Source organism: Bradyrhizobium sp. AZCC 1578 (assembly GCF_036924675.1).
In the GTDB taxonomy this organism is placed as follows: Bacteria; Pseudomonadota; Alphaproteobacteria; order Rhizobiales; family Xanthobacteraceae; genus Bradyrhizobium.
Map to the genome: position 1 here is coordinate 6114856 of NZ_JAZHRZ010000001.1, position 57671 is coordinate 6172526.

General features: G+C 57.6%; 51 protein-coding genes and 2 pseudogenes (2 of these 53 only partly in view). 33 read left to right on the forward strand and 20 right to left on the reverse strand.

What is annotated here, in order from left to right:
* The 3 genes from V1290_RS29355 to V1290_RS29365 form a co-directional block, all read right to left on the reverse strand.
* Nucleotides 1-530, reverse strand: partial view of a branched-chain amino acid ABC transporter permease gene (locus V1290_RS29355; RefSeq protein ID WP_334367600.1) — the 5' portion only. 421 nt of this gene lie to the left of the window's left edge; the window shows 530 of its 951 coding nt (coding positions 1-530); the start codon lies at nt 528-530; its stop codon lies beyond the left edge, outside the window.
* Nucleotides 531-632: 102 nt separating this feature from the next.
* Complete coding sequence (locus V1290_RS29360; RefSeq protein ID WP_334367601.1) at nt 633-2030, reverse strand: MmgE/PrpD family protein; 1398 nt, start codon at nt 2028-2030, stop codon at nt 633-635.
* 32 nt (nt 2031-2062) lie between these two features.
* Nucleotides 2063-2956, reverse strand: coding sequence for an NAD(P)-dependent oxidoreductase (locus V1290_RS29365; RefSeq protein ID WP_334367602.1), 894 nt, complete (start codon nt 2954-2956; stop codon nt 2063-2065).
* A 183-nt stretch (nt 2957-3139) separates the two neighbouring features.
* Between V1290_RS29365 and V1290_RS29370 the strand changes: the two genes are divergently transcribed.
* The 4 genes from V1290_RS29370 (at nt 3140) to V1290_RS29385 (ending at nt 6193) form a co-directional block, all read left to right on the forward strand.
* A complete protein-coding gene (locus tag V1290_RS29370) occupies nt 3140-4483 on the forward strand; it encodes an MmgE/PrpD family protein (protein WP_334367603.1) in 1344 nt (447 codons plus the stop codon).
* Nucleotides 4484-4527: 44 nt separating this feature from the next.
* On the forward strand, nt 4528-4911 hold the full coding sequence (locus V1290_RS29375; RefSeq protein WP_171582870.1) for a carboxymuconolactone decarboxylase family protein: 384 nt from the start codon (nt 4528-4530) through the stop codon (nt 4909-4911).
* Between the two features lie 2 nt (nt 4912-4913).
* A complete protein-coding gene (locus V1290_RS29380; RefSeq protein WP_334367604.1) occupies nt 4914-5747 on the forward strand; it encodes an N-acyl homoserine lactonase family protein in 834 nt (277 codons plus the stop codon).
* Nucleotides 5748-5995: 248 nt separating this feature from the next.
* The gene (locus tag V1290_RS29385; protein ID WP_065749664.1) at nt 5996-6193 is read left to right on the forward strand and encodes a hypothetical protein; all 198 of its coding nucleotides are present in this window, start codon (nt 5996-5998) and stop codon (nt 6191-6193) included.
* A gap of 204 nt (nt 6194-6397) precedes the next feature.
* Here V1290_RS29385 and V1290_RS29390 read toward each other — a convergent pair whose 3' ends face one another.
* Nucleotides 6398-6676, reverse strand: a complete 279-nt coding sequence (locus V1290_RS29390; protein WP_334367605.1) for a hypothetical protein — start codon at nt 6674-6676, stop codon at nt 6398-6400.
* A 99-nt stretch (nt 6677-6775) separates the two neighbouring features.
* Between V1290_RS29390 and V1290_RS29395 the strand changes: the two are divergent.
* Nucleotides 6776-7210, forward strand: a pseudogene (locus V1290_RS29395) (nitric oxide reductase activation protein NorD); the annotation flags it as partial.
* Nucleotides 7211-8665: 1455 nt separating this feature from the next.
* Nucleotides 8666-8974: an H-NS histone family protein gene (locus V1290_RS29400; protein ID WP_334367606.1), complete on the forward strand. Its 309-nt coding sequence runs from the start codon at nt 8666-8668 to the stop codon at nt 8972-8974.
* On the opposite strand, the gene V1290_RS29405 is transcribed toward V1290_RS29400, so the two are convergent.
* Entirely contained in the window at nt 8961-9140 is a 180-nt protein-coding gene (locus V1290_RS29405; protein WP_334367607.1) for a hypothetical protein, read from the reverse strand. The two genes, V1290_RS29400 and V1290_RS29405, sit on opposite strands and share 14 nt — an antisense overlap.
* A gap of 734 nt (nt 9141-9874) precedes the next feature.
* Between V1290_RS29405 and V1290_RS29410 the strand changes: the two genes are divergently transcribed.
* Nucleotides 9875-10048, forward strand: coding sequence for a hypothetical protein (locus tag V1290_RS29410; protein WP_334367608.1), 174 nt, complete (start codon nt 9875-9877; stop codon nt 10046-10048).
* 307 nt (nt 10049-10355) lie between these two features.
* Here V1290_RS29410 and V1290_RS29415 read toward each other — a convergent pair whose 3' ends face one another.
* The 3 genes from V1290_RS29415 to rfbA form a co-directional block, all read right to left on the reverse strand.
* Entirely contained in the window at nt 10356-10550 is a 195-nt protein-coding gene (locus V1290_RS29415; protein WP_334369295.1) for a hypothetical protein, read from the reverse strand.
* 1148 nt (nt 10551-11698) lie between these two features.
* Nucleotides 11699-12766, reverse strand: coding sequence for a dTDP-glucose 4,6-dehydratase (rfbB, locus tag V1290_RS29420; protein WP_334367609.1), 1068 nt, complete (start codon nt 12764-12766; stop codon nt 11699-11701).
* A 26-nt stretch (nt 12767-12792) separates the two neighbouring features.
* Entirely contained in the window at nt 12793-13668 is an 876-nt protein-coding gene (gene rfbA / locus V1290_RS29425; protein ID WP_334367610.1) for a glucose-1-phosphate thymidylyltransferase RfbA, read from the reverse strand.
* 126 nt (nt 13669-13794) lie between these two features.
* Between rfbA and rfbC the strand changes: the two genes are divergently transcribed.
* Both rfbC and rfbD read left to right on the forward strand, forming a co-directional pair.
* Nucleotides 13795-14349 carry a dTDP-4-dehydrorhamnose 3,5-epimerase gene (rfbC, locus tag V1290_RS29430; RefSeq protein ID WP_334367611.1) on the forward strand — a complete coding sequence of 185 codons (555 nt, stop codon included), beginning with the start codon at nt 13795-13797 and terminating at the stop codon, nt 14347-14349.
* Complete coding sequence (gene rfbD / locus V1290_RS29435) at nt 14349-15263, forward strand: dTDP-4-dehydrorhamnose reductase (RefSeq protein WP_334367612.1); 915 nt, start codon at nt 14349-14351, stop codon at nt 15261-15263. The genes rfbC and rfbD overlap by 1 nt, the downstream gene beginning before the upstream one ends.
* A gap of 80 nt (nt 15264-15343) precedes the next feature.
* Here rfbD and V1290_RS29440 read toward each other — a convergent pair whose 3' ends face one another.
* Together V1290_RS29440 and V1290_RS29445 are read right to left on the reverse strand one after the other, a co-directional pair.
* The gene (locus V1290_RS29440; RefSeq protein ID WP_334367613.1) at nt 15344-16420 is read right to left on the reverse strand and encodes a nucleotidyltransferase family protein; all 1077 of its coding nucleotides are present in this window, start codon (nt 16418-16420) and stop codon (nt 15344-15346) included.
* Entirely contained in the window at nt 16407-17546 is a 1140-nt protein-coding gene (locus V1290_RS29445; RefSeq protein ID WP_334367614.1) for a PqqD family peptide modification chaperone, read from the reverse strand. The genes V1290_RS29440 and V1290_RS29445 overlap by 14 nt, the downstream gene beginning before the upstream one ends.
* A gap of 138 nt (nt 17547-17684) precedes the next feature.
* Here V1290_RS29445 and V1290_RS29450 point away from each other — a divergent pair, with 138 nt between their 5' ends.
* Nucleotides 17685-17930 (forward strand): hypothetical protein, encoded by a 246-nt coding sequence (locus tag V1290_RS29450; RefSeq protein WP_334367615.1) that lies wholly within the window; start codon nt 17685-17687, stop codon nt 17928-17930.
* A 647-nt stretch (nt 17931-18577) separates the two neighbouring features.
* Here V1290_RS29450 and V1290_RS36645 read toward each other — a convergent pair.
* Nucleotides 18578-18898 (reverse strand): annotated as a pseudogene (locus tag V1290_RS36645) (hypothetical protein); the annotation flags it as partial.
* 764 nt (nt 18899-19662) lie between these two features.
* On the opposite strand from V1290_RS36645, the gene V1290_RS29455 reads away from it, so the two are divergent.
* The 6 genes from V1290_RS29455 to V1290_RS29480 all read left to right on the forward strand — a co-directional run bounded on the left by V1290_RS29455 (nt 19663) and on the right by V1290_RS29480 (nt 23204).
* The gene (locus tag V1290_RS29455) at nt 19663-19953 is read left to right on the forward strand and encodes a hypothetical protein (RefSeq protein WP_065749371.1); all 291 of its coding nucleotides are present in this window, start codon (nt 19663-19665) and stop codon (nt 19951-19953) included.
* Between the two features lie 343 nt (nt 19954-20296).
* Nucleotides 20297-20728, forward strand: a complete 432-nt coding sequence (locus V1290_RS29460) for an NUDIX domain-containing protein (protein ID WP_334367616.1) — start codon at nt 20297-20299, stop codon at nt 20726-20728.
* 404 nt (nt 20729-21132) lie between these two features.
* Entirely contained in the window at nt 21133-21507 is a 375-nt protein-coding gene (locus tag V1290_RS29465) for a hypothetical protein (RefSeq protein ID WP_334367617.1), read from the forward strand.
* 358 nt (nt 21508-21865) lie between these two features.
* Nucleotides 21866-22066, forward strand: a complete 201-nt coding sequence (locus V1290_RS29470) for a hypothetical protein (protein ID WP_334367618.1) — start codon at nt 21866-21868, stop codon at nt 22064-22066.
* 229 nt (nt 22067-22295) lie between these two features.
* Nucleotides 22296-22688: a hypothetical protein gene (locus V1290_RS29475; RefSeq protein WP_334367619.1), complete on the forward strand. Its 393-nt coding sequence runs from the start codon at nt 22296-22298 to the stop codon at nt 22686-22688.
* 186 nt (nt 22689-22874) lie between these two features.
* Nucleotides 22875-23204: a hypothetical protein gene (locus V1290_RS29480; RefSeq protein ID WP_334367620.1), complete on the forward strand. Its 330-nt coding sequence runs from the start codon at nt 22875-22877 to the stop codon at nt 23202-23204.
* A 386-nt stretch (nt 23205-23590) separates the two neighbouring features.
* Here the strand turns inward: V1290_RS29480 and V1290_RS29485 are convergent, their stop codons facing one another.
* The 4 genes from V1290_RS29485 to V1290_RS29500 all read right to left on the reverse strand — a co-directional run bounded on the left by V1290_RS29485 (nt 23591) and on the right by V1290_RS29500 (nt 28320).
* Nucleotides 23591-24115, reverse strand: a complete 525-nt coding sequence (locus V1290_RS29485) for a DsrE family protein (protein WP_334367621.1) — start codon at nt 24113-24115, stop codon at nt 23591-23593.
* Nucleotides 24116-24141: 26 nt separating this feature from the next.
* A complete protein-coding gene (locus tag V1290_RS29490) occupies nt 24142-24624 on the reverse strand; it encodes a hypothetical protein (protein WP_334367622.1) in 483 nt (160 codons plus the stop codon).
* 140 nt (nt 24625-24764) lie between these two features.
* A complete protein-coding gene (locus V1290_RS29495; protein ID WP_442895083.1) occupies nt 24765-25751 on the reverse strand; it encodes a TAXI family TRAP transporter solute-binding subunit in 987 nt (328 codons plus the stop codon).
* 82 nt (nt 25752-25833) lie between these two features.
* Nucleotides 25834-28320 (reverse strand): hypothetical protein, encoded by a 2487-nt coding sequence (locus V1290_RS29500; protein ID WP_334367623.1) that lies wholly within the window; start codon nt 28318-28320, stop codon nt 25834-25836.
* 497 nt (nt 28321-28817) lie between these two features.
* Between V1290_RS29500 and V1290_RS29505 the strand changes: the two genes are divergently transcribed.
* Nucleotides 28818-29231, forward strand: a complete 414-nt coding sequence (locus tag V1290_RS29505; RefSeq protein ID WP_334367624.1) for a hypothetical protein — start codon at nt 28818-28820, stop codon at nt 29229-29231.
* A 337-nt stretch (nt 29232-29568) separates the two neighbouring features.
* Here the strand turns inward: V1290_RS29505 and V1290_RS29510 are convergent, their stop codons facing one another.
* Entirely contained in the window at nt 29569-31176 is a 1608-nt protein-coding gene (locus tag V1290_RS29510; protein ID WP_334367625.1) for a calcium-binding protein, read from the reverse strand.
* A gap of 291 nt (nt 31177-31467) precedes the next feature.
* Between V1290_RS29510 and V1290_RS29515 the strand changes: the two genes are divergently transcribed.
* Together V1290_RS29515 and V1290_RS29520 are read left to right on the forward strand one after the other, a co-directional pair.
* Nucleotides 31468-31782 (forward strand): hypothetical protein, encoded by a 315-nt coding sequence (locus V1290_RS29515; RefSeq protein WP_334367626.1) that lies wholly within the window; start codon nt 31468-31470, stop codon nt 31780-31782.
* A 380-nt stretch (nt 31783-32162) separates the two neighbouring features.
* Nucleotides 32163-34916: an Ig-like domain-containing protein gene (locus V1290_RS29520; RefSeq protein ID WP_334367627.1), complete on the forward strand. Its 2754-nt coding sequence runs from the start codon at nt 32163-32165 to the stop codon at nt 34914-34916.
* Nucleotides 34917-36080: 1164 nt separating this feature from the next.
* Here V1290_RS29520 and V1290_RS29525 read toward each other — a convergent pair.
* Nucleotides 36081-36425, reverse strand: coding sequence for an H-NS histone family protein (locus tag V1290_RS29525; protein WP_442895022.1), 345 nt, complete (start codon nt 36423-36425; stop codon nt 36081-36083).
* A gap of 779 nt (nt 36426-37204) precedes the next feature.
* On the opposite strand from V1290_RS29525, the gene V1290_RS29530 reads away from it, so the two are divergent.
* A complete protein-coding gene (locus V1290_RS29530; RefSeq protein WP_334367629.1) occupies nt 37205-37567 on the forward strand; it encodes an H-NS histone family protein in 363 nt (120 codons plus the stop codon).
* A gap of 414 nt (nt 37568-37981) precedes the next feature.
* On the opposite strand, the gene V1290_RS29535 is transcribed toward V1290_RS29530, so the two are convergent.
* The 3 genes from V1290_RS29535 to V1290_RS29545 all read right to left on the reverse strand — a co-directional run bounded on the left by V1290_RS29535 (nt 37982) and on the right by V1290_RS29545 (nt 43676).
* Complete coding sequence (locus V1290_RS29535) at nt 37982-39460, reverse strand: exopolysaccharide biosynthesis polyprenyl glycosylphosphotransferase (protein ID WP_334367630.1); 1479 nt, start codon at nt 39458-39460, stop codon at nt 37982-37984.
* A gap of 458 nt (nt 39461-39918) precedes the next feature.
* On the reverse strand, nt 39919-41157 hold the full coding sequence (locus V1290_RS29540; protein ID WP_442895084.1) for a polysaccharide biosynthesis/export family protein: 1239 nt from the start codon (nt 41155-41157) through the stop codon (nt 39919-39921).
* A gap of 182 nt (nt 41158-41339) precedes the next feature.
* Entirely contained in the window at nt 41340-43676 is a 2337-nt protein-coding gene (locus V1290_RS29545; RefSeq protein ID WP_334367632.1) for an AAA family ATPase, read from the reverse strand.
* A gap of 958 nt (nt 43677-44634) precedes the next feature.
* On the opposite strand from V1290_RS29545, the gene V1290_RS29550 reads away from it, so the two are divergent.
* The 13 genes from V1290_RS29550 to V1290_RS29610 all read left to right on the forward strand — a co-directional run.
* Nucleotides 44635-44946, forward strand: coding sequence for a hypothetical protein (locus tag V1290_RS29550; RefSeq protein WP_334367633.1), 312 nt, complete (start codon nt 44635-44637; stop codon nt 44944-44946).
* Nucleotides 44924-47131: a peptidase domain-containing ABC transporter gene (locus V1290_RS29555; RefSeq protein WP_334367634.1), complete on the forward strand. Its 2208-nt coding sequence runs from the start codon at nt 44924-44926 to the stop codon at nt 47129-47131. Before V1290_RS29550 ends, V1290_RS29555 begins: the two co-directional genes overlap by 23 nt.
* A complete protein-coding gene (locus tag V1290_RS29560; RefSeq protein ID WP_334367635.1) occupies nt 47128-48552 on the forward strand; it encodes an HlyD family type I secretion periplasmic adaptor subunit in 1425 nt (474 codons plus the stop codon). The genes V1290_RS29555 and V1290_RS29560 overlap by 4 nt, the downstream gene beginning before the upstream one ends.
* A 243-nt stretch (nt 48553-48795) precedes the next feature.
* The gene (locus tag V1290_RS29565; protein ID WP_334367636.1) at nt 48796-49857 is read left to right on the forward strand and encodes a Gfo/Idh/MocA family protein; all 1062 of its coding nucleotides are present in this window, start codon (nt 48796-48798) and stop codon (nt 49855-49857) included.
* Nucleotides 49858-49860: 3 nt separating this feature from the next.
* Entirely contained in the window at nt 49861-51378 is a 1518-nt protein-coding gene (locus V1290_RS29570; RefSeq protein ID WP_334367637.1) for an oligosaccharide flippase family protein, read from the forward strand.
* 38 nt (nt 51379-51416) lie between these two features.
* A complete protein-coding gene (locus V1290_RS29575) occupies nt 51417-51911 on the forward strand; it encodes an acyltransferase (RefSeq protein ID WP_334367638.1) in 495 nt (164 codons plus the stop codon).
* A 131-nt stretch (nt 51912-52042) separates the two neighbouring features.
* Nucleotides 52043-53152, forward strand: coding sequence for a DegT/DnrJ/EryC1/StrS family aminotransferase (locus V1290_RS29580; protein WP_334367639.1), 1110 nt, complete (start codon nt 52043-52045; stop codon nt 53150-53152).
* 74 nt (nt 53153-53226) lie between these two features.
* Entirely contained in the window at nt 53227-54222 is a 996-nt protein-coding gene (locus V1290_RS29585) for an NAD-dependent epimerase/dehydratase family protein (protein WP_334369212.1), read from the forward strand.
* The gene (locus V1290_RS29590; protein WP_334367640.1) at nt 54219-54377 is read left to right on the forward strand and encodes a hypothetical protein; all 159 of its coding nucleotides are present in this window, start codon (nt 54219-54221) and stop codon (nt 54375-54377) included. The genes V1290_RS29585 and V1290_RS29590 overlap by 4 nt, the downstream gene beginning before the upstream one ends.
* 85 nt (nt 54378-54462) lie before the next feature.
* Nucleotides 54463-55323, forward strand: a complete 861-nt coding sequence (locus V1290_RS29595; protein ID WP_334367641.1) for a glycosyltransferase — start codon at nt 54463-54465, stop codon at nt 55321-55323.
* 216 nt (nt 55324-55539) lie between these two features.
* Nucleotides 55540-56055: a UDP-N-acetylglucosamine--LPS N-acetylglucosamine transferase gene (locus V1290_RS29600; protein WP_334367642.1), complete on the forward strand. Its 516-nt coding sequence runs from the start codon at nt 55540-55542 to the stop codon at nt 56053-56055.
* Complete coding sequence (locus V1290_RS29605) at nt 56052-56564, forward strand: glycosyltransferase (protein WP_065746218.1); 513 nt, start codon at nt 56052-56054, stop codon at nt 56562-56564. Before V1290_RS29600 ends, V1290_RS29605 begins: the two co-directional genes overlap by 4 nt.
* Before the next feature lie 51 nt (nt 56565-56615).
* Nucleotides 56616-57671, forward strand: partial view of a DegT/DnrJ/EryC1/StrS family aminotransferase gene (locus tag V1290_RS29610; RefSeq protein WP_334367643.1) — the 5' portion only. Its footprint extends 90 nt past the window's final position; the window shows 1056 of its 1146 coding nt (coding positions 1-1056); the start codon lies at nt 56616-56618; its stop codon lies beyond the right edge, outside the window.

The following is a 57671-nucleotide window of genomic DNA, read 5'->3' on the forward strand; positions in this document are numbered from 1 at the left end:
GTTACCAGCGAGACCACGGCATCGATGCCGCGCGCCTTGTTGACGAAGACACTGATGTCATTGAACAGCGGCCCGAGCTCCCAGGCCGAGCTCGATAGCGGCGTGCGGATCGATGCCAGCACCGAACCGAACACGATCAGGCCGCCGTTCTGCAGGATCAGCGCGATCCCAAGCGTCAGAATGAGCTGGGCGTAGTGACCTTCACCCTCGAGGGAGGTGGTGCGCGTGCCCGATACGCGCGAAATCAGGACGAGATGAATCGCGTAACCGAACACCGCGAGCACTGGACCGGCAAGGAGAATCGCCACGAACGGCCCAAAGGCGTTGCCGAACGTGGCCTGCACGCCGAGCGCGGTGAAGAAATAAAACGCCGCATACATGCCGAGCATCATGAAATCGCCCTGGGCGAAGTTGATGACCCGCATGACGCCGAAAATCAGGCCGAGCCCGACACACATCAGGCCATAGACCGCACCGATCAGAAGTCCGGCGGTCAAGGCCTGCAGAAAGCCTTCCAGCGCTGCGGTCACCGCTCACCTCTCATCACAGGGGAGTAGGTTTGCCCTGGCCTTGCTGCCGGCATCGTCGGCTCTGGTTTGTTCATTGCATCCCCATTTTCTTGTTCTCAATCGTCATGATGCTGGCCGGAGCAGCCGCTCCGCTGGTTCAAGCCGGCACTGCTTGGCGATGACGCCGCTGTCTGGGAGCCGTTCGCAGCTGTCGACAAGCTCCTCCAGACCGCGTGCGCGATTGCCACCGATGGCGTCAGCGGCGGCCTGCCGAAAGCGGGTGCGGATTTCGCGCGATGTGGCCGCTATGACATTGTCGAGGCGTTGCCGGATCGTCTTTCCATTACGCAGGCCGATGGAGACTTCAGCGCCCTGCTGCGCCGGGAAGGCGGCCGTGAAACTGGAATCGCGTTGCAGATCGGTGCGCTCGACCAGACGCAGGATTCTGGGATCAGTGATCTCTGCGTAATTGTTCTCTTCGATGGCGCCGCGGGCAAGTACCGCGGCGACGCTGAAGGGAATGCTCATCTTGGCTTGCAGCGCATTCCGGTAAGGCCCCCGGGAATCGCAGCCGGGATAGCGCGACGCGGCTTCGGGAACGAGGATCGAAACCGCCTCGATCTCTTCCGGATTCTTAAGCTCACGAGCCGCTCGCAACGCTGCCTGCGCGGCGGTTTGCGCAAAATTGCAGGCAGGCACCGGTTTGTTGTAGACCGCCATGATTTCCGGCTCCGAGCCTGCAAACAACCGAATGCCGGCAGGCGCGGCTTGGCGTCGGTAGGCCGCAAACAGTCCAGCTTCGCCTTCGAGGATGGTTTCCGAGGCACAGGCGCCGGCTTCCGCCAGTTCAATCGCCGTGATGGCGTTGCGGGCGGCAAAGCCCGGATGGAAATACATCTCCGAGCCGCCGGCATGCGGCCACTCGTTCAGGCCGGACGATGTATTGGCGGCAATCGAGACCGCGCTCGTCGCAGCATCTTCGGTGAGACCCAGCGCGCGGCTTCCCGCGAGGGCTGCTCCCAGCGGTGCGACCAGGCCGGTCGGCCGATAGAGGCGTGCCAGATCGGCGTTGAAGAGGGCGCGCCCGATCTGCGCGCCGGCCTCATAGCCGACGATCGCAGCGGCGAGCAGGGCGACGCCAGACACCAGCGTTCGTTCCGACAGGGCGAGCAACGTCGGCCAGATCACCACGCCATGGTGGCATATGCTGGCAGCGTGCATGTCTTCGCGCACCAAGCCATGGCCGAGCGTCGCGTTGGCAAAGGCGGCGTCGCCCGGCGTCGCAAGTTTGCTTGTCCCGATGATGGTTGCACCGTTCTCGGTGTGGCGTGCGATGCCGATCGCCTGACGGCCCCACGGATGATGACGCGCCTCGAATGCGCAGGAAAGAAAGTCCAGAAGGCAAATCTTGGCCTTGGCGACGACGCTTTCCTCGAATCGGATGAAATCGACGGCGAGCGAAGCGCGGGCCAGTTGCCGCGCCAGAGGTGTCTCGTTCGATCCGCCCGACCCGATCGTCATTGCAATCGTTCCTCGCTCGGCTTTGCCGGATCCTAGCCGCGCATCTCCACACCGGCCCACTCTTCAAGGACCTTCGCGATCGACGTGAAATCGGACGACGCGCCATATTTGGCGTTGGTGATGGCAAGCATCTGCCGAACCACGGATCCGCACACCATCGGCACGCCCATGGCCTCGGCCTCATCGATGCAAAGCCGCACGTCCTTGTAAGATAGGCCGGTGGTAAAACCGAAATCGAACGTGCCGGGAAGCACGGCGCGCGGGAACTTGTCTTCGGATGCGCTGTTACGGCCGCTGCTGGCGTTGATGATGTCGATCAGCACCTTGGCGTCGACACCGCCCTTGACGCCCATCGCAACCGCTTCCGACGTGATCACCAGGGCCGCCGCCGCCATCAGATTATTGGCGAGCTTTGCGGTCTGCGCCGTGCCCGGCTTGTCGCCGGTATAAAACAGCTTTCCGAAGTGTTTTAAGATCGGCTGCACCGTCTCGTAGGTGTCCTTGGGACATGACACCATGACCGCAAGGGTGCCGTTCACCGCGCCCTTGATGCCGCCGCTGACCGGAGCATCCACCAGCGTCAGGTTTCTGGGTTTGAATCCTTCTGCGATCAGCTTGGCCGCACCGGGGCCACTGGTGGACAGGTCGATCACGATGCGGGCGCGGTTTCCCGCGATGATTCCGTCAGGCCCCAGCGCGACGGCCTTGACGATGTCGGGGGTCGGCAGGCTCGCCAGCACGATATCTGCCGATGAGGCAACCTCGGCAGGCGATTTTGCAAGGCGCGCCCCGCGCTCGACGAGCGGCTTGGTGGCCTCGCTCTGCGTGTCGTAGACGCACAGGGCGTAGCCGGCATCCATCAGTCGCCCGGCCATCGGCCCGCCCATGCGGCCCGTTCCCACGAAGCCGATCGTCTCTCCCGCCATCGTCTCGCTCCCTGTCGCACCGCCTTAGGGCGGGTGTTGATTGTTCTTGTTGCGGCAGGGCTCACCGGCCGCGTTTCGCCGAATGTCCGGATTGTCAGTCAATCTGTCAAGCATAAGATTCCTATCGACACGCCACGGTGCGCCGGAATAGGGTCGGAAAAACGAGTCCGAGGAATTCGCTCCGTGCGGCAAGATGAAGCGCAAGGCGCCAGCACAACGCTCGCCGATTTCGTTGCCAGCATCGCGTGGACGGATGTCGCGGCGCCAAGTCACGAGGCGAAGCGCTCGATCCTGAATTTCTTCGCGACCGCGCTAGGGTCGGCGAATGATCCTGCCGTTATCGGCGCGGTGCGGACGCTATTGCCATTCAGCGGTGCCGCGACATCCGCGGTGATCGGTCGTCCGGAACGACTCGATGCGATGGGCGCGGCGTTCGTCAACGCCATTTCGGCCAATCTGCTCGATTTCGACGATACCCATCTCGATACAATCATTCATCCAGCGGCGCCGGTCGCAGCGCCCGTGCTGGCGTTGGCGCAAGCGCGAGGGTTTTCGGGGCAAGCCGTTCTCACCGCATTCATTCTCGGCGTGGAAGTCGAATGCCGCGTCGGCAACGCGGTATCCCCGGGACATTATGCGCGTGGCTGGCATATCACATCGACCTGCGGGGTGTTTGGCGCCGCCGCAGCCTGTGCCTGGCTGCTCGGGCTCTCGGCGGGCCAGATCGCAGATGCGATCGGAATTGCGGCCAGTCAGTCCGCGGGGATTGTCGAAAATCTTCCGACCGCGGCCAAGAATGTCAGTGTCGGCAATGCGGCGCGCAATGGCCTGTTCGCGGCGTTGCTCGCGGCTGAGGGCTATTCCGCTTCGCCGCGGGCCATTGAAGGGCGGCTCGGCTGGGCTCGCGCCATGGGAGACGAACCCGATGTTGGGCGTCTGACGGCCGGTCTCGGCAAGACTTGGGAGATCGCGAAGAACACCTACAAGCCCTATCCGGCGGGAATCGTATTCCATGCCGTGATCGATGCCTGCTTCAAGTTGCGGGCAGAATTGCACCGGCGTGTCGATGATATCGGCTTCATCACGGTGCAGGGCTCTGCGCTCCTGCTGGCGCGCGGCGACCGTCCGGTTCGCAACGAACGAGACGCACGCGTCAGCATTCACCATTGCGCCGCCTGCGCGCTCTTGCTGGGTGCCGCTGGTGTCGCCGAGTTCTCGGACGCGATCGTATTTCGGCCCGACATCGCGGCCTCGCGTCAAAAGGTAGCAGCGGTGCTTGACGCTTCGCTTCCGGATGGCGCCGCGCGCGTCACGATCCAACTGACGTCCGGAGAGACGTTCAGCGAGGTTGTGATGGCTGCAAAGGGAAGTCTTGCCGACCCGTTGTCGGATGGCGACATCGAAGCGAAGTTGCGCGATTGCGCGCGGCTGGGTCGAAGCGATTGGGATATCGATCGCATTATCGACGACGTTTGGCGTCTCGACACGCTTGCCGACGTCTCGAGCCTGATGAGGACTCATGGCTGATCCGCGCTGCTTGAAAAACCGTACTCAGACAATGGAAGGAACCGATGATGACTGAGTTGTTCGACAAGGGATTGAAGGTCCGCAAGGAAGTGCTTGGCGAAGAGTACGTCAACAAATCTATCGCAGGCGCCGACGAATTCACCCGGACAATGGCGGAGTGGTCGACCGAGTTTTGCTGGGGGGCGTTGTGGACGCGGCCCGGACTCGACCGCCGCACCCGCAGTATCGTCAATCTGGCTATGCTGGGAGCGCTAAACCGGCCCCATGAACTGAAGCTGCACGTCAAGGGAGCGCTGAAGAACGGCCTCACCAAGGACGAGATCAAGGAAATTCTGCTTCAGGTCGCCGTGTATTGCGGCATCCCCTCGGGCATCGATGCGTTCCGAAACGCGCGGGAAGCGTTCAACGAAGTTGAAACGAAATCCTGACCATGGCCGAGCAGGAATACGAACTCTTTGCCATCCGCTATGCTACTCGCGATGCGCAGCGGAGTGAGCATTTCATCGGTGGCGATCCGCATGATGGGCCAATGCCAATGGACTATTTCATGTGGGTGGCGAGGGGCGGACGTCGTACCTTCGTCATCGATACCGGATTCAACGCGGAGGTATCGAAGAAGCGAAACAGGACGTTCCTGCGCTGCCCGGTGGAGACGCTCGGCGCGTTCGGCATCAATGCGACCGAGGTCGAGGATGTCATCCTGACACATTTGCACTACGACCATGTCGGTAATTTCGACCGCTTCCCCAACGCGCGATTCCATCTGCAGGAGCGCGAACTGACGTACGCCACGGGACGCTTTATGCAATATCCGAGGTTATCGCATTCATTCGAGGTCGATGACATCTGCGGGATTGTACGGCTGAACTATGCGCGGCGCGTCTTGTTCTATGATGGCGATGCCGAGCTCGCTCCCGGTCTTACGGTACACGCAGCCGGCGGCCATTCCGCCGGGCTTCAATTCGTTCGGGTCAAGACCCGCCGAGGATTTGTCGTGCTCGCCTCCGATGTCAGCCATTTTTACGAGAACATGGCTGCCGAACGTCCGTTTACGACCGCGCTCCATATCGGCGAAATGCTGGAGGGCTTCGACCGCCTGCTGGCACTTGCGCCGGACGAAAGCCATATCGTTCCGGGGCACGATCCGCTCGTGATGAAGCTTTATCCGTCCCCGAGCCCGCAGCTTGAGGGCGTCGCCGTGCGGCTTGATGTGCCGCCATCAGCCGCCGCGCCCGTTCGCGCCGACTTTCTTTCGCGGCATTAGGCTGGCATCGACCGATGGCTCAGCCTTGCGACTGTCAAGGAGCGCTCAGCCGTTCGGGGGCAGCGGCCATGCGACTTGAAGCCGCCAAGACAGAATGGAACCAACGGGTTCGTCAGGCGTCGAATCCCTGCCTCTGGCACCTACACCCCCCTAAAATTCAAGCCGGAGGAAAATCTACCACTTGGGTTGGCGATCCTGATGCGCGCACCACTTGGCGCCAGGACCGTTTGCGACCGAAGGAGGAGCAAATGAGCGATCGCATATCCGAGCGGAGGACGCCCACCGCGGCCGAACGGGAAGCTCGAAAGGTTTTCAGAGACGCGGACGCCAAAGTAGCACTTTCCGAGTATCAACGCGCCCAACAGGCGCTCCATGCAAACCGGGAGCGATTGAAAGCAGAGCGACTGGCCCGCGAGGCGGCCTCGGATCAGAAGGCCAAGACTTGATCGGAGAGGACATCGCCCCGCAGCGAGGGCCCTGTTCTCGAACGCGCCCTACGGGGCTCGTTGGGGCAACAATGTCAATGCTTTGGTTGCTAAACGGAATTCGCCGATCGCCGGCCACGAGGTGATGGCGACGCAAGCGTCATCGCTCGGTGCCCGCTCCGAGTTGAGCTATGGTCAGAGGCCGGACGTCAGCTCCGCCGCTTTTTAGTCGCAGCGGCGCTCCTTGCGCTTGATCATGCGGCCATCGTCTCTTTCAACTGTGGTGGTCACTGTACGACAGCGTCGTCCTGGACCGATGGTGACACCGCCTGGGCCGACACCTACTGTGGTGTCGGAGTTGTACCGTCGACGATGGTCCCTATCGTAATCGTAGTCGCGGTCCCGCCCGACCTGGACATCGACGCCTTGGGCCTTAACCGGAGTGACAAGCGGAGCAGTCGTCAGCACCGCTGCGGCAGCCGCCACCGTAATAGCGATTTTCATCATGTGACAGTTCCTTCCTCTTTGTAATTGAAGAGAACGGGCCGGGGCGCGGAGTGTTCCACCGAGGCAGCCGAGCGCGTGTTGGCGATGGCGCGGCGGATGCTCTTCACATCGCGGCGGCGCTCCTGGGTGCGTGTCGAGACGGTCAAGTCGTTCGAGGAGCCGATGGGAGTTGCCGTCGAGCGGCGTATCGGTGCGCTCAAGCCGGGCTACTACACGCGGATCGGCGCGGCGGTGCGCCATGCCGCTGCCGAGCTCGCCCGTCAACCCCAGCGTAAGAAGCTGCTGTTGGTGCTGACCGATGGAAAGCCCAACGACGTCGACCATTATGAAGGCCGCTTTGCGGTCGAAGACACCCGCCAGGCCGTGCGGGAGGCCCGACGTTCCGGAGTTGCGGTGTTCGGCGTCACGGTCGACGCAAACGCCCAGTCCTACTTTCCCACCTTGTTCGGGCGCGGCGGCTACGCCATCGTCGGCAACATCAGCCGATTGCCGGCGGCGCTTCCATCGATCTACCGGCAGCTTGCCCGTTAATGCTCGACCACCTATTTCAGACTTCCGCAGCGGGCTGCCGCAGGCGGTCAAAGGACGGCGCGCACCGAGCGCCGTGAAGCCTCGAGTGACAACGGCCGCGGGCGATCAAAGTACAAAGCGATGTAGGGCTGCCGAAGTCTCGCAATCCCTTGTCACTTATTCAGACGCGCAGCTCATTGCGGACGGGAGGCAGGACGGCTGCTGGATGGACCGGCTCTTGGCCGCGCTTTGCCGCCTCCGCTGACCGCACCATTTCTCTGAGTTTCTGAACCTCAGCCATTCGGTTGTGAAGATCGGTCGAGATTTGCAGAAGACGATGTGTCCGTACTTCAGCCGGCTGTTTCATGTTGTACCCCTACCCCACACACAACTGACAGTATCAGGAAAATATCAGGCTATTCTTTCTTGGTCGTGACAGTCTGCATTCAGGTTCACATAAGGCGGAAAATACCTCGAAGAACGTTTCTCGTCGCCTCCGGACAAGAAACCCGCCGCTGCTCTGTCAAAAAAGCCGCCGGTATCAAAATACTTGTCCGGCGGCATCCTCATCCTAAACTGAACCGATTAAATCCCCAGCGGCACCTAAACAGCAGAAGCCGTACCAGTCGCCGGTGTTCACAGCACAACTACGGAGCCCGATACTGGATGCCGCTTTGCCATATCTCGCTAGCAAGGATTCGTGCTCGGACGGGCGCGAAAGAGACGACCCAGCCCTACTCAGATCGTCCTTTCCAGACGGCAGGCGAACGCTGACTGGCCGGCCCGAGTAGCATGTTAACACGACCACGACTGTCGCGCGATCGCCGGCATGAACGGCACGCCCCGCTAATGGCGGAGGCCGAATTAGGCGTCAGCGTGAAGCCGAATGAGCGGCTTCAATGCCCCAGGGCGGACTGCAGGGCCGTATGCGACGCAATAGCAGCCGACGGGGCGCCGGAGCGGAGGCCTTCACGAATGACCATGGCATAATGCGGTCTATGTGGCATTACGCCCCGGCATTAGTAGCAGGATGGGTGCGCAGGACGCTGGCCGCTTGCTTCGCTGTACTACTCGTGCTGCCGACCGATTGCTGCGGCTAATCCTAAGCCTGCGAGGCAGCGATCTTTTCAAAGGAAAGAGCAAGCCGGCGACTGCCGCTCGCAACCGAATTAGCTCTTCATATTGTGCTCTTAGATCATTACTTTGACAAAGTAATTCTATGTCGCGGCTGCGCTTTGGCATAACTCAACCCCTACACAACTAAAAACAAATGCACCAATAACTAAACAAAATTCTGGCTACAGCGTTGGTTCCGCAACCGGAACCAGTTGTGAACATTTTGGCCGCGATTTTACTTTACAAAACGCTCACTACGCTTTTTACCCCACTTTAATCCGAAAGCAAGCGTTGGTTTATTATTCAAATAACGGAGAAATAACGGAAGCCTGTGCATGAGAAATGATGATGGAGTTAGTCATGAAACGAATCGATCTCGAACGGATGAGTACCGACGACCTTTGGTCGCTGCATGTTGAAGTCACTCAATTGTTGCAGCAAAGAATCCAGGCGGAAAAACTGCAGTTGGAAGAGCGTCTGAAGCTGCTGGAAGCCCCAGTGTCAGGGCGCAGGGCCTACCCTGCGGTACCCCCGAAATATCGCAATCCTGATCAGCCGACCGAGACTTGGGCCGGACGTGGCAAGCAGCCGCTTTGGCTGGTAGCGCAATTGCGCTCGGGGAGGCGTATCGAGGATTTCAGAATTAAGAAGGCGGTCAATCGACGATAAGCCGCCGCCCGATAAAGTTAACTCTAAAGCCTAATGCAAACGCAACGCCTTCTGGGTTGTACCGTTCGAACCACGCTTTCGCTACCTCCGCGTTTGCGAACAGCTTGAGATGTAACTTGTTCCCCGACAGCGGCTTGCGAGTGTCGACGTAGATCCACACTGTCATTGGATTATATCCAGTTCGCGTTTGAAGCTGCGACAGATCACAAACAACACGGGATTCAGACTGCCGGCTGCAAACCCTGCCGAAGCCGCCGATCAGTTGTGCTTGCATGGGGGCACATGGACGGTCAGGCGTCGCGTAAAAAACTTTGAGGCTCATCCGCTGGCGGGTGACCAGCCAATATCTTCCCTACTTTGTCTACCAGTGGATAGACGTTGTCTACCAGTGGATAGACGTTGCCAATGTTTAGCATATGATCGCAGCGGGAGTTTGCTCATCTGCAGATCGCAGCGCCCGCAACTTGCGAGCGACGCATCTCGCCAATGTGATTTTCCGTTCGCGCTGCATTGCACACACACACCGTCACGGGGAAAAGCACAATCACGAGGAAAGTCGCACCAAGTGGGCCAACTGTTCGCACCGCATAAATGCCTTGATATCGGCATCGGCACGTCAAGATTTGAGCTGTCAACTACAATTTAATTACGAGCAGTTAGGTTCGTGAGTGGGGAATTGGGAGCGATCCATGACCACTTTGCAAGCCGTAGCATTTGGAGCCACGCTCGCGTGGATGCCATCTCTCATCATCCTGGCAGTTTCGCTATGGAATGTTCCCGAGCTCGATGGAATGGAATAGTCGGGCAGTTGTCGAATACCGGGCACTGGCCCTCTATCGAATCATAGAACTCCTCATTACAATCGATAGTCGTTTCGACTCATGATTGTGGGGGCGCGTCATGAACAGCGAATGGGAATCTATGACGATCGATGAGCTGTTTAAGCTCCGCGAGCTGATGCAAGATGTCCTCAGCTTGAAGTTGAAGGCCAAAAAGGCCGAGCTCGAGCGTAGATTGCAGATTCTCAATCAGCCGTCGAGCGATGTAGGGCCGACGAAGTCTCACAATCCCTAGTCGCTTGTTCAGACGCGCAGCTCATTGGATGCGATGAGGCATAGCCTTTAATTTTCGAAAGCGATGCCGAGCAATTCGCCATTCCGCCAAACTAGGCGGCACCTTCGGATAGTCTCAAAATTGTCGAAGGTCAGCTCGAAGGTGCTCGGCAGTACCGATAGATTGTGTGTCCGAAGTTTTGCGCCACAGTCCGAGATGTCAATGACCTTGCAGCCGCGCGCGCCGGGCTGCCCCTTGAAGAACAGCAGCGCGCCTCTCCCGATACCTGCCCTGCAAACTGCTCGTCGATCGTTGCGAGGACTCGGCATCATTCTCCATCCTCATCGTACTCGATGAATTTCTTGTATTGCCAATGGCGGCCGTCATGTCGGCGCCACACGCGTCCGTGTACGAGACGGCCGGTGATGGATCGCCTGGGAAAGATCACGGTCCAAAGATGCCAGAATTCCGCGCTTGCTGGCTTTAAGCTTTGCATTTCAGGAGGGTCAATTGCGGTGAACATGGAGCCGTCTCCGCGCAGTTTCGTTAGCGGCCTCATACGCTAGCGAAGTCGCCGAGCGAGCGGGCGAAACTGACTGTAAGCCGCCCGACGGCTTCGTCACGTTGAGCCGGACGGGGGCAATTGTCCGGCGTCGTGTACGCTATCCGCACGAAGATCGAGAGCAACAGAATTCGCTCGTTAAGCTTGATATGGGCGGTAAGAGTTAAATCGGGAACAGCGGCGATTGGGGATCCGGATCATTGCGCAGCTTTCGTTCGCCATCGCTTCCGTAATGTTCATTCTGGGCTGAAGCAAACCTCTTTTCGAGAACGCTCGCAAAATCGCTTCAGTTGCAAACAACACGCGATTCGTATTGTCTGGTTGCGGGATTCAGGACCTGACGCTGCGAGCATTGGGAGCGGCCAACGGGTGGCACCTGCATCGGCGGCGAAATGGATGGCGGTGTCATTTCACAGACCGACAAGGGGCAGGCGGGCGGAATATCGGTGCTGGTTGTGCATCGCGGTAGCAAGCGACCCTCAACGCATTGGCAAACGCATCTGGCCTGAGCGGCGAGGGTGAAAAAAGAGCTCGCGACAACGAGCAAAGTTAGCCGGATTCCTGTCATTGATCCCTCTTTTCTTCGCGTCTATCCAACTTTCGCGCATGCCGGCGGTTCAACGTACGCAAGACGCTAACGCGAGCCAGCAGCGTGGGTCCGTCTACTTCGACCACCGGTATTGGAGCCTCCATCGAGGCCTGATCGATCTCCTTCGGGCCTCCGATCAGGAGGGTCAACGAGCCGATGCAGGCTCTCTGATCACCAAAGCGACCTCCCCAAAAGTTGAAAGGGCCACTTAATTCGGGCGGGATGCCCGGCCCCTCCGTGGGAACGAAGAACGGTCAACAACCAAGAAATGCCGAACGCGCGCTGAAAGAATGTCTAATGCATCAAATCTGACGTGGTTCGAGGGCGGGTTCTATGTCTAGTCGAACTGGAGCGAAAACCGGTGGCATACCAAGGGGGAGTCGGATTTGTTGGCGTCGAGCCCTGCCAACTCGGACGACTTTACTCTCCTCTCGAGCCACTTGCGTCGTCGTTGGTTGGACGACCGAGGCATCTTACGTTCTAGTGCGAGCGGATGCTGTCGCCGGCTGGTGTACTCTGCTCACCTATTCAATCCGATCCGCTTCGCCGTGTATCCCCGGTTCGCAATCGCTCGCCACCATGGTTGGTGGTCGACGTACCAGCGCACTGTCTTGTAGATTCCAGTTTCGAAATCCTCTTCCGCACGCCATCCTAATTCTCGCTCGAGCTTGGAGGCATCAATTGCATAGCGGCGATCGTGCCCAGGGCGGTCGGGAACAAAATTTATAAGATTTCGGTGGGAGCCGCTCGGGTTCGGGCTGATCTCGTCGAGCAGGTCGCAGATTCGTTCGACCACGTATAGATTGGTGCGCTCGTTACGGCCACCGACGTTGTAGGTCTCGCCTATACTTCCCCGCTCCAGGACCAGATTTAACGCCTTGGCGTGATCCTCGACATAGAGCCAATCGCGGATGTTCTTTCCGTCGCCATATACGGGCAGGGACTCGCCCGCCAATCCCCTGATGATCATGTGCGGGATTAGTTTTTCCGGGAAATGGTAGGGTCCATAGTTGTTCGAGCAGTTTGTGACCAGCGTCGGAAGTTCGTACGTGTGATGCCACGCGCGTACCAGATGGTCGGAGGATGCCTTGCTGGCGGAGTAAGGAGAGTTCGGCGCGTAGGCCGTTGTCTCCATGAAGAACCCCTCGTCCCCAAGTGAGCCGAACACCTCATCCGTAGAGATGTGCAAAAAGCGGAATCGTTTGCGCTTTTCGCCCGAGAGCGAGCGCCAGTGGCGCAAAGCTTCCTGCAAGATTGTGAAGGTACCGACTACGTTGGTCTGAATGAATTCGGCGGGCCCATCGATCGATCGATCAACATGACTCTCGGCGGCGAGATTCATCACTGCATCTGGCTGATACTTCTCGAACAGGCGACGGAGGCCAAGCCCATCGCAAATGCACTGTTTCTCAAAGAAGTAATTCATGTTTCCGGCCGTGCCGGGTAGCGATTCAAGGTTCGCCGCGTAAGTCAGCTTATCAATATTAACGACCTTTGCGTGGGTGCCTTGCAGCAGATGCCGTACGACGGCGGATCCGATGAATCCTGCGCCTCCCGTAACGAAGATTGTCCAGCCTCCAAACCGCATGATCAGTTTGCCCCTATGTCCCGAATCTACCGTTTGAAGGAAGCGGCTACAGATTTCAGATATTCGCCATAGCTGCTTTTGGCAGTCCTCTCGGCCAAAGCCTCAAAAGCTTCGAGCGAGATGTAGCCCTGCCGCAGCGCGATTTCTTCCGGGCATGCAATGCGCAGGCCCTGGCGTTGCTCGAGGACCTGGACGAAGTTGCTGGCCTCTACGAGAGAGGAATGCGTCCCGGTGTCGAGCCACGCAAAGCCACGACCTAGCGCCTGCACATAGAGATCGCCGCGTTCCATATAAGTCTTGTTGACGTCGGTGATCTCGAGCTCGCCGCGCGCCGATGGCTTGAGCCCGGCAGCAATCTTCAGAACGTCATTGTCGTAAAAATATAGTCCTGTGACGGCCAAGTTTGACTTTGGCTGCTTCGGCTTTTCCTCGATGGAGAGCGCGCGGCCGCTGCCATCGAGTTCAATGACGCCATATTGCTCGGGTGTCTTGACGACATAACCGAAGACGGTCGCGCCCTTCCTACGGGCAGTCGCATTCAAGAGCAGCTCAGCCAGGCCGTTGCCATAGAAGATGTTGTCGCCAAGCACCAGCGCAACCGGATCATTGCCGACGAAATCGCGACCGACGATAAAGGCATCCGCTATCCCTCGCGGAGACGCCTGTGTAAGGTAGGAAAAACGCACCCCGATCTGTGAGCCGTCACCCAAAAGGCGCTCGAATAGCGGCTTGTCCTGGGGGGTAGAGATGATCAGGATGTCCTGGATTCCGCCCAGCATGAGGGTCGAGAGCGGATAGTAGATCATCGGCTTGTCGAAGACCGGAAGCAGTTGTTTCGAAACAACTGTCGTCACCGGATAGAGGCGTGAACCCGTGCCTCCGGCGAGAATAATGCCCTTCATAGGCCCCTCACACATTCAATTAACTGAATTATATTAAATATAACACATTTAATGTAGCATATTAAATGGTGCTTGTTAGATAAAGTTGGTATTTGGCTAACGCGAAATGTTGCTCGGTCGGACAAGATGAACGTTATTGCGACAGCGCTTCCCGAAGTCCTAATCCTGGAGCCGAGGCTGTTTGGCGACCAACGCGGTTTCTTCCTAGAAACCTACCAATTGCCGCGCTATGCAGAGCACGGCATTAGCCTTCCATTTGTGCAGGACAACATGTCCCGCTCCGGCCATGGAGTGTTGCGTGGGCTACACCTGCAAAACCCCTTCACCCAAGGTAAGCTCGTTACCGCATTGCGCGGCCGGGTTCTGGATGTGGCGGTGGATGTGCGGGTTGGGAGCCCGCGTTTCGGACGCCACGTTGCCGTAGAATTAAGCGAGGAGAACCGACGGCAATTGTGGGTTCCTCGTGGCTTCGCACATGGCTTTGTCGTCCTATCTGAGACCGCAGACTTCTTCTACAAGTGTGACGATCTTTACAGCCCCAAGGATGAAGTCTCCATCCGCTGGAACGACCCCGCGATCGGTATAAATTGGGGTATTGAAGCTCCCTCGCTTTCAGCCAAAGATGCCGATGCCCCGCTACTGAAAGACGTCAAGAATCTGCCGATGTATGGGCAAACCTGATGCGGATCTTGTTGACGGGAGTGAGCGGCCAGGTCGGCGGCGCATTGCGCCCCTTGTTAACTGGCCAAGGCACAATTATAGCGCCTTCGTCTTCCGAATTTGATCTGTCGAAACCGGAAACGTTAACGGACCGGCTCGAGCATTTCAGACCCGATCTCATCGTAAATCCGGCCGCCTATACCGCCGTTGATCGCGCCGAGGAACAGCGCGAGCTTGCGTTCCTCGTTAATGCCAAAGGGCCCGAGGTCATCGCGCAATGGGCGGCCAAGCACCGCGTGCCGCTCGTTCACTTCTCAACAGACTACGTTTTTGACGGCTCCGGTGATGCGCCGCGTCGCGAGGACAGCCCCACGGGCCCAATCTCGGTCTATGGCGCGAGCAAGCTTGCAGGGGACATGGCAATCATGGCGGCCGGTGGACCGCATCTGATCGCGCGCACGTCTTGGGTATACGCCGCCAAGGGTACCAATTTCCTCCGTACCATCGCGCGCCTGGCCTGCGAGCGCAAGGAGCTGCGCGTCGTCGCAGATCAAATCGGAGCGCCAACGACGGCTCGCGCGATTGGTAACGCGGTTGCCGACATCGTGCTGCCGAACCTCGCGAACCTGAACGATCTGCTCGCGCGGAAAGGTGGCGTGGTCAATCTCGTTTGTGCTGGGGAAACTAGCTGGCACGAATTTGCAAGCGCTATTGTCGAAGGTCTGAGATACCGCGGCGTTAAACTCGAAGTCGAAACCGTTGTTCCAATCGCAACTGCCGATTTTCCGACGAAGGCCAAACGGCCAAGCAATTCGCGCCTCGACCTGTCTCGCCTCAAGAACGAGTTCGGTGTGGTAATGCCGAATTGGCGAGATGCATTGGCGCCGGAACTTGACGGTTTCGTTGGAGCAGATGACGTTTCAACCTCTCGATAAACGGCGCGTCAGGCCCGGCCTGCCTTTATCTTGGATCGTACAGGCAGTTCGAATACGAGGCCAAGTCGAGCGTCCCGCCATTACACTTTCCCGATGCGGTGATTGCCAACGAGCCCGAAGAAATGCCGCAGCGTATCGGCTCGTGGCAAGGTCAATGTTACGTTTCTTCGGCTATCAGTCTGATATTCTGTTCCAAGCTCCTTCCTGTAATTTCCGTAGTCAAGAATCGCAACCGCGAGGAGGGGCCAACGTGCAAGAGGGAAACGGGACTGTAGCAATAGCCTTCTAAACTGAAGCTGTGGAATGAACCGTTTGCGAAGTTCAACAGGGACGTCAACGTCAAAAAATTCTGCCAGGGCGATTAGCTGTTTTGCGATGGCGTTTCGTGCCAGGCGGCCCGGAGCAAATGACATCAGGCGGTTCCAGTCTATTCCTTGCGCCGCGTTAGCCAAGTCTCTCAGTTCGACCAGATGTCGCACATCTACTTCGCCGACCCAGTAATCATGATCCTGAAATTGGTCGTGAATGATTAGCATGAAGGCTTGAAAGGTCGGTGTCGGAAGATAAGCGGCCCCGTGGCCAACCGAAACGGGCATGCAATGTTCAAGCAATTTTCCAGAAGAACGATAGAAATAATCTGGACCTGGCGCTGCTTGATGTAGGTCTATCATACCGACGTCGCGCGGTCGCTTTAGGTCCGTGTATTGCTTTCTGCTCTCCGGCGGGGTTCGAAAATGGGCCTGATAATCGAGGTCGGAGAGCGCGCGCAGGGCCGTCTCCATCTGATCGGGCTCGACCAATATGTCGAGATCAGCCATGATTCGGGTTGCGCGGCGTTCAGGAGCAGATGTTGCGAGGATTGCTGAGCCCTTTAGCAGCACCGGTATCACGTCCCGTTCATTAAGCGCCGCGACCGCCTCTTCCAATTGAGCCCTCAAGAGGTCGTTCCGAAGCGCGTTTCGCCGGTAGATTTCCCGAACGAAAGCCTTAACATCCTCGGGAACTGACCGATCAGGTCGATCAACCAGATCGATCAAGGAGGGGGTAGTTAGCGTATTGTTGGCTAGTTCCAACACGGCCACCCAATCCAGGTTGCTGGGCGCTTCGCCTCCGAGACATTGGCAGAGCTTGACCAGGGTGCTGTTAGGAAAAGCCATGACGAAGACCTCTCAGCTTACGTCCTGCGTCAGCAGCCTCCGCATAGGTCAGCTCAAATAATCCGGCCCCACCGATTATTTTCTTTAGCGCTGCAAACCCCGCTAGAGATAGTTTGCCGTTGGCAGCGAAAGACCCGTTGATCACTCGCTGCATGGATTCGATTTGTCCAAGGGGCGTCAGTTCTGCCGACGTCCCGTCAACTCTCTTGAGAAAGATAATCCACTCGACCTGAAAGCTTCCCTTATGCACATCTGCTACAGGTAGATACCGGACGCGTATGCCGTCTGTGCGGTCATGGGCAGTGGCATGACTTAAATCGTCGCGAGCTTTCGAAATCGCCTCCCAAGTGCCCGGCTTAATGGTGGGCGCAAAAAGAAGCCCTTGCGCAAGACCGTTTGGAGAAATCATAACGACGTCATCACCGCAATATCGGTACTCGTCACTGACTAACTGAAGCGCGAGGGTCGATTTACCGGTGCCCGGCTGCCCGCATAAGAGCAGCCCTTTATCGCCAAACACCAGCGAAGCAGCATGCAGAGCGAAATCAGGCTGATCCTGTAGAATGATGCGCTCAGTGAGGTCGGCCTTGATCGCAGGAGCCAAACTCGTGATGGGACATCGAGTGATGCTCTTTCTGCAGTTGCGGAAGAGAACCTCGTCCCCGACTTCTACAACTTCGATTGTGATATCCGCTTGATCGCGTCCCGGGTTCAAGTCGCAAAAGAGCGGTTCAAGAGACTTGATCAATGCTTCGTTGGAAGCTCTGATGCTGATTGCTCGCTGCGCTAATCGGGTCTGGAGCGCGCTGGCAAATGGCAGCCTCCATTCCACTTCTACAAGTTCCAAATCAAGCCATTGTTGCAGGGCTTGACTCAGAACATTGCGCGCCTGCTCGCGGCCGAGCCCAAGTTCGCTTAGTTCATCAGCGATCGTTTCGAGTTTATTCTGGTCAAGAAGTTTGCACCACAGGAAAGCGCTGATCTGATTTAGCTCATAGACCTGCTGGTTTTTCTCGCTGAACAGGACCGGTCGATCATCAATCAACGCGAACGACGCGTCTGCGGCTGGACGCAGTTGAATCGGGCTTTCAGGCCCGAGTTCCGTCAGATCTGGGCCGAATATCACGCCGGGCTCCACAAGGGTGCGTCAAAATAATCTTCACGATGAAGTTGACATTATTTAAGCCGAAAATTTAAATCGAGTAAATTAGAAGTAGAGCGGGAACTTGACGCGGTCCGCTCAAATCAAGATGGAGCCCAAGCCATGAACAAGAATACTGATGGGCCAGTCCTCAACGCGGAGCTTGAACTCGATGCTGACAGGCGGAAGTTTCTGGCGGCATGCGGCAGATTTGCCGTTGTGACGCCTCCCGCCGTGACCCTGTTACTGTCAACTTCACTGAATTCCGATGCGATTGCACGCTCCGGCAGCGGTGGGGAAGGTGGAAGACCGCGTCACCGCCCCGATCTGCCCAACTGGCTTGAGCGGCTTCTTGACTGGTTGTTCTAGGCGCTCCGATCGATCCAGACCAAGCTGCTGAACGCACGCTTCTCGACAACCCGTGAGTTGAGGTAGCCGCGATATACTGATGACGTTCCGCGGCTCGCCAGCGCTTGCTTAAACGCGTAACAAGCCACTTCAGTCAGGAGGCCGCCAAACGTGTGCACGCCGTTTCACCAAATTCTGGTGTGATGGCAACGGACGGCAGCACTGGCATTCGAAATAGAGCCAACCCTCGGACTGGAAGAAACGGATTTTGCGCCGACGACCAGTGCAAGGCTCAAGCGGTCTCTTATCTCGATGATTGTTACATTTGGGCGGTGATCATCGCCGGCGCTGCGGCGGCAACCGTTTTCCTGAGCGCGCAATTGCATCTGGTGTCAGCGATTCAAGGGGGCGCAGCGCAATTGCTAGTTACGTCTGACCTTTTGTTTTCATGTCCCCGACAGGACTTCCATAGTCGGCGCTATGCTTCAGCGAGCCTGCTGGAAGGAAACGCTGTTGCCCGCAACGAGGACGACGTCCAACACCTCCACCTATTGGGGCCTGCTGCCTCTCCGCCATTTATCGTCTTCACCGCCACCACGGAGCGCGCTTGAGCCGCCACCGCCGCGAGAGCCGCCCGAACTTCCGCCTTTCGAGGCATTAGCTCCTGAACCACCACCGCCACCACCGCCACCACTGCCACCACCACCTCCGCCGCCGAGGGAGGCGTGATTGCCGTCTCCGTGCCTCGCTTGTTCCTCACGCGGGCTCTTGTTGTCGGAGACTTTCTTGTCGCCGGGTGGGTCGGGATCATTGTCGAAAAAGGAATGTTCCGGCCGGCCGTGATTGCCAGAATGGCCAGACCGGGCAATCGCCGTTGATGTTAGTGAGGTGGAGAGAAGTAAAGTCATAGCCGGCGGAGTTACAGCGGCGAATCTCCCGCAAGAAATCAGAAATTTCCGGCGATCCTCGATCTCGATGTCGTTCGGCATGGCGCAATTCCCACTCAATTAATTCAGAGCATATTAAATCATAATCCTAAAGCATACAATTTAAATGTGCGGTACCGATTTGCCACCCGCGGGTGGAACGGCGCGAGCAAGTTGCAATTGGAGGTATTTTTATACCTAAGAAGACTGGGCAGAAAACGCTGCTTGATTACAAGAAACTTCCGTCCCGTCCATGGCCCTTCAATAACAGGCTTAATTGCAGGCAGAGAGGCGGTACTGCTGAATTAACGTTCAGCGGTAGGGTTAAACGTGAGCGCTGATCGACACGTAATTCGCGATTCGGTAAGGCTCACACTTCCTTAAGGAGTTTGCCCGTGACAGTAGAATCGCGTCCATCGTTAGAAAAACTGAGGGCGGCAGCTATTATTACGCACGCGCTCGCCGTTCAGATGACCGAATTGCTGAAGTTGCGAGAAGCGGTCCAAAGGGCCGAACAGGCAACGGCGGTCAAGAGGCCCGCACGAAGTCAGCGCGGAAATCAGCCTTTTTCCAGATCGGTAGCTTGGCGGTCCGATTCAATTTCACTGGAACATTTTCACCAAACGCGCATTCGAAGCGGCACAAAGAAAACAAAAGCTCTCCCTGGCAGATTATTCATGCAATCGCAGTGGCGATGAAAAAGATTGCGGTCGCTTTCTGGCGGCCGGGCTGTTCTCAAATGATCGCAAATACCCGCCCAAGCTTGTGGAGGCGCGCCAAAGCCAATAAAAATGTGGGGTTTTTTGAGTAATTTTATTGGGGTGAGGATGCGTATTGCTGGAGCAACTCTTCTTATCCTCGGTTTCGTACTATGTTTTGCTATAGACGACTGGGAGTTCATCGGCTTATTTCCTATGGTTATCGGCCTCATACTCCTAGCCATCGCAGAGAGGAAGGCATCAGCTCTCGCGTTGGCGCAAGCCGCATCGCGCGCGCAGATGGAAAAGCAGGCGCCGCGTCCCTCCCAGAAGCAATTGCCGACAGCAGACACAATTGAGGTGAGCTCAGAGGTGCTGCAACTGCTCGAAAAATTAAATCGAAGCTCAAAGCCTCGATGAATGCACTGTCGAACGGGGGAGCGTGCGTGTCTGTCCAGCTGATAGAGCGAAGTGAGTAAGCGAGATCACGGCTGCGGCATCAATTGATGCTCATCCTTGATGGTCATCACATCATCGCGGAAATCGCTATCGGCCTATGCGAAGCGGGTCTTGTTTGCTAAGGGGCCGCCCGCAAGGCATGGGTCGCTGCGAGGCCATCACGATTTTCGGTCACGACAAACTGCGATGCATGGGCGGGGCAGGCGACATCGAGCAGAATAATTTGATCACCCCTGGAAGTGCCGCATGAGGGAGAGCGCAAATCGGAGGGGATCAAAGAGCGGTGGTGGCAAGGGATTGCGAAATGAAGGACAAGCAGTTGCGGTACCGCGAAACTACCGGTGCGATCGTCATTGATACTTTTGGGCGTTACCTGTTTCAATTGCGCGACAATGTTGACGGCATCACCAACCCGGGCAAGATTGGTCTATTTGGTGGTCACCGCGAGGGCGACGAAACTTTCTTGGAATGCATGGTTCGCGAGCTACACGAGGAGATCGGATATTTTGTCCCAGCGGATCGCTTTGAGCATCTTGGAAGCTTTGAGGGTGCGGACATCGACAGCGAGGGAGGAACGATCCACGGATATCTTTTCGTCGTGCGCGATATTCCAGTGGATGCGCTGGCCATCACCGAAGGATCTCTCCTTATCGTAGAACCGGTGGAGCTTGCCGAGATAGAGCCCAGGCTTGTACCGACTACTCGTCTTGCATTGAAAGCTTACCTGAATACTTGACGGAACACTTTGGTGTGTTTTTGAGCCGCCTCTCTAACCATGGCGACCGGCAGCGACCAACAAAATTGCGGAAAGCGGGAAGCGTCCCTCTTCGCGCCACGGTAGCCCGAATTTGGGCGGCTTCATTGTGGCCTTGATGCACCAGTCAGGCAAAACCTTCTCTTTATGAAGTCGAATCTTTTTGACTGATCAGAAGAAGCGGCCTTCGCTTATTGCCATGTTTGATGCCGTAATCGCATTTCTGTTGGTTCTAGGTCTCGGAATTTTCGTGGCCCACGGCATCGACTCATTACGGTCGTAACTCTCCTAAGTCCGTTCCGTCTAACTGAAATCCCGCGCCGCAATCAGGAGCGTATAAATAGCTTGAGTACGAAGCTTCGACTTTCTTTGTAGGAGTATTGGAAATGGAGACATTCTTCAAAGTCGTTGGCTGGACTACTGCCGCAGTTCTGGGTGCTGCGGTCTGGAACGTATTTCCTGAATACCGAACAATCATAAGTAGCATTTTAATCGCACTATTTATCTGCTACGTGTTCTCTGTGCTTGTGGGGGTAACGGTTAGGCGGCTCATCGGCGATGAATTGCTGGAGCTTCGTCTTCAAACCAATGCAACTGCCGACCGCCTCGAGCTCATAGACCGTAAGGTAACCGCAGTTTTAAGGGATGCACTTGAGCAGCGCCAAGCGCGAACTCAAACACTGCCTTTCCGACCGATCGTGTCAGCGCGTACTCCTGAGGCGGTCCGGCCGCGGGATTCAATTGGCTCAGTTCGCAATTAGATCACGGAAACGGTCAATCAATGAGTATATCGCGAGCCGCTTGGTCAGCACTGACGCCGGGACGCAACAGTCTGGACGATACAAGCAATATGAAGGCGGGTAACGTAAATTGCGGGCTTGGCGGAGGGGCGGGCGGGTCCTTGGATAGGCGCCCTGCAGCCGGCGGCACGGTGGGCCCAGCGGGTAAAGTGTCAGAAGTCAAATGCTAGACCATCGCCAGGACGCCGCCGCTTAACCACCACTCCGTTTGTTATTGACAGCTTACTCGCCGACGATAAGCTCGAGCGGGCGAGTTCCTTTTTTAAGCCAAATACATTGACATATCTTTTAATGATGCATCGATTGAGGGTAACGACCCATGATTGAAGAGAGTTTTGTTCGATTACGAACGCATCGCAATAACGTGCAGCGCTACCGGCAATTGCTGAAGACGATGCTAACGGACGCTGAGCGCCAGTTTATTGAACGTCGTCTGTTAGAAGAAGAGTCGGCCATCGAGTCCTTGGCCACTCTTCAAGGGAGACCCGGTGTGCGGGGCTGGGAATTGCCCAAGCACTGAGGCCCGTTCTCAATCATGTTTTGAGGTCGATTCGTCGAGTTGGAACGGCGTGTATTGGTGGTCTAAGACAAGTGTACGGCGATAGCTTCATCGTCGGGCGCCTGCCAGCTTTTGCCGCGCGAGACCGGGGCAATTCCCCCGGGGCGATCCCGGGGGTCCCGCCGCATGGCCGCCGCATTTTCCGCGTTTCTACTTGGTTGTTAATCAGGGAAGCCGGTCGGGAGGGGGAATGAAATTTCTGAACCTCTGGCACGAAGCGCGGGCCAATGTTCTCCGCAAGCGATACGAAGATTTGAAACCGCGGATTGATGCGGCAGATCCTGCTGCAAAATCGGCGTGCTTTGGTGTTGTAAAGTCGAGTTTCGAGTTTCTACGTAGGCGCTACGCGAGCGCCTCCAGCGCAGAACGAAGGGAAGTTTTGAAGCACGCTTCAAAAACTATACATCAACTATCGGATGCAGGCGATTGGCCGCGCGCGCTGGGACTAACCATTATCATGTTCAATCTGGAAGCGTGTTACTTGCCGGGCGATGACGCGGCTGTCTTGAAGGGGGCCACCGATGCCTTGTTAAAAGAGGCCTGCACATATCCTGAACCCCGGCCCTTAAGAGAGGCGGGTTGAAAGATTTTCGAGTTGCAGAACGTTGAATTGAATACTGCCGGGGTAGGGGCCTCGGCGGCCCGTCTGCATCCCCCTGGGGTGATTTCTGTTGACGCTGCATTCAATTGGCGATCAAGATTGACCATCCGTGATCGCGATGCAAAATTCTCCGCTTTTTAATAGACAGTTTCTAAGGGCATAGGAAAATTGGAGCAGCCGGAACGCAAAATCTTCACGCTCGATATCAATGGAACGCCGACGCTTGCTCTTCAGGCGCAAGACATCGAGTTTGCACGCGGTATGTGCGCGGTGCCAGAGTTCCGTTTGGATTTGCATGGGATCAGCTCGGACGGCGTCCCCGTTTGCCCAGTGGATTCTGTGTTCGGGCTTCGGCCGGCTACAGAGAAAGAGGTAGCCGCCTTCGAGCGTGCTGTTGGATTGGCGCCGGCTGCAGATGATTTCACGTTTGTTATGCTGATTGAGGTAGACAGAGTGGAGGTTGTGGCAATTACCCGCCAGGCTAACGACGCTGCTTAGACTTCCTTTCGCCGAGTCGGGCGAATTGCTCGGCGTAGGTGGCGTAAAGCTACTGCCTCGTCGGTTACGGAGTTACTCTTGTCCTGAGTGAAGGTTGCGAACCCCTCATCTCAAGACAGGACGCCATGCTGCGCTATCCTCTTGGCTGTGCGCCGGCCACAGCGTCCTACCGCGCGAGCGGTTTAATCCTTTGGTTCGGCGGCGGCGTAGGGCACGGCAGGCCGCCGAATCCTGCCGCCAGACCCGTGTAGCACAGGTTATGAACCTAGCTGGCGCTTTGGCAGCATCAACTGGACCGCGGCGCCAGGATTGCCGCATCCGCTGGGCCTGGTCCGGCGCAACGATTGGTTGGACCAGATTCTTTGCCCATGGCAGCAGTGGGCGCGTCACGGCTTGACGTAGGTCCAGCCCTGCTCCTGCAGTTCCATCACACGCACCACGCCCGACTTCACGACCTTTGCTTCCGAGATCAGCGGGATCTCCTTGCCCTCGTTCCTGCCCATGTTTTCGCGGGTATTGCTGCAGGCCTCGAAGGAAATCGAAGGCTGGCTTTCCGAGAGCGCCTTGATCCTCGCTTTGACCGGCGAAGTGTCGTCGCGCAGCATATGCAGGCCGGGACCGAACGTGACGATGTCGATATTCACCTTCTCGCCGAGGTCATGATAATACTGAGCTACGTTGCTCGCATTGTTAAGCGCCAGATTCATCATCGCCGGCTCGTTGCTGTTCACCTGCAGAATAAGGCGGTGCGGCTTCGTGGCATCCTGAGTGGGCGTCATTTTGGTAACGGCCGTGAGCTTGGTCGCCTGCGTAGACTGCTTCTTGTTCACCTGCGCTTCCGACGGCGGTGCGACCAAGAGCAGTGCTGCAATTGCCGCGGTGGCTCCAGCCATTTTTCCAAGTCTTGTCATGTGAGTTCCTTCCTGTCCCATGACCATTAGTTGCGTGGCCTGGCAACGGCATGTGGCCATTTGCATGCCGTCGCCAGCTTCTCGCGGACAGTCTTCAGGCCGCCAAGCAAGAAATGTCCCTCGGACGCCACACCTATTCGCGAGGAAAGGCGCACAGCGAATTCCCCCTCATCGGGGAGCGACTGTAACATGCGCACCACGTCGCCCCTGGGCGCGGCGCCAACTCCGAATGATGGGCGGGCAGCGGGAAGCTGCACTGGGAGATCGTCATTGACGCGGTAGGAGATCAGGTATTCCTCGGCGCTGCGCGAGACCCCAGGTCCCGTGATCACGAGTTCGGTCCGACCGCCGCGGCAGTGGATCGAGAGCTGCATCGTGGCGCTATCAGAGCCGCCGCGAGACGACGTGGTCGCCACAACGACCGGTGAATAGTCCACGGGCGAGGTGGTCTCGCTGACAAGCCAGTTGTCAGTGTCTGCCGCGGCCGCCTGTGTGATATTGCGCGGCATTGTTTCCAAACATTCCTGCCGCGCGGTAAGCTCCACATTAGAGCACGCGCGAAGATGCGCCATTGCTTCGCTGGCACCTTGCGCGAAAGTCATGCTGTATGCTGCGTCTAACAGCACAGCGAGCGGGAGCGCGGCTCTCTTCACGGCCGCGCCTGTGCACTGCGCGCCGCGCGATCCAGCCATTCCTGCGCGGCCGAGAAGCGGTCTAGCCCGGGGACGGTTGCGGCGAGATTGATCGACTTCCATTTCGGATCGAATCCCGGGGCCTGCAGCCGGTCGATCCGCGAGAACAGATGATCCACGAAACGGGCGACACGCGGGTAACGGTTCGATCGCCGCGACCAGTTGAACGCAACCAAGGCGGTCGGCACCGCGATCGTTGAGATGCGTTCGCCCTGCTTGATCAAATTGGGATATTCGCTCGCCTCAAGCGTTGCCGGCAAGTAGTAATCCTCGAACTTGCTGTCGAAATTGACGGACAGAAATTTATAGCCTTCGTCCCAGCGTCTGCGCACAAAAGCGTCAACCGGCTTCGAGGTGATGAAGAGGACGGCGGCAATCTCGCCTTTGCGCATCTGCTCCAGCGCGATCGGGTGCGGAATGAAGGTCTTTTCGACATTGATGCCTAGACGGCTGAAGATGAGCGGTCCTGAATAGGCAGCGGCCGTGCCCTGGGTGTTGAAATTCACTTTCTTGCCGGCGAGGTCTTGCAAGGTTGTGATTTCAGGTCGCACGAAAATATGCAGCTCCGACGGGAATAGGTTGAGGAGATAGGTTATGCGGCTTCGGATCTGCGGTATCTGGATTTTGTACTCTTCGAGCGCGTCGGAATTGATGATCGCTGTGTCGACGCCACGCAGGTAGAGCAGCGAATTCACATTTTCGGTGGCGCCCCGGGTGACGATCGGCAGAACATGTAGATTCGGACCGTCATCGACGATTCGGGCCATCTCTGCCGCTAGGCGAATGGGCGCGCCTTCCAGCAAACCGCCGGCGAGGCCGACAGTCCAGGCGTTGATCTTTTCTCTTTGGTCATGCGCAGAGGCGCGGCTGATGACTGGCGCTTCGCTCTTGGTCGGCTGCGCGTACACGTCAACCGATTGAAGCATCCAGGTAGCAGGCGCCATCGCCGCGAGGAGCAAAAACAACCATGGTTTCGGCAGCGTGTTCATCTCTATCTCCACTTGTCCTTGTGCGGGTCTGATCCCCTCACTCACGCAATGCGTCGAGTCGCTCCTTTGCCTCTCGAATGCCGCCGCTGTGCGCCTTCGCGTAGAGTTCGCGTGCTTTCGCCGACTCGCCACGCGTTCCATAGGTGCCCCATGCGGACAAAACGACAGGATCATATGTCTGTGCGAGCATGAAACTTGCATGGGCGTCGCCGCTCTCGACGGCGCGCTCGAGTACGATACGCGCCGCGCCGATATTGCCTTGACTGAGCAGCGCACTGGCGCGCGCGATCAATCGTGCTGCCTCTGCCTTGTCCTGCGCATCGAAGGCCATCGGCTGTTTCGCTACGGCCGCGTCTGCAGTCTGCGTCGCCCGGACGATCGGGTTGATCGGACTGTCTTGCGTGCGCCCGAGGGGCTCGCGCTGGTCCGCGGGGCGCCGCGCGGGCGTAAGATCGCGTGCCATTGCTCCGATCTTGTTGCGCTCCTGCTGCAGCGATTGCCGCAGTTCCGCGATGGTGCGCTCCGACGCTTGTCTTTGTCGCGCGACGGCATCCTCCGCCGTTTTCGATCGCACAGATTGAGTCTTTATCTCGCGACGCGTTCCATCAAGCTCGCTCGCGAGTGTTGCGGCACGCGCCTGCGCCTCGTCGAGCGCGCGGCGTTGCTGCTCGGCGCTCGCCGTCATCGCCTGGCGCGCCGCGCCGACCTCCTGGATGAGGCCGCCGATCTTCTCTTGCTCCTGCCGCAGGGAGCCTTGCAATTTCGCAATGGTAACCTCTGCCGCCTGTTTCTGCTGCAAGGCTTCATCGATCGCTCTTTGCGCTTGCGCGGCCTGCATCTCGATCTCGCGCCGCGCTCCAGCAAGCTCGCCCGCGAGTGCTGAGGCACGCGCCTGTGTCTCCTCGAGCGCGCGGCGTTGCTGTTCGGCGGCTGCCGTCATCGCCTGGCGCGCAGCGTCGAACTCCTGGGTGAGCGCAGCCGTCTTCGCTTGCTCCTGCCGTAGGGACTCTCTCAGTTCTTCGATAGTCGCTTCCGCCGGCTGTCTTTGTTGCGTGTCCTCACTCTCCGCCGCTTGCGACTGCGCGACCCGTGTCTCGATCTCGCGACGCGTTTCAGCGAGCTCGCTCACGAGTGCCGCAGCGCGCGCCTGAGTTTCCTCGAGCGCGCCGCGTTGTTGCTCGGTGGCTGCTGTCAATGCCTGGCGCGCGGCGTCGACCTCCTGGGTGAGAGCGGCAGTTTTGCTTTGCTCCTGCTGCAGGGATTCTCGCAATTCGGCAGCGGCGACCTCGGCCGCCCGCTTCTGCCGCACGGCTTCATCAATAGCCGTTTGTGACTGCACGGCCTGCGTTTCGATATCGTGCTGCGCTCCAGCAAGCTGGCTCCAGAGTGTTGCTGCACGCACCTGTGCTTCGTCGAACGCGCGGCGTTGTTGTTCGGCTGTTGCCTTCATCGCCTGGCGCGCAGCGTCGACCTCCTTGGTGAGAGCGGCCGTCTTCTTTTGCTCTTGCCGCACGGATTCCTGCAGCCCGGCAGTGATGGCTTCCGCGGCCCGCTTCTGCTGTACAGCTTCATCGACCGCCTTTTGCCACTGTGCGGCCTGCGTTTCGATCTCGCGCCGTGTCTTGGTAAGGTTGGTCTCGAGTGCCGCGGCACGCGCCTGCGCCTCGTCGAGCGCGTGGCGTTGCTCGGCGCTTGCCGTCACCGCCTGGCGCGTTTCGTCGATCTCCTGGGTGAGGGCGGCCGTCTTCTTTTGCTCCTGCCGCAGGGCTTCTCGCAATTCGGAAGCGGTGGCCTCGGCCGTCTGCCTGTGCTGCACCGCTTCATCGACGGCTTTCTGCAATTGCATGGCTTGCGCATCGATTTCGCGGCGGGCTCCCAAAAGCTCGTCTGCGAGTGCCGTGGCGCCGGCTTGCTCCTGTTGAAGGGACCGCCGCAGTTCCTCCGCCCTGACTTCCGCCGCTTGGCGGCGTCGCGCTGCCTCGTCAAGCGACTTGCTCGACAATGTTACCGCCGTCTCAAGGTCGATACGGATTTGAGCCAGTTCACTCGTCAAGGCGGCAGTTCTTGCGCGTTCTTTGTCCAGAGACTGCTGCAAATCCGCCGTTGCAGCTTCCGCCGCCCAGCTCAGCGGAGCTTCCTCGCCCGACTTGCTCGACGAATTCACCTTGATACCGAGATCGGCAATGTCTCGCAGATAAAAGTGTCTCGCCGCAAAGATGACCATCTCCGTGCGGAAATGCACGCCGATCAACGCAGATGCAACCAGAGTTGCGGCGATCAACGAAGCGATAAACCATCGACGTACGCGATCGTTCTGGAGCGGGCCGTTCGACTGATCGTCTTCCTGATACTGAGGCTCCGCTATTGGAGACCAATGTGTCGGCGTGATCCTGATCGGTCTTCCGTTTTTCCAGACCCATTCCTTCGTCTCAGACGACCAATGCGCGACGTCATAAGCCGATTGATCGTCCTCGACCCAGATTTCCTGTCCGTCCCTCGGAGCGGTTTCAATGGGCTGGCGCAAATGTTACGCCTTTTCAGATGGTGTTATGGGCCACTTCACAATTTACTTCGCAAGTACGTGCTAAACTCAATGTGCGTTTTATAATATTAAATATAAATTAAATCAAATTAATAATGCCGGGCGGCTTTTTTGGGTTCCGGCCGCTCTCGCCGCGTGTGGTTTTTTCAAGGATCACGCACAGGCTGAACAGGCCAATACCCAAGCGGCGCCACATTCGAACGGCTGAAACTGATTGAGCCTCAGGTTTTGTTGACTAGAGCATCTGGTACGGCATCGACCCGGCGGATGGAGCGCAGTTTTCAAGGCGGGCGCGATGAAACTGCCTCATAAGGGTGGGCGGTCGCATTAGATGCCTTGATTGGTGAGCATCGGCTATTTGCTCATGGACCGGGATCGTCCGCACGGAAGCGATTTTGCGCCGAACGTTCGCATTCGTGATAATTTGGTTGTGACGACTCAGCGTCCACCTCGACCAACCATCCTGGAGGAGCCGGAAGATGTTCCAACGATTTCTAAAGGCGCGCAGCGTTGTGAATTTCAAGGCGCGATCGGCCAGCCGAGATACCGAAACGGATCGTGCCCGCGCTACATCCATTTTTCGGTCGATAGAGGATGCGCTGGAAGGCGCAAAGGTAGAACAAGCTGGCCTAAAATCACGTATTGATGACGCGTTAGCGCGATCAGCAGTAACCTTGGGCAATGATTCCGATGAGTATCTGACGCGCGATCCCGAGGATAACCATTATCAGAATTTGCTAGGCAGCGAGATAGCGGAAGGGCAGAGGCGGTTAAATGAGCTGGAAGCGACTATCAGGCATATCCAGTTCTTGAAGACGGCGCTCATCACAAGGTTCCCTGACTTCGACCTTGGACACAACACCTCCCACGCAAAAGATAGTGGAGTGACCTAGAAATGGTCCGATGAGAACGACGCGGTCCGGAATGCGCCGCCTTCAAATGTGACGTAAGCACCCGGTCCAGAAACAGGGTACAATCAGGAGCCGGTACAATAAATTGGCCATGCCCTGCCATATCGAGAGCTACCGCTAAGTCGCCGTCGCGGATCGCATTAGCGGTCTCGTCGGGTAATCAAATTAGGCGCCCATTTGTGATAACGAGGCATGGCGTGGTTGCAGATCCGCGCGACTTGTACCCATACTAGATTCTATTCAGTCGGCTGCAACGAACTTACGTGTGTCGCACTTGATGTCTGTCCTGGCGGAACAATCAAGATGGCTTCCGGCCCGGCTACGCGAACCAAAAGTCACCTGCGCTGAGATTCACGACGCCGGCGACGGTGAGGTCGTTATCTCCATCAAGGTGAACGATGGTGTTTCCACCGATCGCTTCAATACTCAAATCGCCAATGTCATGGATGCCCTCTGCTGCCAAAGCTGTAAGGTCGATCTTGTCTTGCCCCTTTTCGAAATCGGCCGTGTCATGCCCGTTCTCAGCGGCAAAGACGAACGTATCCGCGCCGGATCCGCCAAACATAGCGTCGTTTCCGATGCCGCTTGTGAGCGTGTCGCTGCCATCGCCCCCATCGAGAACGTTTCCTGACCCACCAAAGACGGTGAGTTGATCATTGCCCGCGCCGCCACTGAGGAAGCTTGATCCTATTGAGCCTGACACAACGGTTGCCGTCAGGACATCGTTTCCGGCGCCGCCATCCAGACGATTCTCGGCAATAGAATCGTCTGTAACCACAGGATCGGGGGTTGCCGAAAGGAATGCGGTAAGCTGGTCATCTCCGGAACCGCCATTCAGGATATTCGCGACATTGTAGAGATCCAGCCCGAGATCCGGCCCGCCGTGAGCTACAGCGTCGAGATGTGCCGTGAGGCTGTCTCTTCCATCGCCGCCCTCGAGTTGATTGAGTGCGCGAACAAATCCGCCAAGCGCGGTGGAGTTCGCAGTCAGGTTGTCATTGCCTTTCCCGCCATCGAGGTAATTCGTGACATCCGTGACGGTGTTCTCCCCGTCGGTGGAATGAGTCGCATCGAGGGTGTCGTTGCCATCATCGCCCCAAAGCTGGTTGATACCAATCGGCCTGCCGCTATTGGAGTCTGTCAGGTTGAAGGCATGCAGCACGTCGTTGCCCCGACCACCGTGAAGCTCATTTGTAACCGACTCGGTGAAATTGGATCGCCCCTCAGCAGACGCGTCCAGGACATCGTTGCCGTTGCCACCGAACAATACGTTGCTGGCTGTGCCGCGGAGCGCAGAGAATTCCGTTTCGGCATGAGCTGTGATGTGGTCATTGCCCCAGCCGCCGTCGACGGTGTTCATCGCGATACTGGTTCCGATAACGTTACGGCCATCAGCAACGGCATGAATGGTATCATTGCCGCATCCGCCGATCACGTCGGTTCTGACGGTCACAATTCCAAAGGCAGGAAGCGTCACATTTGCCGTGGCATTGATCGTGTCGTTTCCGCTGCCGCCATCGAGTAGCACATCTGCGATTGGCTCCGTGCTCTGGGGCGTGCTCCCACCCTGAAGGGTGACGGTCGCATCGAGGTCATCGTCGCCTGTTCCGCCGAACTGAATGGCAAGGCCGCGCACAGGCGCATCGCTTTGGAGCGGGACAACAACGGTGGTGGTCAGCGTGTCGTTGCCGCTACCTCCGATCAATGCTGTGCGGTTGAATGCACTGCTTAAAAGGTCATTGCCTGCAAGGCCCAGGACAACATCGCCGTCAGCTTGTGCATCTAGGGCATCGTCGTCTCCGGTGCCAATGATCAAACTGTTGATGGGATAAATAAGGGAGAGCCAATCAAAGGCAGAATCCGCAGAAGACTCAGTCCCCATTAATTGCTGAACGGCCCGGCTTTTTGTTGAATTGGCATTCGTCATCTTTTCCTCCATGGCACCCAGACAACGACATCGACCAAAATCCAGCGCTGAAATCGTATTAACTGAAACATACTAGGTCGATTTAATTTGGTTGGCGATGAGATAATTAAATTAAAAGTTGCATCGTGTCCAATCACATTTAATTTGTGAATGTGAGAGCAGCCGGGCGGCAATGAGCGCGGACGCGATTACGATTGCGGCGGGGCGTGCATCACCGCCGGCCGCGTGTTTCGCCATGAAATGGTTCCTTATTCTCGGTGGGGAACCCTTGCTGGGCGGAAATGACATCTAATGACATCGCAGACTTCAATGGACTGTCGTGCAGGAACATGGACGACGCCCCAGCGCTATGCGTCTCTCATGCGTTTGACGGGAGACGGTTTGCGCGACTTCAGCTCCAGCTTCGCGGTCCGCCCAGGGCAGGTGGAAATGATCGGTGACAAAATCAGAGGCTACTTTTCCAGCAGACAATCGACCCGACCGCGCCTGTGCGTCATTGAACATTGTCACTCGCTGATCGCTCCTGCTGAAATTGAAGAACAGCCGACGATCTTGTTGCCAAACTCAGGGCTCTCAGAACACCGCGCGCAGCATCCGCCGTGCTGAATCGCATTGCATAGCGCGAAAGTTCCCAAGCTTCGATAAGTTTTGAAGACAAGCCGGCGGACGATATGCCCATCTGACGAGAGTGAGGGACGAACCCCCGACGAACTTGGCAGCGAAACTGAAGAAGAATCTGAAGCTGGAAGCTAAGTCGACGAGCTGCTGCACTAAATTCCGGCGCGGGAACTTTGACGGGACAATTGAGAAATCACCTTGGGTGGGCCGACATGTCGTCCCAAAAAAGCCTCCGCCGACGGCGACCTCCTCCGTCGGAATGTATGGTTGGCGACGACGGGACCACACAACACGGTAACGTTGGTCGGTACAACGGTTGCTCAATAGAAAACCGCTGCGTGCACGGATGCGGCGCTTAAGGAAACACGATGGCCACCTACGACAACATCCCTCTCAGCTGGAACGACCCGTTGTTAAGCGGGGTTACGAGTTCGAGTTCGGTCACGCTCCGAGATGGCGGGACGCTTTCATATAAAAGTATTGTCGACAACAGCGGCAATCCGTCCGTAACAACCGTAGGCGCCGGCTCGTTCACCATCGACCACGTCCGTATTGATTCAAGGGAAGGTATACGCCTTGCGGGTGACGGGGATGTCACCATCAGTAATTCGTACATTGAAACGGCCGGAATAGCAGACGATCATGCCGATGGAATTCAAGCCTATGCCCCTGGCAGCACCGGGAATGTGACCATCACAAATACGACAATTGTGAACCCCGACAACACCGCTGTTGGAATGTTCATTGCAGATGATTACAGTGGGACATTTACTTTCGATAACGTGGTGTTTCAGAGTGGTCCGTTTGGCTTGCGTATTGCCGCGGATGCGAACGATATCACCGTCTCCCTCAAAGACGTGTATTTTGTGGGACCATTTATGTTTGACGACTTTCTCTTTGAGGAAGTCAATGCGGACATACACATCACTCGCTGGGAAAATGTACGCTCCGCGACCATCGTGAATGGTGAACTCGTTCCGGGCGAACTTATCCCGCCCCCTTGGCCGGTGGAAGGCGGCGGCAGCTCGCCGACGTCGACGACGATCGACGACTTTTCGAACGACAGCGGCGCGGCCGGTGACGGCATCACCAACGACAGCACGCTGACCCTGACCGGCAGCGCGGCCGCGAACAGCACCGTGAAGGTGTTCGACGGTACGACCCAGATCGGGACCACCACGACCAACAGCAGTGGCGCGTGGAGCTACACGACCGCTGCGTTGTCGAACGGCAATCATAGCCTCAAGGCCACGGCCACCACCACGTCGGGCACCAGTTCGACGTCATCGGTGCTTGCCGTGAAAATTGACACGGTGGCGCCCACGGCCCCGACGATGGCGACGCCCACCAACAACGCCAACGGCGGCCTGAACCTGACCGGCACCGCGGAAGCGAACAGCGTCGTGAAGGTGTTCGACGGCACGGCCCAGATCGGGACCGCGACGGCCAACGGCAGTGGCGTGTGGAACTACACCACCGGTGCCCTTGCGGCCGGTTCGCACAGCCTCACCGCAAGGGCGACGGATGCGGCAGGCAACACCGGCGCGGCGTCTGCCGTGGTCACGGCCAGCACCGGCACCTCGGCACCCCCGGCCACGCCGGCGACCCCGACCATCGCGTCGTTCTCGAACGACACCGGAGCGGCCGGCGATGGCATCACCAGCGACAATACCCTCCAGCTCAAGGGCACCGCGGCCGCCAACAGCACCGTCAAGATTTACGATGGCTCGACCCAGATCGGCACGACGACCGCCAGTTCGACCGGGAGCTGGGACTACATCACCTCGGTCCTGACCAACGCCAAGCATGTGCTGACCGCGACCGCGACCACCTCGAGCGGCCAGACCAGTGCCGCATCCGGTGCGGTGACCGTGACGGTGGATACGCTGGCGCCGACTGCCCCGGCCCTGAGCAGCAACGCCATCGTCAATACCAATCAGGTCAAGCTGTCGGGGACCGCCGAGGCCAACAGCACGGTCACGGTCTACGACGGCACCACGGTCGTCGGAACGGGGACGACAAACTCGACCGGAGCCTGGAGCGTCACGACGAACGCCTTGTCGACCGGCACGCACGCGCTGACGGTCAAGGCTGCCGACGCGGCCGGCAATGTCAGCGCCGCCTCGCAGTCGGTCAGCAGCGTGATCGGTGGGACGTCGCCAACGCCAACTCCGGGTGAGCTAGTCGAATCGGCTGGTGTGACAAGTCTCGTTGAGAGCGGCGGCAAATATTACCTCAACAGCAGCAGCGGATCCGGCCCCACGTTGAAGTATGGCGGTGCGGATTTTGTGGACGGGCAAGATGGCACCTGGACGCCGATCGGTGCGGAGAAGACGGCGACGGGCTATCAGGTTGCCTGGAAGGAGGCGAGCACCGGTCAGTACACGGCCTGGAACACCGACAACAACGGCAACTACGTTTCCCATGTCAGCGCCCTGACCGGCTCCGTGTCGGGCGGCTCCGTGTCGGGCACGAACTATGGCCTTAAATTGCTCGAGACGAGCTTCCATCAGGATCTCAATGGTGACGGACAGGTCGGTGCTTCCAGTGCACCTGCGCCGACTTCGTCCGTCGAATTGACCACCATGTACAAGAACTGGAGCGATATCGTCACGATCAAAGGCGTCGCCGATGCCAACAGTCAGATCAAGCTGTATGATGGCAACGCATCACTGGGAACGGTGAATACGGCTGCCGACGGCACTTGGTCCTTCAAGACATCGTCCGCCGTATCCGACACGGTGCACACGTATACTGCCAAGCAGATCGATAGCACCGGTCAGGTTGTTGGTACTTCGGGCAATGCGATCCTCGGCTCGACAGGGAGCAATACACTGACGAGCAGCTCCGGCGACGATGTCTTCGTTGGGAATGGAGGCGCTGACACGTTCGTATTTGCGCCGAACTTCGGGAACGACGTCGTCAAGGATTTCGGTACATATGGACGGTCCCACGATGTGGTTCAGTTCAGCAAGAGCGTCTTCGACAGTTTCGCGAGCGTTCTCGCCCATGCAACGCAGGTAGGCCAAGACGTCGTCATTTCGGCTGATGCGGACAACTCGGTGACGTTAAAGAACACCAAGCTGGGCGCCATCAATAGTCATGACTTCCACTTCTCGTAGTAGCTCAGCCTGAAAGCGTTCGGATGCGCTCAGCCAAATTTATGAGCGCATCCGAAATATCGGCATAAGCGTTGGTCGTGCGAAGGATCGCCGGAGAAGCAGCAAACGCTGGCTCGCAAACCGCTAGCAGGCATTGATGATCTCCGATGAGCCAGCTAGCGACGGCAACCTAACGCGTTGTTTGTATGAACCTCTCGAACGTTGGCGCCACGGCCAGCAGGTATCAACCTGCCCAGCCGCTAGCCGCCTAATACCTGACTGAAATGACCGCACCCGCTCGATAGCGCCAGCAAGGTCCGTAATGCGCAGGTCCAGGATACCAGCCGGACCCGAAAAACGGCACGGTCAGGGGGGTAGCACCCCGGACCCCTTCTACTAGCTCGCACCGAGCATGGCGAGGTCCGACTGAACGCGGCGGTCTTGCGTACCAGCGGTGCGCGCTAACATCCGCTCCAGCCATCGAAGTCGGCTGAACGGCCCTATCTGCTGCTTCTATTGAGCTCGTGGAAATAGCCAGACATGCGGTCAACGAGACCGACAAAATGAGAATTCGAGGCGCAGTCGACATTACGGTCCCTCTTGTTGATGTGTCCCGAGACTATCCTCAAGCTCCAGCTTGGCCCAGCCCGATCAACAGGGGAAGGTCCCGCCCCGGTATCCCCAACTCCCACGGGATTCTATCCTGAGGCTCGAACTGCCGTGGACTGTTCCCGCTAGGTCCCCTGCCAAGTGCGTTGGCGGGAGCTGATCGGCCACCGTAGCATCCGACCAGATTATCGTCCGGCTTCTGTCGGCGGCCCCTCATTACAACGCATAAACTTCACGGAAACATTGAACCTACTTCCCGCCACCGTCGTCTAATCTTCTCGGGAATTCCAGCTTTCCTGATGCAAGGGGGGCTTCTATGGGTGACGATCTTACAAGCAACGCCTACAATAGAACTCTTCAGGATTCGCTCAAAACAATAAAGCAGGCTAACGAGCAGCTTCACGTTGTGACCAAGGCTAACGCAACACCGGCAGCCCTCACATCATGCATGGAACTTTACGGGATATTGCTTGGGGAAGTCACAGGTATTCGCAGCAACTTAGTGACCTACCTCGAGTGCACGCGTGCAGCGGGCCAAAATTCCTACGCAATAAAATGCGTTAACCGCGACCGGCTTCAAGAGGTCTCGTCGTTGTGATTATCGTCGTCTGCAAGGTTAACGCTTTTGTCTATTACAAAGTCTTCCAACTTCCGTCCGGCGCTTAAGGCGGCGACCAGCCATCTCGGCTGCTTTCCGCGCCCAGACCACTTTTGCGAGGGCTGAGAGGGGTTCCAGTATTTTGGCTGAACTTTTGGATATTTGCGTCGCGGACGGTTGGCAGGCGCGCCCTCAATGTCGCGCATCTCTACGCGGCTCAATTGCGCCAGCCGCCGCTCCAATTGAAGTTTTTCTGTCGTGATTTTTTCGGACAGGAGTTTGGTGAGCTGCTCATGCAAGAGCCAAAGCTCGTCAAAATCCATTGTCTCCAAGTCTGTCCTGCGCATCGCGGGTCCGTTAAGGCTAACAGATTGCGGTCTTTCCGGAAGCATCCAATCCTCGAAATATCGCTGGCGATGACGCCAAATACGTGCGAAGTTTGAATCGATAGGTTTAGGTTTTTAAACATTATTTGATTGTAAATTTAATAATTTAATTCAGTTAAAAGCAAGGGCGTATTTAGGGTTTTGAGCAGAGCGGGTGGGCGTCGGAAAGGGAGCGTGACACGCTGCTATGAAATGATTGGGGTAGGGTCGTTGCTGTAGAGTTTTTGTGTAGGTGCCCAAATGGATTTTCAGATGGATTCTATCGGTTCATCCCTTTCTCGCCTTCAAGATGCGGTTGGCCGCTGCATGGTACCGTCCGCCGCATCGAGTGATGTTAGCCAACTTAGACACCAGATTGAGCTTCGGCAGCGTGTCCTGAAGGATATCGAAGTCATAAGATGCCGGCTGTCGCTTTTCTTTCGCCACAGAGGCAAGGGGCCGCGCAGGAAAGCACAGCGCCGGCGGGGCCGATCGAGCCTTGACGCACGCCAGGACCATGGCTGGCGAGTTCCTCGTCTTTGACTGCAGCTTTTTGATCGGTGCAGTTCAAAGGGCCGCCCAGGCTGGGAATTTCGCGCGGCTAGATTTCTGTGTAAAGCAATCGCGAAGAACGCCAGAATAATCCATTTTCCCGTGGAACCCTTGTAATCCCCCTTGATTGTTATTCGGGGGTGTGACATCGCATTATGTTCTAAGGGGAAATCAAGAGCGACGGCATGGCTCCGAAGAAGATCGATTTAGAGTCCTGGTCTCTGGATGAGCTTTGGGCGCTTCACGGAGAGATCAGCGGGATTTTGTCAGCGCGGATCAGGGCCGAAAAAGGCGAACTTGAGAAGCGCTTGGCGGTGCTTAGTCGCGGCACAATTGTCGGTGATGATTCGGGGAATTTGCAACCGGACCGCAAGCCTCGCCGCAAGTATCCCCGGGTATTGCCAAAGTATCGGAATCCTCAAACCTCCGAAACCTGGTCGGGTCGCGGCAAGCGGCCGAGGTGGCTGGTTGCAGCAGTCAAGTCGGGACGCAAGATCGAAGAGTTCCGGATTGGCGAGGCTGGCACGAAGGCCCGTCAGCGAGCGTGAGCTGATCGACGGGGTATTGTATTATTAACCACAAAATTAATGGGTTGGAGGCGCGGCTGGCGAACTGAGATAACTTGCCGTCAGGCATTATGGATGCGCGGCAGAGGCAAGCGGTGACCAATCGGGATTGGACAGAAATCGAGAATGAGCTGAATGGGCTGGTGCCCGGCCTTCCACAAGGCGAAAAGAGGACGTCGCGCACTCAAAGCGTTCGCCAAACGATCCAAACGGACGAACAGGCGCTTCTGGCGCACATAGCTGACGCTCTGGTCCAAGAGAAACAATACTGACGTGTAATTCCCGGGCTTGAGTTGGCGCTACGCCGGCCATGTTGACTTGCAAGGTGCCGCCTCATTGAGCGCGCCTTGAATCAGTTCGGATCAATCTGCTCGACCGTCAGGCCAATTCTAGCGCCTAGTAGGCGTTGCGACCGCGCAGCACCTCAATCGGTGTCCGGACCAGGATAGCCAGATCCAATCGAGCGCTCCAGTTGTCGATGTACCAAAGGTCGTACTCAACCCGCCGTTCAATGGAGGCGGCGGTGGGTGTGGGTCCTCGACACCCGTGTATCTGCGCCCAACCCGTCAACCCGGGCTTCACGCGCCGCCGAAAGGCATAATTGCGGACAACCTTGTCAAACTGGCCGTCTTGAGAGATGGCGTGCGGCCGCGGCCCGACAAGTGACATGCTTCCGTAGAGCACATTGATGAGCTGCGGTAACTCATCGATGCTCGTCCGGCGCAGCCATTTTCCAACGCGAGTCACACGGCTATCGACCGGCCGCGCCTGGATGACCGATGGCCCGTCCTCCAGCACGCGCATGGTGCGGAACTTGTAGATTGAGAAACTCCGACCGTTGAAGCCACAGCGTTGCTGCCTGAAAAGGACCGGACCAGACGAGTCCAGCTTGATCGCTAATACAACTACAGCAAGCAGCGGCGACAGAATAACCAGGGCAAGTCCGGCGCCGACCAAATCCGTAAACCGCTTGATGGCTCGCTCAAGGAATGTAAGTGGCCCTCGCTGGATTTCCACGCATACGGTGCTGCCAAGGTCCCGCGTGGGTCGCCTGAACATCTCCGAAAGCGCGCCGACGGGTACAAAGGAGACAGGAGTCGGCAGAACCCGCAGTTCGGCGACAAATGCACGCAATTCCGACCACTGGTTCGGATCTGCTTCAACGATGATTTCCTCGACGTTTGAGCCGCGAGCATTTTCAATTACGCGAGCGCTAAGCCGCTTGCGGTGATCAGAACCGAAGCGAGGCGAAGGCAGCCTGAAATGCTTGGTCACACAAAATCCGAGCATGTTCAGCGTTGGCAAAAGTCCCACATCACTAGACTGTGGTTGATCCGAAATCAGGATGATATTGCCGCCGGCGAATTTTCTTTTGCTGAGGCCTGTCATGAGCAAGCTCTTGATGAGAGCTCGTCCGACAACGAGTAATGCAAGACTGGTAAAGGCAAAGGCCATTCCGGCGCCGCGCGGATATTCGTCACTAACGTTGAGCGAGCCGGCCGCAGCGGCTAGAACGATAAATGCGAATAGCAAGGCGCCGCAAACGGCGCGAACCTGACTGCGCAGGACCAGTAGTTCACTTGGATTGTACATACCTTGAATTTTTAACAACGATACGAACATCGCTGATACGACGATGGCCGAGCCAATGGCGTTTGCGAAGCCGGCCGCGGCCCAACTAGTGCAGAGCCGATACAAGAAGACTGAAATGATGCTTGCGAGAACGATGGTGCCGAGATCGGTACAAATCGCGACCAACTCGATGGACCTATATCGGATTGGCCATTTTCGCTGTGCGCCCGAGGGAGGGCTGTACAGTTCGAGGGCTATCTCCTCGTGGAGGCCGGCTGCAACCTGTCGGTTAATAAAGTTCATGCCAGAACCAGACTGTTCGAGGCTTTCTGCAATAAGTTTAATCTATTATTAACGCTTTAAATAAATCAAGCCAAAAACCGCGTTCAATTAAATGAGTCGAGTTATTTTTTGGGGCGCCGATTATAGCGGCGCCGGTTTCTCGTGCGGGAATGATCCGTGCAGCAACTCGTAGTGGAGCGCCGCATCGCCCGCCGGTGATGATGATCATCATCCTCGCGGAATCGATCTGCCCAATACTGGTCGCCCTCCGGGCAGCGTCGGTTGTCGGCGGGTCAAGTCGTTATGCAGCGTGGCTGCGCGGATGTTGCGCCGCTATGGCGCGAGTAGGCCAACCTGATACGAAGAGTAGTTCCCTTGGCGGAAGCCGTGCCGGCGCGGTCACTTGCGACCCGCACCGACACTCAGATCTTGGCCGCATCAGGCCGCGTGTTCCGGTTGTTCAACCGGGAACTCAACTATCATGGGGTGGTGGTCGTAATCGGTGGCGGCGTTGTGATGATTGTTGTCGTTCCGGTGCCCGAAGCAGCAGCCTTGAGCGCATAGAAGTTGGTTGCGTAGATGATCGGGTCGTTTACGGTCGCCAGGATGGTTCGCAGGAAGACCAGGAACTTGGTGGTTTCCACGCTAACCGAGTTAGATGTGTAAATGACGTCCTTGTTCCGCATAGCAAAGGACTGGGCTAGGAAATAGCCGGACGGATCCCGCAGATTCACGTGAAAAATGATCGGAATGATCTCGCCCTGAAACGGTCTGACGTCGACACCTATCTCTTTGGCAATCGCCCGCGTTTCACCGCGGTATAAATACACCGACGCTGGATCGGCTTGAGAGTCATTCAGTCCGCCTTGTTTTCCGATCGCCTCGGCCAATGACAGGCGCCAGGCGTCGAACTTGAATAGGCCTTGGGTCCCGCCGGCGCCAAACCCGACGAAGGTCTGCGGCATATTGAACAGGTAGATGACATCGTTGGGGAGTACATAAATGTCATTGGCGGGCTCATACATGAGCGCGCCAAACGGCACGCTCGCACGATGTCCCATCCGTTTGAGTGAGACCCAGGTGTCGTAGCCTTGCGCAGATGGGCCGCCCGCGCGTGCGATTGCATCGAGGACGCGTTCGCCAGAGGGACTGGCTGGAAAACGGCCGGCGGTACGCACGTCCCCTAGGACGGTGATCAAAGAAGTGTTCTGCGTCGCGAGGTTGACGACGACTTGCGGTTCAAGGGCGCGAGCCTTGAGTTTGTCCGTGATCTCCTTGCTAATCTCGAAGGGCGTGCGGCCCTTGGCCCGAATAGAGCCTGCGTATGGAACCGCGATATTGCCTTGTTCGTCGACCGCTTGGTTGGGAATGGTGACAAAATTGCCGGCGCGAACGCCCGCATCGGAAGTGAAGAGACCGCCGGCTGCGGCCTCAAAAATCGTGACACTGACAATGTCGCCGATTCCGAAGCGAAATGCCTTCGGCGGCGTTTGCGCGGCAAACGCGGTGGATAGCCTGGGTATGTGTTGGCCAAGAATGTTGACCACTTCCGGGGTCAGCTTGACCAGCGCGTAGGGGAGCGCGGCCGGCTCGCTGCCTTCCTTCGCTCTCTGGACGTCCGCGCCCAACGGGCCGCTACCGGGCGTGATGATACATCCCGCACAGAATAGGGTCAGGATGCCGACCGCGATTGTCGCGCCAATTTGCAGCGTGCGGATCAGAGCCGTTCCCCCAACTATCAACTGAGACCAATCGCCGGGCACGTTGGCACCGTCGCGCGAATCGAACCAGCCTGTTCGCGTATCTATCTGAAAAGCAGTCCCCGTGTGTTGCGCGGCTGCAACAGTTGCGGCCGGCGCTAACAACTAATTATCACCGAGATAGAATAACAAATCCCTGCTTAGCCGGAGTTGGACAGGCCGTAGCGGGCGCAGTGGTCGTCGCTGTAGTAGTCGCGCAGATAGCTGTCGTAGCGAGCCATTGCCTTGATGTCGGTCTTGTTGAGGACAGTGCCGATCAGGCTGTCGTGGATGGTAGGCGCGGTGTGCAGGGCATGCTTGACGACGTCGATCTTCGTCTGTCCCCATTCGACAACCAGGATAAAGTGGTCGACGAGCTGTGTGGTGGCGCGAACATCAACCAATGGAGTCAGGGGCGGAAGATCGACGATGACGTAGTCATAGCTCGCGCGTAGTCGGTCGAAGAGCTTGTGCATCGAGTCAGTTGAAAGGAGTTCGCTGCTATGCAGCAGGTCACTCCGCCGAACGGCCGGCAAGAATGCCAGGTTCGTTGTTGGATCCCGCCAGACTGTCTCTTCTATCGACCGGCTGCCATTGGTGACCTCGATTATGCCGGCGACTGCATTTGGGGCTAGACTGGAGGACAGCGAGGGATTCCTCAGGTCGCAATCGACGATGATGACGCTCTTTCCACCATGCCCAATGAGCTGCGCCAGCGAAGCTGCAATTGTTGTCTTGCCCTCATTGGGCAGAGCCGAGGTGATGCCAATAACCTGATTTGAGGTCTTGGTCGCATTGAGGTCAATTGCCAGCTTGATCGAGCGTATCGCCTCGGCGAACCTCGACAGCGGCCTGTCAACGACGGCACGGTGGATAGCCGAATCCCTCGCAATGGTCCGCTGGCCCGAATCCCCTTCAGTCGAACGCGATTTGGCTCTGCGCATCGGCGAATGCGGCACGACGAGCTCCGGCACCAACGCGAGGCATGGCAGTCCCAGTTCGGCTTCGATCTGGGCGGAGGTGCGAAAGACCCGATCCATTAGCTCTCGGAACAAGCCCAACATGACCCCGAAGCCGATGCCGCCAATCAAGCCCAGCGCCATGACGACCTTGCTTTTCGGCTTGCTCTTGCTCTGCGGCGGTAAGGCAGGCTGGATCACCCTCGTCTCGGAGATGGGAAAACTCTCCTGTTGCTTGGAGCCGATGTAGCGCTGCTGGAACATGTCAGACAGGCTGCGCAAACCCTTCGCACGGTTTTCCAGTTCCCTTATGGTCAGTTCAGCTGCATTCGTTGTGCGGGATTGGACCACCGCCTCGGCGAGCTGTTTCTCAATCTGTACCTGTCGCTGCTTGGCAACTTCGACGTCATTTCGAGTATTTTCGGCAAGCCTCCTGACCTCGTCGAAAATCGAAGAGCGCAGGTCACGCATACGATTGCGGAGAGTGAGAACGGCCTGATGGCTAGGTCCGAATCTGGCCGAATACTCGTTTTCGCGCCTCGTCAGTTCAAGATACTGTTGCCGGAGGCCATTTATAATCGGATTACTGCTGACGTCGGAGCCAACTGCGTCCAGGGTACCCATCGAAGACGAATTTGCCGGGTTGGTGCGCAAGATGGCTTCATACTGACTCAACCTCGCCGATGCTTCGGTGAGCTGAGCCCGAATGGCCATTAGTCGATTATTGAGCTCTGTGACCTGCTGCTCGTCGATCGACTTTCCTTCCGGGGAAACGATGTTGTTCTGAGACTTATATTGGTTAACTTCCCGTTCGGCGTTGAGCGCCTGGTCGCCAAGATCGCGCAGCCTGTCCTGAAGCCAAGTCGTTGCACTTCGATTGGCTTCGAATTTCGCGTTCAACTGCTCCGTGATGTATGCCTTTGCTACCGCATTCGCGATTTGCGCGGCCCGTTCGGCGTTACTCGAATTGAAGCTGATCTCCAGTATGCTGCTCATGCCGACCCGCTTTGCTGAGAGTCGGTCCTGGAACGCCGCGATAACGGCATCCGATAGCCTTTCCGGAACACCGGCCTTGGATTGATCCGGCGGAGTCGAGTTCCCTGTTGGTGTCCCGCGCCATAACGAGGATAGCGACGGTCCGGAACCGCTGAAATCAGGGTCATTGACGAGGTTGAGCTGCGTGATCACTGAAGTTGCTAGCGCGCTCGATTTGAGCACCTGGATCTGGGTCTCGATCTGGTTGAGATCGAAGGCTGGCTCCGAAAGTATCGACTGCTGCTGAACGAACTGTGCCCTGGGGTTTGCCAGAAGGACTTGCACATGCGCGGTATAGGTCGGTGGGGTGATCCGCAGGTAGATTACGCAGGATGTTAATGCGAATACCGCGGTAAGGATGATCACGAGATATTGGCGTCGCAATAGACCCAGCGCGAGATTGACAAGCTCCGCCACACCGCCAGATCCGGCATCGTCGCTGGGCGCCGGACCGGTCTGAGGACTGCGGCTCTTCTCGGCGTTTAACATGTTAGTTTGAAGCATTGTGGTGCTCGCTGCGCCGCCTGTGATCTCGCCGCCCGGCGGCCGCACCAGTAATCGTGTGGGCCGGACGCCGGTTGAAGCCACCGGCCGAGGATTTGAAGCATTTAAATATAACAGGAAAGAAATCTGCTGTCCAAATTAAATGGTGGTAGTTAATGTGACGCTTCCAATGCGCTGTGGCTCAAAGGCATGGACCAAGGAGGTGAGGCGGATTGAATTTCGGGCGGCGTGACCATCCGTCGCGGATCTGAAGTACCATCCATGAACATGGCCGGCGCTGCTTGGGACAAGCTAGGCTCCGGCGCAAGATGCCCGGCACGGTTGCGGGATAGCCGTTGTTCGGGGGAGTATGGCGGTTCAATCGCGTGAGCGATTAGGGGGGTTGCGAGAATTCGATTTTTTCCGGGAATGTGGTTGTTTTGACCGGGCGAGCAGCCTCTCAAGTTCTTCTCGCAGGCGGAGAATTTCCTCGTAACGAACCGTCAGATCATCCTTCATGTGCGGCCTATCGCGCTTTGGCATGTGCTGCAACTTAGCGAGAGCCCAATCGCCTGCAACAAAACTCCTTGATTAAGCTTGATAGACGCTCAGGAAGTTAATTCTGGACCGTCGCTCGCGGCTACTTATCTTGCGGTGGTAAATGGATCCATCGTTCAGAATGGCGCTCCGCCGCCGCTACATTGAATCAGCCCGATCGCGTTTCCTATAAACGATACCCTCATTTAATTTTTAGAATCGAATTGACGGCGCTATTAAATACAGATTAATGTATTATTATTCTGTCGGGTTGCCATGCTGCTGATGCAAAATGCTTTCCGATCCTCCTTTACGATTTAGCCTCGGACACAGGCACCTATCTGCGGCGGCTCGAGGCTGTTTGCGACCGACGCTTCAATTCGATCAGCTACGGCGCTGACCCAATCATCAGGCCAGAATTGGCAGCATAGGAGTCACGACAATGGAAGCGGAACTCTTTACGGACGGCATCGGTGAAATCACCGTGGGCGGCTCGATCGTACGTGTGGACCTGTTCAGTCTTTCACCGACGGAACGGGACGCCAACAACGCTCCGAAGCGGGTATTCCGTCAAAGACTGATCTTCTCGGTGGAGTCGTTCGCGAACTCGGTCGAGGTGATGCAGAAGGCACTTCAGGGCCTGGTCGATGCTGGCGCAGTTCGGCGCACCGAACCGTCACATGCTGGTTCACCTACGGGCCAACCTACTCCGAATAGCCCACGGTCTCCGAATGTCTCAAGCAATTTCCGCTGAAACCGATAGTGCTGGCGCGTTGGAAGTGGCGTCGCAGGACGCGTGTCCACAAACCGCACTAGACTGCCTCGCCAGGGTGGCCACTCACCACGGCATCGATCTGCCGGCCGAGCGCCTGCGGCATGGCTATGCGGTCGACGGCACTCCGACGTCAGTGGACCTCCTGCTGCGGATGGCGAAGGAGGCGGGCCTGCGCGCGCAGGCTGCGCAGCTCGATTGGGGCGTTCTCTTCCGAATGGGGCAGGCATATCCGGTTATGCTCCGTCTCTCGAACGGTAATTGGGTCGTCGTTCTTCGCGCTGCGGAGCTGTCCGATGGCACCGCGGCGGTCGTTGTTTTTGACCCGCTTGCCGAGCGTCAGAATGAGCCGCTCGTCGTCGGCCAAGAGCAATTTTGCGCGCGATGGCGGGGGGATGCCATTCTGATAAAACGTGAAAACATATTGTCGGATGGCCGGAAGAAATTCGGGCTTCGCTGGTTCGTCCCCGACCTGATGCGTCAGTGGCGGCTGTTCACCGATGTCGCCATTTGTGCCGTGCTGCTTTACGCGCTCGGTCTCGCGCTCCCCATCTTCTTTCAGCTCGTCATCGACAAAGTCCTGGTGCATGAGAGCTTCACCACGCTTTATGTGCTGGCGGCCGGCGCCGCCGCTGCGCTGGCTTTCGATGCGATATTCGGTTTCCTGCGGCGCTACCTGCTGCTCTATGCGACGAACAAGGTCGACATCCGCATAGCGACCAAGACATTCGGCCATCTGCTGGGCCTGCCTGTAACCTTCTTCGAGCACATTTCGGCCGGCGTTCTCGTGAAGCATATGCAGCAGGCTGGGCGAATTCGTGAATTCCTGACGGGGCGGCTCTTCCTGACAACGCTCGACGCGTTGTCGCTATTGGTGTTCATCCCGGTACTGGCGCTCTACAGCTTGAAGCTGACCTCTGTCGTTCTGGCCTTCACCGCTCTCAGCGGTCTCGTTGTTGCCTTGTTGATGGGGCCATTCCGCCGGCGACTTTATGACTTGTACCAAGCGGAGGGTGCGCGGCAGGCGCTGCTGGTCGAGACCGTACACGGCATGCGCACCGTGAAGTCACTGGCCATGGAGCCATTGCAGGGCAAGACTTGGGACGACCGCTGTGCACAAGCTGTGTCTATGCGTTTCGGAGTCGAGAAGATTTCAGCGACCGCCCAGGCAGTCACCGGATTTCTCGAGAAGATGATGACGCTGGGGATCATTGGCCTGGGTGCGCTCGACGTCTTTAGCGGCGAACTGACTATCGGCGCACTGGTAGCCTTCAATATGCTGGCGGGGCGGGTTTCTGGGCCGCTGGTTCAAATGGTCACCATGGTTCACGAATATCAGGAAGTCGCTTTGGCCGTTAGAATGCTAGGCGAGGTGATGAACCAAAAGCCGGAAAGGGACGGCAACCGCGACGGGTTGCGGCCGGATCTAACCGGGAAAATTGAGTTCGAAAACGTCTCCTTTCGGTACGGTGCCGAAGGTGCGCCGGCGCTGAATGACGTGTCGTTCTCGATTGCGCCTGGCTCGGTATTCGGAATAGTCGGCCGAAGTGGTTCAGGCAAGACAACGCTCACGCGCCTGATTGCTGGAATGTATCCGGTGCAGCAGGGCTTGCTGCGGATCGACGGCTACGATTCCCGGGAGCTTGAGCTCGAGCATCTGCGCCGAAATCTCGGCGTAGTTCTGCAGGATAGTTTTCTGTTTCGAGGTACGGTTCGAGACAACATCGCCTGCGTGAAGCGCGATGCGACGTTTGCCGAAGTAGTACGGGCCGCGCAGCTCGCCGGCGCCGACGAATTCATCGAGCGCTTGCCGCGTGGCTTCGATACGATGATTGAAGAGAACGGTTCAAACCTGTCGGGCGGTCAGAAGCAACGTCTCGCGATCGCCCGGGCACTCATCACCGATCCCCGTATTCTCATTCTCGATGAGGCGACCAGTGCGCTGGATTCCGAGAGCGAGATGATCATCCGCCGCAACTTGCGGCGGATCGCCGAGGGACGAACCGTTATTATCGTGTCGCATCGGCTGTCGATGCTCGCGGACGCCAACGAAATCCTGGTGATCGACCGTGGTCAGATCGTTGACGTGGATCGTCACGATCATTTGCTTTCGAAGTGCACTATCTACCGACATCTCTGGAACCAGCAGACGAAGCAAATCGCATGAGCACGGAGAAACCGCGAGCCGTTGCGAAAGCGGATAAGTTGCCGCAGCCCCGAAAGGCTGAGCGGCGCCGGGGAAGGCTGTTCAGGGCCTCCAGACAACCGCGCGTGATTGCCGAATTCCAGTCCGATGCGATCGAGGTAGAGCAACGATCGCCACCGAGATTCGCTCGCCTCACGCTCTATTGTATCCTTGCACTGATTGTAGCTGCGGTTGCCTGGGCCACGGTGTCACAGGTCGACATGATTGTAACGGCCCAGGGCAAGCTGGTCACCATGCGTCCCAACCTCGTGGTGCAGCCGCTTGAGACCTCGGTTATCCGCGAGATCCATGTCAAGGCCGGTGATCGGGTAAACCGCGGCGACCTGCTGGCGACGCTCGATCCGACATTCTCGCAGGCGGATCACGACCAGTTGCGAAACAGGGTTGCTGCTTTCGATGCATCGATTGCTCGTCTGAAAGCTGAGTTGGCTGGATCCGATTATGTCGTGGCCGATTTCGGCGATGCCGATTCTGTCCTGCAGCACAAGATGTTCCTCCAAAGGAAGTCGGCGCGCGAAGCGCAGATGCAGAATTTCGATGCGCAGATTGCTTCCGCTCAGGCCAATTTGAAGACAGCGCAGAACGAAGAAGCGGTCCTGGGGCAGCGGCTTGATAACATGCGGTCGATCGAGTCAATGCGCAGCACGTTAATGGACAAGGAAGTCGGATCGAAGCTGAATTTCCTGCTTTCCCGCGATGCCCGCCTCGACGTCGAAAGCAATCTGGCTCGTGTTCGCGGCAATATCGCCGATTACACCCACCGGGTCGACAAAGCACGAGCCGATCAGAAAGTGTTCGCCGAGGATTTCCGCCGCACGGCGTACCAGGACCTGGTCGAGGCGCTGACCAAGCGAGACAGCGCATCGGAAGAGTTAAAGAAGGTCGAGCTGCGCAGACAACTGATCGTACTCAGGGCCCCGGCAGACGCTATCGTGCTGGAGATTGCCAGCCGTACGATCGGTTCGGTCGTGCGCGAGGCGGAAACGCTTTTCGTGCTCGTCCCGCGAGATGTACCGCTTCAGGCGGAGGTCAACGTCGAGGGCAGGGATGTCGGGCAGATATCAATCGGTCAGCCGGTGCGGATCAAGTTCGAGCCTTTCCCCTTCCAGAAATACGGGACGGGAACAGGAACGGTCCGCGTCATCAGCCAGGATTCATTTGCGCCAGATCCTAAAGCCGAAGCTGCGCGTCGCACGACAGTTCCCTATTACCGCGTACTGATCGATTTGTCCGACGTGCAACTTCGGCTGCCCTCCGCCCGTACGCACCTGATCCCCGGCATGGCCGTTACGGCCGAAATGAAAGTCGGGCAACGGAGCGTGATCTCTTACTTCCTCTATCCATTGCTACGTGGATTGGACGAAAGTATCCGCGAATATTGAAGCAATCATAGCATGGCAGTCATTTCATGAAGATGGGTTCAAAAGTTGGCGTTCGACTGGTTGCAGGTGGGGCTCCGAGTGAGCCGTCACGAACTCGAACTTGGTGAACTATGCGGCGAGAGGTCTCCGGCCGTGCTGGTTGCGCGAGCGCGGTTGCTGGTCGCAAACCCACCATTTCGATAAGCGCCTGCTGCGGCGTCGCGAGCCGGAGTTAAGACAGGAAGAAGGAATCGAGGACAGCTCATGCAAGATAGTCGTGTTGGAATAGGCGTTGTTGGATACGGCTACTGGGGGCCGAATCTTGTACGCAACTTCGTCGGCAATCCGTCCGCTCGCCTCGTCGGCGTCGCGGATTTTGATCCGGAGAAGCGCGCAGCGAGCGAGCGTCTCTATCCGGGAGTAGCTACCACTGGTTGCTACGAGGACCTGCTCAAGAATCCGAGCATCGATGCGATCGCCATCGCTACTCCAGTGCGAACACACTACGAATTGGCACTTGCAGCTCTCAAGGCCGGCAAGCACGTTCTGGTGGAGAAGCCTTTGGCACCAAGCGCGGAAATGGTGCGCCGACTAATCGATGAGGCTGATCGGCGTGGGCTGACGCTGATGGTCGACCACACGTTTCTCTACACGCCGGCAGTTCAGAAGATACGCGAGCTCGTGCAAAAGGACGAACTGGGCGACATCTATTACTACGACAGTACGCGCTCAAGCCTTGGGCTGTTCCAAAGCGATGTCAATGTCATTTGGGACCTCGCGGTCCATGATTTGTCGATCATTCAATACATTCTGAATGAGGATCCTGTAGCTGTCTCGGCGACGGGGTCGTGCCATGTGACCGGCACACCGGAGAACATGGCCCATATCACGCTGTTCTTTGATAGCAAATGCGTGGCTCATGTAAGCGTTAACTGGCTCTCCCCCATCAAGGTTCGTCAAACCTTTGTAGGCGGCAGCAAGAAGATGATCGTCTATGACGATCTCGAGCCGAGCGAAAAGATCAAGGTCTATGACAAGGGCATTACCCTCAGCGGTTCGTCCGAGAATGCCCATCAATTCCGGATCGGATATCGTGCCGGTGACATGTGGGCGCCTCATATCTCCGCGAAGGAGGCATTGCAGACCGAGATCGAGCATTTTATCGATTGCGTGCGTACAGGATCGCCGCCAATCTCCGGCGGCATGTCGGGCCTGCGTGTGGTCGAAATTCTTGAGGCGGCATCACGTTCGATAGCCGACCAGGGCCGTCCCGTTCCGCTGACGGGAAGGCGAAGCCCAGTAAGGCCGGTCAGAGCGATGGCCTGATACATGAGCGACCTCGATCAGCCCGATCCGTCAAGCGTTGCGCCAGGTTCGCAACGCTCGGTGCACCGTTCGATCGCTTTTTCCGCGATCGAACGGTACGGCAATCTTGTGCTGTTCTTGGTCACTATTGCCGTGCTGGCACGTCTGCTGACGCCCGCTGAGTTCGGTATCTATGCGGTCGTCAATGCTGTGACGGCAGTCGTTGCCGCGTCCTTCCAGGAGTTCGGAGGTGCCAATTACCTGATTCAGAAGCGCGAGTTGTCGCGCGCCAGTGTGCAGACTGCTTTTACGGTCACATTTGGAATTTCGGCACTTGTCGGGCTGGCGCTGCTCGCACTTTCGGGCGTTCTGTCACATTTGTTCGAGCAGGAAAGTTTGCAGAAAGGGATCGCGGTCTCGGCGCTGAGCTTTTTGCTTGTACCATTCTCTGGAACGATTACCGGTCTGTTTCGCCGCGATATGGAGTTTGGAAAGCTCGCCATTTGCAATCTTGGATCGGGCGCCGTTGGGGCCGCGGTATCTATCGCACTAGCAATGTTGAGCTTTGGCTTTATGGCCCCGGTCTGGGGCGGCGTAGCGGGCAACGTGGTCTTGACTATCATGTTGCTGAGGCAGCATCGCGATCTCGGCGCGTTCAGGCCTTCAGTTGCACTGTTCCGCGATGTCGTGGGCTTCGGCCTGTATTCCAGCGGCGTAAGCGTCATCAACGTGCTGTACAACCTGTCGCCGCAGCTCTTCTTGGCGAAGATTCTCGACTTTACTTCTGTCGGCTTGTACAGCCGTGCCACGAGTATAACTCAGATTTTCGACAAGCTCGTTGTGCAGGTTTTGAATCCCATCATTATGCCCGCCCTTGTCTCGAGGAGCAAAGATGCATCGAATTTGAGGGTTGCCTATCTTGACGCGGTTGAGCTGCTCTCGGTTGTACAATGGCCCTTTCTGCTCTTCATCGCGATCATGGCGCATCCGATCATTCTGATCTTGCTCGGTCAGAACTGGCTGGAAATCGTGCCACTGGTTCGCCTGCTCTGCGTCGCGAATTTGGCCCTGTTCGCAGCCTGTTTGACCTATCCTACACTGGTGGCTACCGGAAGCGTGCGCGATGCGCTAACTTCGTCATTGATCTCCCTGCCGCCCTCGCTTCTCGTCGTTCTGTGTGCCGCTTTCTTTGGGGCCCAGGCCGTGGCAGCATCAGCATTGTTGACCCTGCCGTTCCAGGCTGCGGTGGCTTTGTATTTCATCGGGCGACGGCTTACCATTAAGCCAAAACACCTTTCTTGTGCGTTGCTCAAGAGCGCCGTGGTGACGGTTATGACCGCTTCAGGCGTCATGGTCTGCGCGGCGCTCATCGAGGCGAGGATCGTACCGTCCTTCGTGGGCCTGATCGCTGCGGGCGGTGTCGCGGCCCTCTGCTGGTGGTTAGGGCTGACGGTTACCGGACATCCCTTGCTGCATCATCTTCATCGAGCGGCAGGTGGGTTGGTCGTGAGTGCGCCGTGGCTTAGGCTGCGGCGTCTATGAGACTGTTGCAAGGTTGTTGAAGAGCTTGGAGATAGCAGATGCCCATCGCGAAGGACGTGCAGCTCGGTCGCGACGTCCGAATATTCCATCCGGATCTCGTTAATCTCTATGGCTGCTCGGTCGGAGACGACACGAGGGTAGGAACTTTCGTGGAAATTCAGATCGGCGCAAAAATCGGCGCGCGCTGCAAGATATCTTCGCACAGCTTCATCTGTGAAGGCGTGACCATCGAGGACGAGGTTTTCATCGGGCATGGCGTGATGTTCACCAACGACAAATACCCGAGGGCGACCACAGCGGACGGCAAGCTGCAGGGACCAGCAGACTGGAAGGTGGAACGAACTCATGTCGGCCGCGGGGCATCCATTGGCTCCAACGCCACCATTCTTTGCGGTATCACGATCGGCGCCGGGGCCATCGTGGGCGCCGGCTCGGTGGTGACAAGGGACGTTCCACCACAGGCTATTGTTGCTGGCGTACCCGCGCAGGTTCGAGAACCGCGCCACGTTGCAATGGAATCCGCGGACCGTTAATCAAGGATTAAATTCAACCTAAATTCCCCTGCGCGGCTATTTTCATTGCCTCGTTTATATGATTTAATTTTGCCGAAAATAATGGTTTAAATGAATTTAATGGATCGGGCTCGCCCGGCGAGGATAACCACTTGATACCTTTTCTGGATCTGAAGGCTCAATATCGCCAAATCAAGCCACAGGTTGATGCCGCGGTTTTGCGGGTCATCGACAGCGCTCAATTTGTTCTGGGACCGGACGTCACCGCCTTTGAGGATCGCTTTGCGGCTTATTGCAACGTTGATCACTGCCGCGCGGTCAATAGCGGAACCTCGGCGTTGCATCTTGCGCTGCTCGCGGCCAACGTTGGGCCGGGCGATGAGGTGATCACGGTGTCGATGACGTTCGTCGCTACGACAGCAGCCATCCTGTACAGCGGCGCCAAGCCGGTCTTCGTCGACGTCGACCCTGTCTCCTGGACAATGAACCCGGAATTGATTGAAGCCGCGATCACGCCCCGAACGAAGGCGATCCTGCCCGTGCACTTGCACGGACTGATGGCGGACATGGATCCGATCATGGAGATCGCCCGCCGCCGTGGGCTTGTCGTCATCGAGGACGCGGCGCAGGCTCATGGTGCAGAATACAAGGGTCGGCGCGCCGGATCCATCGGCGATCTCGGCTGCTTCAGCTTCTATCCGGGCAAGAATCTTGGAGCGTACGGCGAGGGTGGAGCGGTCGTTACCAACAGCCCGGACCTCGCTCGACGAATTTCGCTGCTCCGTGATTGGGGCCAGGAATCCAAATACAATCACGTTGTCGCCGGCTACAATTTCCGCATGGACGGCATTCAGGGCGCCGTGCTGAACGTCAAGATGGACCACCTCGAATCCTGGACCGAGGGGCGCCGGACAGTGGCCATGCAATATGACTCTGTGTTGGAGAAGCTTCCGTTCGAACGTCCCCGAGCGCCGACCCACAGCCGGCACGTCTACCATGTGTATGCGGTGAGGCTGCCTCGGCGCGACGAGACGCTGAAGGTGCTGCAGGAAGGCGGGATTGGCGTGGGCATTCACTATCCCGTTCCGGTTCATCTGCAGAAGGCCTACGCGAATCTAGGCTATCGCGCAGGCGATTATCCCGTCACTGAGCGGCTGGCGAACGAATTCCTCTCGCTACCGATCTATCCGGAACTTCGGCCGGATCAGGTTGCAGAGGTCGTGGCTCAGCTACAGAGGGCGGCAGTCGTCGAGGCTGCCTAAGGCATCCCGGTCGAAGCGAACGTCATGCACGTCTGCTTGCCGAGACCAAACAATAGGAGGGCATCTTGGCTGATCTGAAGGGTAGGCGCATTCTGGTTACGGGCGGGGCCGGCTTTATCGGTTCGCATATCATCGACCTGCTGTGCAACGAAGGCTGCGCCGAAATCGTTGCGCTCGATAACATGGTGCGAGGGCGGCCGGAAAACCTTCGGCGCGCCGTCTCGCGCGGGCCCGTGCGTCTGGTTCACGGTGATATCCGCGACCGTGAGCTCATGGCAGGGCTGGTGCAGGCGGCGGACATCGTCTTTCATCAAGCAGCACTTCGCATCACCCACTGTGCGGCCGAGCCGCGCCTTGCCATGGAAGTCATGGTCGATGCAACCTTCGATCTCCTGGAACTGTGCGTCGAGCACAATGTCGAAAAAGTCATCGCTGCGTCCTCGGCATCGGTGTACGGCATGGCGGAGGAGTTCCCGACGACGGAGCGCCAGAATTCCTACGACAACCGTACCCTTTATGGGGCGGCCAAGGCCTTCAACGAAGGGCTGTTGCGCACGTTTAATGAAATGCACGGGCTCGATTACGTCGCCTTCCGTTATTTCAACGTCTATGGCGACCGCATGGACATCCATGGCCGCTATACCGAGGTCTTGATCCGCTGGATGGAGCGCCTGGAAGCCGGCCTGCCCCCGATCATCTTCGGCGATGGTCAGCAAACCATGGATTTCGTCCATGTTCGCGATGTTGCTCGCGCAAATGTTATGGGAGCGAAGGCGAAGCTTACCGACCAGGTGTTCAATGTCGCGAGCGGGACCGAAACCAGCCTGCTTCAGCTTGCTGGGACTCTTGCATCAGTGATGGGTCACCGTGGCCTGACGCCGGAATTCGCGCCGGAGCGATCGGTCAATCCGGTGCCGCGCCGGCTGGCCTCGACAGGGAAGGCGGAGCGCCTGCTGGGCTTCCGCTCGAGTGTGCCGCTCGAACAGGGGCTTGGCGATCTTGTGAAATGGTGGCGAGCCGAACGCGGATCGCTCGTGGCAACCCACCAGAGGGAGACGGTGGCTTCGTGATATCGAAAGCACTGCCGCTGCTCGCGGATGAGGAGGCAAACGCCTCCAGTGCGGCGGTGCTGTCGGGATGGGTGTCGCAAGGTTCGCAGGTGGATTTCGCAACGCTGTCAGTGCAACGTTTGCCCGCACCGCACCCGCGCAAGGTCCCATGGTGAGGCTGAAGCAGTGCCTTGAGGTTGACCGAAGCTATGGCAGCCTCAAAGACGCACTCAAGTTTAATCCACTTCGACCTGGCTAGTCATGATTTCGATCGTCGTCCCAGCCCACAACGAGAGTTCCGTGATTGCACGGACCTTGAATCCATGGGTCACCAACTCGGCTTCGGGCGAAATCGGCGTGGTCGTCGTTTGTAACGGGTGTGTAGATGACACCGCGAACGTCGCCCGGCGCTTCGGTCCAACCGTCCATGTTGTCGAATCGGATATCGCAAGCAAAACAGACGCCCTGAACTTGGGAGATCAAATTTCAGGCGTGTTTCCGCGGATCTACGCTGACGCCGATATTGTTATTACCGTCGATGCTATTCGAGCTCTGGCAAGACGCCTGGGGCAAGGCGACGTTTTGGCGGTAGCACCCACACCCCATATCAATCTGACGGGCTGTTCCTGGCTCGTTCGCAAATATTACGGAATTCGGTCACGGCTGCCATCTTCGCGCGAGGGGATTGGTGGGTCCGGCGTCTACGCCTTATCCGAGGCGGGGCGTAGGCGATTTGGACAGTTTCCCCACGTCATTGCTGACGATACCTATGTTCGCCTTCAGTTCAAACCAGAAGAGCGAGAGACGCTGCCATACGCGAGGTCCACGGTATTCCCCCCACGTACTGTGCTGCAACTGATCGCAGTCAGAACTCGTGCCTATAGGGGAACATCCGAGCTCGCCCGGCGCTTTCCAGAGCTGCGCGTGAACAGAGGGGAAGGCAATAATCGGACGCTTATTGCATTGTTCAAAAAACCTCATTTGTGGCCCGGATTGTTAATTTATTGTGCTGTCAACATTGCCGCCCGGTGCAGGGCGACCGTAGATTTGCGAAGTGGAGTTCATCGCTGGCAACGCGACGAGACTTCCCGCACAGCACTATCGGCAGATTCACTTAAATGAACGCGTAAATGAGTACGCCAGCTCGGTGTTTGATCGGGCTGATGAAATCGGCCGCGCCTTTACTACAGAGAAATATCTTGATTTTAAATAATCCGACCTTTATTTTGAATATTGAATTTAAACTAAATAAATTAAATGCAGGGATCCGCGGGCACGAGCCGAAATCCGACCCGCCGGGGCCCGTGCGAGTCTCGCAGCGTTTTAGGAGGCCAGCCGATGTTTCGGAGCACGGTCTTTCACCGCAAGAGGTTGCGGAACAACAGCACGCCACAGTCGCGCAGCGTTCGCACAAGATTGCTGGCGGTCTCTTCGGGCGGAGGGCATTGGGTGCAGCTATTGCGTATCAAACGCGCTTTCGAGAATTGCGAAGTCACGTTCGTCACTGTCCATGAGTCATATCGCGCGCAGGTGCCAGGCCATAAATTCTACCTGGTCAATGATGCCAACCGCTGGACTAAGATCGCGCTATTGAAGGCTGCGGGCAGGTTGGCTTGGATCGTTTGGAATGAAAAACCCGATATCGTGGTTTCGACCGGTGCGGCTCCGGGATACCTAGCGCTGCGGTTCGGACGAATGATGGGTGCGCGCACCATCTGGCTCGACAGCATCGCCAACGTCGAACGGCTTTCGATGTCTGGAGACAGAATTGGTCGTTGCGCTGACCTCTGGTTGACCCAGTGGCCTCACCTGGCGCGACCTAATGGACCCCATTACACAGGCTCGGTGCTATGATTTTCGCGACAGTCGGAACGCAGGGGCAGTTTGACCGTTTGATCCGAACAATCGACGAGTGGGCCGGCGCGCACGGAAGAACGGATGTCTTTGCGCAGACGGGCCCATCAGACTACCATTCCAAACATATCCGCGCAGAGCGGTTTATCGATCCGACCGAATTCCGGAAACGCGTCGAAGCGGCAAGCCTTGTGATTTCCCATGCCGGAATGGGCTCTATTATTACTGCTCTCGAGCTTGGAAAGCGGATCATAGTCATGCCTCGTCGGGCGAGTCTGGGCGAACACCGCAACGACCACCAACTCGCAACCGCAAAGCGCTTCGCTGAACAAGGCTGCATCATGGTTGCTTTCACCGAACATGAATTGGTCGATAAGCTGGATCAACACCAGATCTCCGACGAGCCCGAGCGGCTCAGCGCGCTAGCGTCGCCACGCCTCATATCTACAATTCGGACATTTATTGAGACCGGCCGCATTCGTTTCGAGAATAGAGACATTTCGTCGTAGGCCAGAGTCAGGTAAAACGTTGATACCCCGTAGACGAGAGGCGCTGGCTTCATGATCCCGATCGCAAAACCGTGTCTCGACGAGACTGAAGCCGATGCCGCGCGCGAGGTCACTCTCTCCGGCTGGATATCGCAAGGGCCGCAGGTGGCGGCCTTCGAGCGCGAATTCGCCGCAATGGTTGGCGCGCCTCACGCAGTTGCGGTGTCAAACTGCACTACTGCGCTGCACCTCGCACTGCTTGCCTTGGGCGTCGGGCCCGGCGACGAGGTGATCACCGCGAGCCACTCCTTCATCGCAAGCGCCAACAGCATCCGCTACTGCGGCGCGACCCCGATCTTCGTCGATATCGATCCAGCCACCTACAATCTGGATCCGGAGCGCGTGGCCGAGGCCATTACCGAACGCACCCGTGCGATCCTGGCCGTTCACCAGATGGGCATGCCGTGCGATCTGACCTCACTTGTCGCATTGGCAAATCGCCATGGTGTTGCCCTGATCGAGGACGCCGCCTGCGCAATCGGCAGCCAGATCAACGTCCATGGCGATTGGGAGTTCATCGGGAAGCCGCACGGAGCGATGGCTTGCTTCTCCTTCCACCCTCGCAAGGTCATCACGACCGGGGAGGGCGGCATGTTGACGACGTCCGATCCCGATCAGGACCGCAAGCTCAGGCTCTGGCGTCAGCATGCAATGGACGTGCCCGACACGGTGCGGCACGGCTCACCGCAAGTCATCTTCGAAAACTACCTGTTTGTCGGCTTCAACTATCGGATGACGGACATGCAGGCTGCCATTGGGCGAAAACAGCTCGAACGGCTTCCTGATCTGATCGCGCGTCGGCGCGCACTCGCGGCCCGCTACAGTGAACTCCTGGGCAATTTGGAGGGATTGATCCTGCCGCACGAACCGGAGTGGGCCCGATCCAACTGGCAGAGCTACTGCGTGCGCCTGCCGGACCGGGTCGATCAGAGAACGCTGATGCAGAACCTTCTTGATCAAGGCATTGCCACCCGACGCGGGATCATGTGCGCGCACCGCGAGGCGCCCTATGCAAGCGGCGAGCAGCGCCACGATTTGCGTCAATCCGAACTCGCGCAGGATCGCGCG

Excerpts from the sequence above, each read along its gene's own strand:
- V1290_RS29360 (WP_334367601.1), bottom strand. The coding sequence starts at position 2,030 with ATGACGATCGGGTCGGGCGGATCGAACGAGACACCTCTGGCGCGGCAA.
- V1290_RS29365 (WP_334367602.1), bottom strand. The coding sequence starts at position 2,956 with ATGGCGGGAGAGACGATCGGCTTCGTGGGAACGGGCCGCATGGGCGGG.
- V1290_RS29375 (WP_171582870.1), top strand. The coding sequence starts at position 4,528 with ATGATGACTGAGTTGTTCGACAAGGGATTGAAGGTCCGCAAGGAAGTG.
- V1290_RS29380 (WP_334367604.1), top strand. The coding sequence starts at position 4,914 with ATGGCCGAGCAGGAATACGAACTCTTTGCCATCCGCTATGCTACTCGC.
- V1290_RS29385 (WP_065749664.1), top strand. The coding sequence starts at position 5,996 with ATGAGCGATCGCATATCCGAGCGGAGGACGCCCACCGCGGCCGAACGG.
- V1290_RS29390 (WP_334367605.1), bottom strand. The coding sequence starts at position 6,676 with ATGAAAATCGCTATTACGGTGGCGGCTGCCGCAGCGGTGCTGACGACT.
- V1290_RS29400 (WP_334367606.1), top strand. The coding sequence starts at position 8,666 with ATGAAACGAATCGATCTCGAACGGATGAGTACCGACGACCTTTGGTCG.
- V1290_RS29405 (WP_334367607.1), bottom strand. The coding sequence starts at position 9,140 with ATGACAGTGTGGATCTACGTCGACACTCGCAAGCCGCTGTCGGGGAAC.
- V1290_RS29410 (WP_334367608.1), top strand. The coding sequence starts at position 9,875 with ATGAACAGCGAATGGGAATCTATGACGATCGATGAGCTGTTTAAGCTC.
- V1290_RS29415 (WP_334369295.1), bottom strand. The coding sequence starts at position 10,550 with ATGTTCACCGCAATTGACCCTCCTGAAATGCAAAGCTTAAAGCCAGCA.
- rfbB (WP_334367609.1), bottom strand. The coding sequence starts at position 12,766 with ATGCGGTTTGGAGGCTGGACAATCTTCGTTACGGGAGGCGCAGGATTC.
- rfbA (WP_334367610.1), bottom strand. The coding sequence starts at position 13,668 with ATGAAGGGCATTATTCTCGCCGGAGGCACGGGTTCACGCCTCTATCCG.
- rfbC (WP_334367611.1), top strand. The coding sequence starts at position 13,795 with ATGAACGTTATTGCGACAGCGCTTCCCGAAGTCCTAATCCTGGAGCCG.
- rfbD (WP_334367612.1), top strand. The coding sequence starts at position 14,349 with ATGCGGATCTTGTTGACGGGAGTGAGCGGCCAGGTCGGCGGCGCATTG.
- V1290_RS29440 (WP_334367613.1), bottom strand. The coding sequence starts at position 16,420 with ATGGCTTTTCCTAACAGCACCCTGGTCAAGCTCTGCCAATGTCTCGGA.
- V1290_RS29450 (WP_334367615.1), top strand. The coding sequence starts at position 17,685 with ATGAACAAGAATACTGATGGGCCAGTCCTCAACGCGGAGCTTGAACTC.
- V1290_RS29455 (WP_065749371.1), top strand. The coding sequence starts at position 19,663 with ATGCGTATTGCTGGAGCAACTCTTCTTATCCTCGGTTTCGTACTATGT.
- V1290_RS29460 (WP_334367616.1), top strand. The coding sequence starts at position 20,297 with ATGAAGGACAAGCAGTTGCGGTACCGCGAAACTACCGGTGCGATCGTC.
- V1290_RS29465 (WP_334367617.1), top strand. The coding sequence starts at position 21,133 with ATGGAGACATTCTTCAAAGTCGTTGGCTGGACTACTGCCGCAGTTCTG.
- V1290_RS29470 (WP_334367618.1), top strand. The coding sequence starts at position 21,866 with ATGATTGAAGAGAGTTTTGTTCGATTACGAACGCATCGCAATAACGTG.
- V1290_RS29475 (WP_334367619.1), top strand. The coding sequence starts at position 22,296 with ATGAAATTTCTGAACCTCTGGCACGAAGCGCGGGCCAATGTTCTCCGC.
- V1290_RS29485 (WP_334367621.1), bottom strand. The coding sequence starts at position 24,115 with ATGACAAGACTTGGAAAAATGGCTGGAGCCACCGCGGCAATTGCAGCA.
- V1290_RS29490 (WP_334367622.1), bottom strand. The coding sequence starts at position 24,624 with ATGCCGCGCAATATCACACAGGCGGCCGCGGCAGACACTGACAACTGG.
- V1290_RS29495 (WP_442895083.1), bottom strand. The coding sequence starts at position 25,751 with ATGGCGCCTGCTACCTGGATGCTTCAATCGGTTGACGTGTACGCGCAG.
- V1290_RS29505 (WP_334367624.1), top strand. The coding sequence starts at position 28,818 with ATGTTCCAACGATTTCTAAAGGCGCGCAGCGTTGTGAATTTCAAGGCG.
- V1290_RS29510 (WP_334367625.1), bottom strand. The coding sequence starts at position 31,176 with ATGACGAATGCCAATTCAACAAAAAGCCGGGCCGTTCAGCAATTAATG.
- V1290_RS29515 (WP_334367626.1), top strand. The coding sequence starts at position 31,468 with ATGACATCGCAGACTTCAATGGACTGTCGTGCAGGAACATGGACGACG.
- V1290_RS29520 (WP_334367627.1), top strand. The coding sequence starts at position 32,163 with ATGGCCACCTACGACAACATCCCTCTCAGCTGGAACGACCCGTTGTTA.
- V1290_RS29525 (WP_442895022.1), bottom strand. The coding sequence starts at position 36,425 with ATGGATTTTGACGAGCTTTGGCTCTTGCATGAGCAGCTCACCAAACTC.
- V1290_RS29530 (WP_334367629.1), top strand. The coding sequence starts at position 37,205 with ATGGCTCCGAAGAAGATCGATTTAGAGTCCTGGTCTCTGGATGAGCTT.
- V1290_RS29535 (WP_334367630.1), bottom strand. The coding sequence starts at position 39,460 with ATGAACTTTATTAACCGACAGGTTGCAGCCGGCCTCCACGAGGAGATA.
- V1290_RS29545 (WP_334367632.1), bottom strand. The coding sequence starts at position 43,676 with ATGCTTCAAACTAACATGTTAAACGCCGAGAAGAGCCGCAGTCCTCAG.
- V1290_RS29550 (WP_334367633.1), top strand. The coding sequence starts at position 44,635 with ATGGAAGCGGAACTCTTTACGGACGGCATCGGTGAAATCACCGTGGGC.
- V1290_RS29555 (WP_334367634.1), top strand. The coding sequence starts at position 44,924 with ATGTCTCAAGCAATTTCCGCTGAAACCGATAGTGCTGGCGCGTTGGAA.
- V1290_RS29560 (WP_334367635.1), top strand. The coding sequence starts at position 47,128 with ATGAGCACGGAGAAACCGCGAGCCGTTGCGAAAGCGGATAAGTTGCCG.
- V1290_RS29565 (WP_334367636.1), top strand. The coding sequence starts at position 48,796 with ATGCAAGATAGTCGTGTTGGAATAGGCGTTGTTGGATACGGCTACTGG.
- V1290_RS29570 (WP_334367637.1), top strand. The coding sequence starts at position 49,861 with ATGAGCGACCTCGATCAGCCCGATCCGTCAAGCGTTGCGCCAGGTTCG.
- V1290_RS29575 (WP_334367638.1), top strand. The coding sequence starts at position 51,417 with ATGCCCATCGCGAAGGACGTGCAGCTCGGTCGCGACGTCCGAATATTC.
- V1290_RS29595 (WP_334367641.1), top strand. The coding sequence starts at position 54,463 with ATGATTTCGATCGTCGTCCCAGCCCACAACGAGAGTTCCGTGATTGCA.
- V1290_RS29600 (WP_334367642.1), top strand. The coding sequence starts at position 55,540 with ATGTTTCGGAGCACGGTCTTTCACCGCAAGAGGTTGCGGAACAACAGC.
- V1290_RS29605 (WP_065746218.1), top strand. The coding sequence starts at position 56,052 with ATGATTTTCGCGACAGTCGGAACGCAGGGGCAGTTTGACCGTTTGATC.